General features: G+C 64.2%; 52 protein-coding genes (1 of these 52 running past the window's edge). 30 read left to right on the top strand and 22 right to left on the bottom strand.

Annotated elements, in window-relative coordinates:
* Positions 1-55, bottom strand: the beginning of a protein-coding gene (locus tag D3260_RS09145; RefSeq protein WP_120098294.1) for a DNA repair exonuclease. The gene continues 1,226 nt to the left of window position 1, outside the view; the window shows 55 of its 1,281 coding nt (coding positions 1-55); the start codon lies at positions 53-55; the stop codon falls past the left edge of the window.
* 266 nt (positions 56-321) lie between these two features.
* On the opposite strand from D3260_RS09145, the gene D3260_RS09140 reads away from it, so the two are divergent.
* Positions 322-645, top strand: a complete 324-nt coding sequence (locus D3260_RS09140; RefSeq protein ID WP_120098401.1) for a class I SAM-dependent methyltransferase — start codon at positions 322-324, stop codon at positions 643-645.
* The gene (locus D3260_RS09135; protein ID WP_147418152.1) at positions 618-1,130 is read left to right on the top strand and encodes a hypothetical protein; all 513 of its coding nucleotides are present in this window, start codon (positions 618-620) and stop codon (positions 1,128-1,130) included. The genes D3260_RS09140 and D3260_RS09135 overlap by 28 nt, the downstream gene beginning before the upstream one ends.
* 844 nt (positions 1,131-1,974) lie before the next feature.
* Here the strand turns inward: D3260_RS09135 and D3260_RS09130 are convergent.
* Complete coding sequence (locus D3260_RS09130) at positions 1,975-2,919, bottom strand: pyridoxal-phosphate dependent enzyme (RefSeq protein ID WP_120098292.1); 945 nt, start codon at positions 2,917-2,919, stop codon at positions 1,975-1,977.
* Positions 2,920-3,036: 117 nt separating this feature from the next.
* On the opposite strand from D3260_RS09130, the gene D3260_RS09125 reads away from it, so the two are divergent.
* The 5 genes from D3260_RS09125 to D3260_RS09105 all read left to right on the top strand — a co-directional run bounded on the left by D3260_RS09125 (position 3,037) and on the right by D3260_RS09105 (position 8,506).
* The gene (locus D3260_RS09125; RefSeq protein WP_233544019.1) at positions 3,037-3,246 is read left to right on the top strand and encodes a hypothetical protein; all 210 of its coding nucleotides are present in this window, start codon (positions 3,037-3,039) and stop codon (positions 3,244-3,246) included.
* 1 nt (position 3,247) lies between these two features.
* A complete protein-coding gene (locus tag D3260_RS09120; protein ID WP_120098290.1) occupies positions 3,248-3,892 on the top strand; it encodes a hypothetical protein in 645 nt (214 codons plus the stop codon).
* A gap of 422 nt (positions 3,893-4,314) precedes the next feature.
* Complete coding sequence (locus D3260_RS09115) at positions 4,315-6,420, top strand: S46 family peptidase (protein ID WP_120098289.1); 2,106 nt, start codon at positions 4,315-4,317, stop codon at positions 6,418-6,420.
* A gap of 7 nt (positions 6,421-6,427) precedes the next feature.
* Positions 6,428-7,390 carry a GlxA family transcriptional regulator gene (locus D3260_RS09110; protein ID WP_120098288.1) on the top strand — a complete coding sequence of 321 codons (963 nt, stop codon included), beginning with the start codon at positions 6,428-6,430 and terminating at the stop codon, positions 7,388-7,390.
* Positions 7,391-7,537: 147 nt separating this feature from the next.
* The gene (locus D3260_RS09105) at positions 7,538-8,506 is read left to right on the top strand and encodes a putative zinc-binding metallopeptidase (protein WP_120098287.1); all 969 of its coding nucleotides are present in this window, start codon (positions 7,538-7,540) and stop codon (positions 8,504-8,506) included.
* A 130-nt stretch (positions 8,507-8,636) separates the two neighbouring features.
* Here the strand turns inward: D3260_RS09105 and D3260_RS09100 are convergent, their stop codons facing one another.
* The 3 genes from D3260_RS09100 to D3260_RS09090 all read right to left on the bottom strand — a co-directional run bounded on the left by D3260_RS09100 (position 8,637) and on the right by D3260_RS09090 (position 11,443).
* A complete protein-coding gene (locus D3260_RS09100) occupies positions 8,637-9,104 on the bottom strand; it encodes a thioesterase family protein (protein WP_120098286.1) in 468 nt (155 codons plus the stop codon).
* A 426-nt stretch (positions 9,105-9,530) separates the two neighbouring features.
* Entirely contained in the window at positions 9,531-10,532 is a 1,002-nt protein-coding gene (locus tag D3260_RS09095; RefSeq protein WP_199671437.1) for a 3-hydroxyacyl-CoA dehydrogenase NAD-binding domain-containing protein, read from the bottom strand.
* Positions 10,529-11,443 (bottom strand): 3-keto-5-aminohexanoate cleavage protein, encoded by a 915-nt coding sequence (locus D3260_RS09090; RefSeq protein WP_120098285.1) that lies wholly within the window; start codon positions 11,441-11,443, stop codon positions 10,529-10,531. The genes D3260_RS09095 and D3260_RS09090 overlap by 4 nt, the downstream gene beginning before the upstream one ends.
* Positions 11,444-11,779: 336 nt before the next feature.
* Between D3260_RS09090 and D3260_RS09085 the strand changes: the two genes are divergently transcribed.
* Together D3260_RS09085 and betC are read left to right on the top strand one after the other, a co-directional pair.
* Positions 11,780-12,874: an AbrB family transcriptional regulator gene (locus D3260_RS09085; protein ID WP_233544018.1), complete on the top strand. Its 1,095-nt coding sequence runs from the start codon at positions 11,780-11,782 to the stop codon at positions 12,872-12,874.
* Between the two features lie 109 nt (positions 12,875-12,983).
* Entirely contained in the window at positions 12,984-14,501 is a 1,518-nt protein-coding gene (gene betC / locus D3260_RS09080) for a choline-sulfatase (protein ID WP_120098283.1), read from the top strand.
* A gap of 484 nt (positions 14,502-14,985) precedes the next feature.
* Here the strand turns inward: betC and D3260_RS09075 are convergent, their stop codons facing one another.
* Complete coding sequence (locus tag D3260_RS09075; protein WP_120098282.1) at positions 14,986-15,678, bottom strand: FadR/GntR family transcriptional regulator; 693 nt, start codon at positions 15,676-15,678, stop codon at positions 14,986-14,988.
* A gap of 159 nt (positions 15,679-15,837) precedes the next feature.
* Between D3260_RS09075 and D3260_RS09070 the strand changes: the two genes are divergently transcribed.
* The 8 genes from D3260_RS09070 to dgoD all read left to right on the top strand — a co-directional run bounded on the left by D3260_RS09070 (position 15,838) and on the right by dgoD (position 25,165).
* Complete coding sequence (locus D3260_RS09070; protein WP_120098281.1) at positions 15,838-17,169, top strand: MFS transporter; 1,332 nt, start codon at positions 15,838-15,840, stop codon at positions 17,167-17,169.
* Positions 17,169-18,803 (top strand): GMC family oxidoreductase, encoded by a 1,635-nt coding sequence (locus tag D3260_RS09065; protein ID WP_120098280.1) that lies wholly within the window; start codon positions 17,169-17,171, stop codon positions 18,801-18,803. The genes D3260_RS09070 and D3260_RS09065 overlap by 1 nt, the downstream gene beginning before the upstream one ends.
* The gene (locus tag D3260_RS09060) at positions 18,800-19,903 is read left to right on the top strand and encodes a Xaa-Pro peptidase family protein (RefSeq protein ID WP_120098279.1); all 1,104 of its coding nucleotides are present in this window, start codon (positions 18,800-18,802) and stop codon (positions 19,901-19,903) included. Before D3260_RS09065 ends, D3260_RS09060 begins: the two co-directional genes overlap by 4 nt.
* A complete protein-coding gene (locus D3260_RS09055; protein WP_120098278.1) occupies positions 19,900-20,679 on the top strand; it encodes an SDR family oxidoreductase in 780 nt (259 codons plus the stop codon). Before D3260_RS09060 ends, D3260_RS09055 begins: the two co-directional genes overlap by 4 nt.
* A gap of 111 nt (positions 20,680-20,790) precedes the next feature.
* A complete protein-coding gene (locus tag D3260_RS09050) occupies positions 20,791-22,350 on the top strand; it encodes a hypothetical protein (RefSeq protein WP_147418151.1) in 1,560 nt (519 codons plus the stop codon).
* 62 nt (positions 22,351-22,412) lie between these two features.
* Positions 22,413-23,372 carry a 2-dehydro-3-deoxygalactonokinase gene (locus D3260_RS09045; protein ID WP_120098276.1) on the top strand — a complete coding sequence of 320 codons (960 nt, stop codon included), beginning with the start codon at positions 22,413-22,415 and terminating at the stop codon, positions 23,370-23,372.
* Complete coding sequence (locus D3260_RS09040; protein WP_120098275.1) at positions 23,369-24,001, top strand: 2-dehydro-3-deoxy-6-phosphogalactonate aldolase; 633 nt, start codon at positions 23,369-23,371, stop codon at positions 23,999-24,001. The genes D3260_RS09045 and D3260_RS09040 overlap by 4 nt, the downstream gene beginning before the upstream one ends.
* 15 nt (positions 24,002-24,016) lie before the next feature.
* Positions 24,017-25,165: a galactonate dehydratase gene (gene dgoD / locus D3260_RS09035; RefSeq protein ID WP_120098274.1), complete on the top strand. Its 1,149-nt coding sequence runs from the start codon at positions 24,017-24,019 to the stop codon at positions 25,163-25,165.
* Between the two features lie 12 nt (positions 25,166-25,177).
* Here the strand turns inward: dgoD and D3260_RS09030 are convergent, their stop codons facing one another.
* From D3260_RS09030 to D3260_RS09010, 5 genes are all read right to left on the bottom strand, one after another.
* Positions 25,178-25,966 (bottom strand): phosphotransferase family protein, encoded by a 789-nt coding sequence (locus tag D3260_RS09030; RefSeq protein ID WP_120098273.1) that lies wholly within the window; start codon positions 25,964-25,966, stop codon positions 25,178-25,180.
* Positions 25,963-26,604: a LysE family translocator gene (locus D3260_RS09025; protein WP_120098272.1), complete on the bottom strand. Its 642-nt coding sequence runs from the start codon at positions 26,602-26,604 to the stop codon at positions 25,963-25,965. The genes D3260_RS09030 and D3260_RS09025 overlap by 4 nt, the downstream gene beginning before the upstream one ends.
* Positions 26,605-26,839: 235 nt before the next feature.
* Entirely contained in the window at positions 26,840-27,481 is a 642-nt protein-coding gene (locus D3260_RS09020) for a DUF6655 family protein (protein WP_120098271.1), read from the bottom strand.
* 88 nt (positions 27,482-27,569) lie between these two features.
* A complete protein-coding gene (locus D3260_RS09015; protein WP_120098270.1) occupies positions 27,570-28,529 on the bottom strand; it encodes an alpha/beta hydrolase in 960 nt (319 codons plus the stop codon).
* Between the two features lie 24 nt (positions 28,530-28,553).
* Entirely contained in the window at positions 28,554-29,258 is a 705-nt protein-coding gene (locus D3260_RS09010; RefSeq protein ID WP_120098269.1) for a DUF4396 domain-containing protein, read from the bottom strand.
* A gap of 147 nt (positions 29,259-29,405) precedes the next feature.
* Between D3260_RS09010 and D3260_RS09005 the strand changes: the two genes are divergently transcribed.
* From D3260_RS09005 to D3260_RS08995, 3 genes are read left to right on the top strand one after another with little or no spacing between them, the layout of a single operon-like run.
* Complete coding sequence (locus D3260_RS09005; protein WP_120098268.1) at positions 29,406-29,603, top strand: heavy-metal-associated domain-containing protein; 198 nt, start codon at positions 29,406-29,408, stop codon at positions 29,601-29,603.
* Positions 29,603-29,905, top strand: coding sequence for a metal-sensitive transcriptional regulator (locus D3260_RS09000; RefSeq protein ID WP_120098267.1), 303 nt, complete (start codon positions 29,603-29,605; stop codon positions 29,903-29,905). Before D3260_RS09005 ends, D3260_RS09000 begins: the two co-directional genes overlap by 1 nt.
* A 47-nt stretch (positions 29,906-29,952) precedes the next feature.
* Positions 29,953-32,484 carry a heavy metal translocating P-type ATPase gene (locus D3260_RS08995; RefSeq protein WP_120098266.1) on the top strand — a complete coding sequence of 844 codons (2,532 nt, stop codon included), beginning with the start codon at positions 29,953-29,955 and terminating at the stop codon, positions 32,482-32,484.
* Positions 32,485-32,532: 48 nt separating this feature from the next.
* Here D3260_RS08995 and D3260_RS08990 read toward each other — a convergent pair whose 3' ends face one another.
* The 11 genes from D3260_RS08990 to D3260_RS08935 all read right to left on the bottom strand — a co-directional run bounded on the left by D3260_RS08990 (position 32,533) and on the right by D3260_RS08935 (position 45,402).
* Entirely contained in the window at positions 32,533-33,681 is a 1,149-nt protein-coding gene (locus D3260_RS08990; RefSeq protein ID WP_120098265.1) for an aldose epimerase family protein, read from the bottom strand.
* 124 nt (positions 33,682-33,805) lie between these two features.
* On the bottom strand, positions 33,806-34,738 hold the full coding sequence (locus tag D3260_RS08985; RefSeq protein ID WP_120098264.1) for a Gfo/Idh/MocA family protein: 933 nt from the start codon (positions 34,736-34,738) through the stop codon (positions 33,806-33,808).
* A gap of 6 nt (positions 34,739-34,744) precedes the next feature.
* Entirely contained in the window at positions 34,745-35,635 is an 891-nt protein-coding gene (locus D3260_RS08980; RefSeq protein ID WP_120098263.1) for an SMP-30/gluconolactonase/LRE family protein, read from the bottom strand.
* The gene (locus tag D3260_RS08975; RefSeq protein WP_120098399.1) at positions 35,632-36,174 is read right to left on the bottom strand and encodes a gluconokinase; all 543 of its coding nucleotides are present in this window, start codon (positions 36,172-36,174) and stop codon (positions 35,632-35,634) included. The genes D3260_RS08980 and D3260_RS08975 overlap by 4 nt, the downstream gene beginning before the upstream one ends.
* Before the next feature lie 113 nt (positions 36,175-36,287).
* Positions 36,288-37,076, bottom strand: a complete 789-nt coding sequence (locus tag D3260_RS08970) for an ATP-binding cassette domain-containing protein (RefSeq protein WP_120098398.1) — start codon at positions 37,074-37,076, stop codon at positions 36,288-36,290.
* A 2-nt stretch (positions 37,077-37,078) separates the two neighbouring features.
* Positions 37,079-38,071, bottom strand: coding sequence for an ABC transporter permease (locus D3260_RS08965; protein ID WP_120098262.1), 993 nt, complete (start codon positions 38,069-38,071; stop codon positions 37,079-37,081).
* A gap of 3 nt (positions 38,072-38,074) precedes the next feature.
* Positions 38,075-39,112, bottom strand: coding sequence for a sugar ABC transporter substrate-binding protein (locus D3260_RS08960; RefSeq protein WP_370456287.1), 1,038 nt, complete (start codon positions 39,110-39,112; stop codon positions 38,075-38,077).
* A 141-nt stretch (positions 39,113-39,253) separates the two neighbouring features.
* Positions 39,254-40,477 (bottom strand): aldose epimerase family protein, encoded by a 1,224-nt coding sequence (locus D3260_RS08955; RefSeq protein ID WP_120098260.1) that lies wholly within the window; start codon positions 40,475-40,477, stop codon positions 39,254-39,256.
* Between the two features lie 472 nt (positions 40,478-40,949).
* Positions 40,950-42,476, bottom strand: coding sequence for an alpha-N-arabinofuranosidase (locus D3260_RS08945; RefSeq protein ID WP_120098258.1), 1,527 nt, complete (start codon positions 42,474-42,476; stop codon positions 40,950-40,952).
* Positions 42,477-42,516: 40 nt separating this feature from the next.
* The gene (locus tag D3260_RS08940; protein WP_120098257.1) at positions 42,517-43,905 is read right to left on the bottom strand and encodes an MFS transporter; all 1,389 of its coding nucleotides are present in this window, start codon (positions 43,903-43,905) and stop codon (positions 42,517-42,519) included.
* A gap of 93 nt (positions 43,906-43,998) precedes the next feature.
* Positions 43,999-45,402: a sugar porter family MFS transporter gene (locus D3260_RS08935; RefSeq protein ID WP_120098256.1), complete on the bottom strand. Its 1,404-nt coding sequence runs from the start codon at positions 45,400-45,402 to the stop codon at positions 43,999-44,001.
* Positions 45,403-46,107: 705 nt separating this feature from the next.
* On the opposite strand from D3260_RS08935, the gene D3260_RS08930 reads away from it, so the two are divergent.
* From D3260_RS08930 to D3260_RS17260, 10 genes are all read left to right on the top strand, one after another.
* Entirely contained in the window at positions 46,108-47,994 is a 1,887-nt protein-coding gene (locus tag D3260_RS08930) for a sigma-54-dependent Fis family transcriptional regulator (protein ID WP_120098255.1), read from the top strand.
* Positions 47,995-48,675: 681 nt separating this feature from the next.
* Entirely contained in the window at positions 48,676-49,476 is an 801-nt protein-coding gene (locus D3260_RS08925; RefSeq protein WP_233544017.1) for an SDR family NAD(P)-dependent oxidoreductase, read from the top strand.
* Between the two features lie 39 nt (positions 49,477-49,515).
* The gene (locus tag D3260_RS08920) at positions 49,516-50,592 is read left to right on the top strand and encodes a 2,3-butanediol dehydrogenase (protein WP_120098254.1); all 1,077 of its coding nucleotides are present in this window, start codon (positions 49,516-49,518) and stop codon (positions 50,590-50,592) included.
* A gap of 58 nt (positions 50,593-50,650) precedes the next feature.
* Entirely contained in the window at positions 50,651-52,453 is a 1,803-nt protein-coding gene (locus tag D3260_RS08915; protein ID WP_120098253.1) for an NAD(P)/FAD-dependent oxidoreductase, read from the top strand.
* Positions 52,454-52,808: 355 nt separating this feature from the next.
* Entirely contained in the window at positions 52,809-53,336 is a 528-nt protein-coding gene (locus tag D3260_RS08910; protein ID WP_120098252.1) for a TetR/AcrR family transcriptional regulator, read from the top strand.
* Positions 53,333-54,499 carry an MFS transporter gene (locus D3260_RS08905; protein WP_120098251.1) on the top strand — a complete coding sequence of 389 codons (1,167 nt, stop codon included), beginning with the start codon at positions 53,333-53,335 and terminating at the stop codon, positions 54,497-54,499. Before D3260_RS08910 ends, D3260_RS08905 begins: the two co-directional genes overlap by 4 nt.
* A gap of 313 nt (positions 54,500-54,812) precedes the next feature.
* Positions 54,813-55,175 carry a hypothetical protein gene (locus D3260_RS08900; protein WP_120098250.1) on the top strand — a complete coding sequence of 121 codons (363 nt, stop codon included), beginning with the start codon at positions 54,813-54,815 and terminating at the stop codon, positions 55,173-55,175.
* A gap of 83 nt (positions 55,176-55,258) precedes the next feature.
* Positions 55,259-56,032, top strand: coding sequence for a DUF3825 domain-containing protein (locus D3260_RS08895; RefSeq protein WP_158583473.1), 774 nt, complete (start codon positions 55,259-55,261; stop codon positions 56,030-56,032).
* 120 nt (positions 56,033-56,152) lie between these two features.
* Positions 56,153-56,983 (top strand): hypothetical protein, encoded by an 831-nt coding sequence (locus tag D3260_RS17265; protein WP_147418150.1) that lies wholly within the window; start codon positions 56,153-56,155, stop codon positions 56,981-56,983.
* A 5-nt stretch (positions 56,984-56,988) separates the two neighbouring features.
* Positions 56,989-57,513, top strand: coding sequence for a hypothetical protein (locus D3260_RS17260; protein ID WP_147418149.1), 525 nt, complete (start codon positions 56,989-56,991; stop codon positions 57,511-57,513).
* Positions 57,514-57,671: the final 158 nt, after the last annotated feature.

Below are 57,671 nucleotides of genomic sequence, written 5' to 3'. Positions count from 1 at the left end.
GCATGGGGCTGTCGAGATGAATATCGGCGGTGTGGATGAAGCGGAAGGAGCTCAAAAGGGCGGGCCGTCGCACGGTCGGGCAATGGCCTGCATCTTAGCCGCTCTGCGGCCCCTACCCAATGCGCCGAACCAGGCGGCTCGGATATTCTCGGCCGTTTGCCGGCTCGTTCATGCCGGTGCGTGCAGTGCAACAGGCGGGCGCAATAGCAGGGGGACACGCCGAAGAATATTTCGACGCGTACCGCCACGATTGGTGAAATCCGGATTTCCTGGCCCTGATGGCGGCGCGGTTGCGGCTGGATGACGGCCGGGACGTGCTCGATGTCGGCTGCGGCGAATGCCATTCATTGGAGCCGTCTGCTGGCGCCGTTCCTCGGTTCGCCTTTCAGCGTTCACGCGCTGGACCGGGACACGGCCTGGAGCCGGCCGGACGCGCGCTTGTACCGATACTTCGAACAACAGGGCGGTCGTCTGCAAGCAGTACACGGCCACGCTGAAGCGCTGCCGTTCGCGGATGACAGCTTCGATCTGGTGACCTGCCAGACGGTGCTGATCCATGTTCGTGACCCGCATGTCGCGATCCGCGAAATGCAGCGCGTGGCCCGGCCGGCGGGCTGGTGCTGTGCGTCGAGCCCAACGATCTGATGGGCTCGCTGGTCAAATCCAATCCGACGAGCGAGCGGTCGGTGGCCGATATCGTGGCCGACGTGAAATTCGCGCTGGAACTCGAGCGCGCCAAGATCGCCGCCGGCGACGGCGACAGCTCGGTCGGCGATCCGTTGCCGGGCGCCATGGTGGCGGCCGGGTTCGAGGATCTAGGTGTGTACCTGTCCGACAAGGCGGTGCCGACCTATCCCCCGTACGCGCAAGACGAGCAGACAACGGTTATCGAAACCGAGCGCCGATGGCTGGCCGACGAAATCGGCCTCTACGATTGGCAGCGTCAGCGGCGTTATCTGAGTGTGCTGCCGGGCGACCATGAAGATGCACCGAAAGCGGCGCGAGCGCGTGTTTCAGCCGAAGCCGACGAACGCTTGGCTGCACTCGAGGCCGGTTGTCATCACTCGGCGGCTGGCTGTCTGATGTATCTGGTCGCCGGGCGGAAACCGGGTTGGGCGGAAGGCAAATAATTGAATTCCCGTGCGTCGAGCATCTCGTCGCGCTGAATCGCTCGGATATTGGTCCATTTCGTCGCTTGTGGCTTCCGACGAGTGGCGTTTGGGGGAATTGGAGCGCTTACACGGTCACGGCCGCGATCGTAGGCTTAGCGTGCCGTGTCTGGATTCGGGCTCCCTTGAGCGCAGCGCCGAGCAGTGGAGGGCGCAAGAGAAAAAAGACAATCGTATATCTGAGTGCTGCTTGGCAGCGCGCGTTTCGCGGCTTCCCTGCTTGTGGCCGGAGCGGCGCAGGGTACTGATGCAAGGCATCGGCGCAGGGTAGAGTGTCTTTTCCTTTGCTTCCTTGCGTTTGGACAAGAAAACGAAAGGAAGTTGCGCAACAGCGCGAAACCCCTGGTTACTTGAAAGTCGCGAGTTTTCCGAGCGCGAAAGGGTAGTTTAGCCCGTCAGGATATAGAACCACGGTGTGATTTCGGCTCTGGTTCCGCACGGATGTGCGGGTTCTTTTTTTGCCTGCGCCAAGGAAGGAAACAAGAAAAGGCTCGCGCAGCCGAAGACACGGTTATTCAAGGCGGGCGGCGGCGAACATGTCGTCTGTGGCCGTGGGTTAGGGCGGTTTACCGGTCACCAGGGCCTGTTGATGTGTCGTTCGAGCGCCTTTTCGTTGAGAGACCGCAGTGTGTCCGGCAAGTCGCGAGTCGCCGATCGTGGCGTGCCACGATCAAGGCTGGCAACGCCGCAGGGCGTGATCGAATATCGTCTGGATAGCCCGTTGCGCGGATGAGTGCGCGCCGTCCCGGGTTCGACCGCTCACCTCGCCACGGCGTGCGCACGGGCGCAATGTCGTACTGGTGGGCTACCACGGCAATCGGTCCAGATCGACATTGCCGCCGGTGAGAATCACGCCGACGCGACGGTTCGCGAAGTGCTCGGGCGCGGCGAGCACGGCTGCGAGTGCCACGGCACAAGAGGGCTCGACGATGATCTTCATGCGCTGCCAGATAAGTCGCATGGCGGTGACGATCTCGTCCTCGGACACACGGGTGATGGCGGTGACGTGATCGCGCACGATCGGCCAGGTGATTGCGCCGAGCGAGGCCTTGAGGCCATCGGCGATGGTCTGGGGTGCATCGTTGCCGCAGCGCTGGCCGCTTTCAAGCGACCGTGCCGCGTCGTCTGCCGCCGACGGCTCGCCGCCGTGGACCGCGATGTGCGGCGCGAGGGCTGAGATCGTCAGGGCCGTGCCGCTGATCAGGCCGCCGCCGCCCACCGGCGCGATCACCGCGTCCAGATCCGGGACGTCGTCGATCAGTTCGGCCGCGCAGCTGGCCTGGCCGGCGATGACGCGGACGTCGTCGTAGGGTGCGATGAATTCGGCGCGGGTGTCGGCCACGAAGGCGTCGAGCGTGGTCTGGCGGGCGGCATTGGTCGGCGCGCAGAAGATGATGTCGGCGCCGTAGCCGCGTACGGCCTCGATCTTCGGTCGGGGCGCGGTTTCGGGCATGACGACGGTGGCGCGGATGCCGCGGGCGGCGGCCGCGCGGGCCAGCGCCTGGCCGTGATTGCCGCTCGAATGGGTGGCGACGCCGCGGGACGCCTGCTCGGCCGACAGCGAGAACACGGCGTTGGTCGCGCCGCGGGCCTTGAATGCGCCGGTTTGCTGGAAGTTCTCGCATTTGAAGAACAGGCGGGCGTCGGCGGCGGCGTCGAGCGCGCGCGAATGCATCACCGGCGTGTGATGAACGGCTTCGGCGATGCGTTGTCTTGCGGCGTGCAGGGCGTCGGGTGACAGGGTGTTCATTGCAAGCAGGTGTCCGTCGGCGATAATCCACGACTGTACGGTCGAGCCGTCGCCGGTACTCTTGACCGGTCCAGCGACGACGCCGTCAGGCCCGAGATTCAACCGAGGATGAGCACGATGCAACAACCGCACCTGTTGCGATATATCTGCGAACTGGCCGGCGACGAGGTGATCGTCGAAGCCGAGAGTGCCGAGGACGCGGCAGAAAAGGCCGTGCGCGACCACGCCGCCCAGCACGGCGGCGGGACGTATACCGTCACGGTCTCCGAGGCGACGGATTACGATCTGCCGCTGATCGCCGGCGACGATTACACGGTCACGATCTGACATGGCATATCGTGACAAGTCCCCGATGGGGCGATGGGCCGCACTGGCCGCCGGACTGATCGCGAGCGTCGCGCTTGGCGGCTGTGCCACATTGCAGCGCGGCGGCTCGGACTCGGGCAATGACGATGCGCCAAGCGCGGCCACACTGGAGCAACATGCCGGGGCGCTCGAGGCCACGCCCGGCCAGCCGCATGCCGATGCCCGCAAACGCCTGGCCGATGCCTTGAGCGCGATCTACAGCGACGGCGGCACGGCGCGCCCGTTGCACTATGTCGCCGACTTCACCGATCTAAACGGTGACGGCCACGACGAAGCGCTCGTCTATGTCTTTGGCCCGAACGAGTGTGCCAACGGTTGCGATCTGTACGTATTCCAGCGTCAGGGCGATCGCTACGAGGTGCTCAACCGGGTGCCGACCGCGCGCCCGCCGCTGGTCGCCTTTGCCAGACGTCACGCCGGTTGGCGCGATCTGGGCGTCGGGTCGATGGACGCGGACGGCAACCCGTCGTCGCTGACGTATCTGACGTTCGCGGCCGGCCAGTATCAGACCGCCGAGTCCACGCCGGCAGACGATGCGCAGCGCACCCCGTTGATCGAGCGCCTGTCCTTTCCCGGTGCGCCCTCGGTGACGCACGCCTCGCGCTGAAGCCGTGTCGCCGTCGGCTTCAGCGCCCGCCACGGTACGGATATTGCTAGGTCCTGTTGAGGTTTCGTTCGAGCGCCTTTTCGTCGAGAGACCGCAGCGTGTCCGGCAAGGCGCGAGTCGCCGTATCGTGGCGTGCCACGATCAAGGCTCGCAACGCCGCCGGGCGCCCATCGTCGATTTTTCATGGGCGGCCCAACCCGAAGGGAAGGGACAAGGGCCCCAAAATCAAGAACACGACGGCAATACAGCGTTCTAGCAGGCTGGCGCAGAATGACAGGCTATGCCTGCTACGCCTCGTCTTGCCGCCGATCGTCGGTTTCAGGGCGCGCTTGGCGCGGACTCGCACGAAACATCAACAGGCCCTAAGCTCGCATCTTTGACTTTGAAATCTCGGCGGCTGCAGCTGTCGGCAAGGGGGAACGATGCGACGACTGATGATGGGGACGCTGGCGCTGGCCGGCGTGGTGTGCGGTGCGCCGGCCGTGGCCGACGAAGGCATGTGGACGATGAACGACCTGCCGACGGCGCGCATGCAGTCGGCCTATGGTTTCGCGCCGGATGCGGCCTGGGTGGATCGCGTCCAGAAGGCCTCGGTGCGTCTGGCCGGCGGCTGTTCCGGCTCGTTCGTCTCCGGCGACGGGCTGGTGATGACCAATCATCACTGTGCCAACGAGTGTCTGTCGCGGCTGTCGGACGGGACGCACAATTACATGGCCGACGGCTTCATCGGCAAGGCAGGAGACGAGCCGAAATGCCCGAACATCGAGCTCAACCAGCTGGTCTCGATCAGTAACGTCACCGATCGGGTGGACGACGCACTCGCCGACAGGACCGGCGCCGACCGGGTCGCCGCGCAGCGGGCCGTGGACAGCGCGATCGAGAAAGCCTGTGTCGGCGACGACCCGGACAAGTGGCGCTGCGACGTCGTCACGCTCTATCACGGCGGGCGTTATGCCCTGTACAAGTACCGGCGTTTTCAGGATGTACGCATGGTCTTCGCGCCGGAGCAGGACATCGCCTTCTTCGGCGGGGATCCGGACAACTTCAACTTCCCGCGCTATGACCTCGATCTGACGCTGTTACGGGCCTATGTCGACGGCAAGCCGGCCAGGACACCGAACTATCTGCCGTTCGACGTGAACGGGCCGAAAGCCGGCGAAATGACGTTCGTCGTCGGCAATCCCGGTTCCACGCAGCGGGAAACCCCCTGGACGGCGCTCGCTTACCTGCGCGACGAGAAAGTGATTCCGTCGCAGGCCTATCTGTCCGAGGCCCGCGGCATGCTCTGGCAGTTCTCGCGCGAATCGGCCACACATGCCAAGGCCGCACAGGACGATCTGTTCTACGGCGACAACACCCTCAAGGTCTTCAAGGGCTGGCTGAAGACCTTGACCGACGAATCCTTTGCCGACCGGAAGAAAGCCGAAGATGCCAAGCTGCGTCAGTGGATCGCCGCCGACCCGGCACGGGGCGAGACATTCGGCCATCCCTGGCAGACGCTGGAAAAAGCCGAGGCCCGCGGCGCCGACATCCAGCGTCGCTACGACATGCTCGAACGCGGCCAGGCTTTCGGCGGCGACCTGTTCGATTATGCCCGAACCCTGGTGCGCGCCGCGGCCGAGCGCGACAAGCCCGATGCCAAGCGCTTGCCTGATTATCGCGATGCCAATCTGCCGGCAGTGGAACAGTCGGTGACGTCGGCCGGCCCGATCTATCCGGATTATGAACAGACCCGGATGACCTGGGCGCTGGAAAAGATGCGTCAGGCGCTCGGCGCGGATGCCCCGGTCGTCAAGCAGATCCTGGGCGATCAATCCCCGGCCGAGCTCGCGAAATCGCTGGTCTCGGGCACGAGACTGGCCGATCCGGCGTACCGCGAAAAACTCTGGCAGGGCGGCGAGCAGGCGATCGCCAACACGGATGATCCGATGATCGCCTTCGCGCGTCGGGTCGATCCGGCCGCACGCGCCGTGCGCAAGACCTACGAAGATGAGGTCGAGGCACCGACCGATGCCGCCGAGACCGCCATCGCCAAGGCCCGCTTTGCGCGCGACGGCGCCACCGGCTATCCGGATGCCACCTTCACGATGCGACTGACCTATGGCCAGGTCAAAGGCTGGCAGGAAAACGGCGAGCCGGTGGCGCCGTTCACCCATATCGCCGGTCTCTATGCGCGTGCGACCGGCGCGGATCCGTACCAGTTGCCGCCGCGCTGGGTTGCCGCCCGTGACAAGCTGGATGGTGATACGCCGGTCAATTTCGTCACCGACAACGACATCATCGGCGGCAATTCCGGTAGCCCGGTCATCGACAAGGACGGCCATGCGGTCGGCCTGATCTTCGATGGCAACATTCACAGCCTGGGCGGGAATTTCGTCTTCGACGACTCGAACAACCGTGCCGTGGCCGTGGATACGGCCTTCATCGAAACCGCGTTGCGCCGTGTCTATCACCGCGACGACCTGGCCCACGAACTGGCCCGGGGCCGCATGGGCAGCGCAGCCGATACCACCGGGACCGGGACATAGCCCGTCGATGACGGATGCCGCGACGACCGAACGCACGGCGTATCTGCTTGTCGACGGCTTTTCCATGATGGCGTTCGTGGCGGCGACCGAGCCGCTGCGTATCGCCAATCGCATACTCGGGGCGCCCCGGTTTCGTTGGCAGCTCGTCAGTGCGACCGGGGCGCCCGTGCGTGCGTCCAACGATATGCGGATACTGGCCGATGCCGGGCTGACCGATGTCTCCGTCACGACCCGATTGGCGGTCTGTAGTGGGTTTCTCGACGGCCGGGGGCTGGATGAGGCCGCCCAGAAGCATCTGCGCGCGATGGACACGGCAGGTGCCGTGCTCGGCGGGATCGATACGGGCTGCTATGCGCTGGCCGAGGCCGGCCTGCTCAACGGACACCGCGTGACCCTGCACTGGGAAAGCCTGCCGGCTTTCCGTGAGCGCTTTCCGCAGGTCGAGGCGGTCGAATCGCTCTATGAACTCGCGCCGCGGCGTTTTTCCTGTGCCGGCGGTATGGCCGCGACCGATATGGCGCTGGCCGAACTGCATACCGCGTTCGGCCCGGCATTGGCCGACGCGGTGGCCGAACAGCTCATCCACGACCGTTTTCGCGACCCGGCATCGCGGCAGCGGTTATCGATCGTCAAGCGGCTCGGCGTCCACAATCCGGCGCTGGTGCGTGCGATCGCGCTGATGGAAACCCATCGGGAGCCACCGCTGTCGCTGGCCGATATCGCCGAACGAGTCGGGCGTTCGCCGCGTCAGTTGCAGCGGCTTTTCGAGACCGCACTGCAGACCACACCGGGCGCCTGGTATCGCGAGCTGCGGCTCGGCCACGCCCAGGCGTTGATCGAGGCCACCGATCGGCCGCTCGCCGAGATCGCGATTGCAGCCGGTTTTGCGTCGGCGACCGCGTTCTCGCGGGCATTCCGACAGCGGTTCGGTGTCTCGCCCTCGGCCTGTCGGCGTCGGAGGTCGGCGTAGATCGAATCCTGATCGGGCCGCTTTGTTTTCCGCAAGACGCACCGATTCCGATGCCGATGTGTGATACCGCGGGAATATGCGTGTCGATATCGGGCGTGGCGACACGTACAGTCATCTGCTGGATCTACATCGCTTTCGAGCCGTTCCATGCATGTCTTCGACAATCCGGTCGGCGCCGGTCCCCTGTATTTCGACAATCTCACGACGGCCGAGGGTACGCCGGTCGCCTATGACCCGCAGGCGCGAGCGTTCATCCCGACGCCGCCGTTCTGTGCCAATCGCGAGCGTATAGGCTGCAATTGGATCGCGCCGTCGCCGGGCGCGTTCTGTCGGTCCTGTGCGATGACCGCGCTCGCGCCGGACCCCGCGCTCGAAAACGCGATTCCGGACTGGGCGGAGACAGAGCTTGCCAAGCGTTGGGTGTTGGACAATCTCGGGCGCTGGCAGTGGTTTCGCCCCGAAGATCCGGGGACACGGCCGACGTTCCACATGCTCGCCGAAGCCAACGATCAGCCGGCGCCGATGGGCCACGGCGACGGGATCGTGACGATCAGTGTGTCCGAGGCCGATCCCGTCGTGCGGACCGAGCGACGCGAAGCGCTGGGTGAACCGTATCGCACCATGATCGGCCACATGCGTCATGAAATCTCGCATATGCTCTGGTGGCGACTATCGTTGCGCCAGGATTTCCTCGACGCGTTTCGCGACATGTTCGGCGACGAGCGCGCCGATTACGGCGATGCACTGCAGCGGCATTATCAGAATGGGCCGCCGGCCGACTGGCACACACGTTTCATCTCCAGTTATGCCTCGGCGCATCCGCACGAGGACTGGGCCGAGACCAGCTCGCATCTGTTGCACCTGACCGATATCACGGACAGCTTCGTGGCGGCCGGGCTCACGTCGCCCCATCTGCCGGATGCCCGTTTCAATCCCTATGCCGAGACTGATACCGCGCGACTGATCCACGTGGGCGCCGCATTGGCCATGGGTATCAACCATGTCAATCGCGCCATGGGGCTGGCCGATCTTTATCCGTTCGTGCTGACGCCGATCGTGCATTCCAAGCTGGCGTTCGTGCACGAGTGGTTGCGGCGCGGGGCGCAGGGGTGGTGATCTTGTCCTGATATGCCGGCATTCGAGTCGTCGTGCGCAAGCGCTGTTTCGGGGTTCGGTGTCGCGCTGCAACGCGAAATCAGGGCGTAATCTGTCGACCGGATTGGTCGACAGGGCATCCGCCTCGCGTTTACGCCTGGCGCCGAATCCCGATCACCCGTCCGACCTGCGCAGGCCAGTCCGCTGGATCGCGTACCGGATACCGGTCGGCCGTCTGCATGACGGTTTCGGGAAATGTCGTGGCGCGATGGGTCGTTCGATCAATGGCCATGAGCATCTGTTCGCCGGTCGCCGCAAGCGTGTCGTCGGGCCGGTAAAGGCTGAACAAGAGATGGAAACGCTTGGCATCCCGATCGAGCACGGCCACCCGGACCGATAGCGCCTGGCCCTCGAGGCATTCCGCGAGATAGCAGATATGGGCTTCGAGAGTGAAGGTCGTCACGCCGGTCGCGTCACGGGCGGCTTCATCGAGCCCGATGGCTTCCCAGAAGGCATCGACGGCCAGCGAGAACACGCGCGCATATTCGGCATCGTTCATGTGGCCGTTGTAATCGACCCAGGCCGTGGCCACGCGAATTTCCAGAATGAGATCGTCCATGGGGGATTCCTGACGCGTTGAAGACGTTCGACTCATGATTCGGCGGCGGGTCTCGAGGCTTTGTCCTGGCCCACCGGGTCGTGGGTGAGCGGCGATCCGGCGTTGACGACGTGTCCTGGGGCCTGTTGAGGTTTCGTTCGAGCGCCTTTTCGTCGAGAGACCGCAGCGTGTCCGGTAAGGCGCGAGTCGCCGATCGTGGCGTGCCACGATCAAGGCCCGCAACGCCGCAGGGCGCCCATCGTCGATTTTTCATGGGCGGCCCAACCCGAAGGGACAAGTGCCCCCCAAATCAAAAACACGACGGCAATCCAGCGTTCTAGCACGCTGGCGCAGAATGACACGCTATGCGTGCTATGCCTCGTCTTGCCGCCCATCGTCAATTTCAGGGCGCACTTGGCGCGGACTCGCACGAAACATCAACAGGCTCTAGATCCGGTCGGCCAGGCCTTCGGCTTCCGGCCAGTATTTCTCGACGACCGAGAGTAACTCGGTCAGAAAGGCATCGCGGCGTGCTTCGAGTTCGGCCACCGAGCGGCCGGCGGCCTGATGGGCTGTGCCTTCGACAACGCGGTCGATGAGTGTCTCGGTCAGTTCCGGCGCTTCGAGTTTCGTCCAGGGGAGTTTCAGAGCCGGGCCGAACTGTTCGAGCATATGACGCATGCCGGCCTCGCCGCCGGCGAGATGGAACGTCAGGCACGTTCCCATCAGCGACCAGCGCAGTCCGGCGCCGTAGACCACGGCGGCGTCGATCTCCTCGGTCGTCGCGACGCCATCGTTGACGAGATGCAGGGCTTCTCGCCAGAGCGCTTCCATGAGGCGATCGGCGATATGGCCCTCGATCTCGCGCTGTACGACGAGCGGGCGCATGCCCAACCCGCGATACAGCGCGCCGGCCTGATCGATTACCGCTGGCGTGGTGGCACTGCTGCCGACGATTTCGACGAGCGGCAGCAGATAGACCGGGTTGAAGGGATGCCCAACCACGACGCGGGCGGGCGCATGGCCACAACCGGCGGCGAGCTCGCTCGGCTTGATGCCGGACGTGGACGAGCCGATCAGCGTGTCCGGGGCGGTCGCGCCGTCGATGGCCGACAGCACAGTCTGCTTGAGTTCGAGCCGTTCCGGCACGTTTTCCTGCACCAGATCGGCATCGGCGACCGCAGCCTCGAGATCGTCGGTCACGCGCCAGTTGTTGCGATCGGCGTTGGCCGCCAGGCCACGTTTTTCGAGCGACGGCCAGGCGGTGTCGATCATCCGGGCGAGACGCTGCCGTGCGGTTTCGACGTCGGTATCGTAGGCGACGACTTCAGCACCGGCAGCCAGTGCGCGTACCGCCCAGCCGCAGCCGATCACGCCCGAGCCGACGATCGCGATGCGCTTCGGCACGATCGTTGTCTTGTCGTCCTGATTGTCCACTGCTGCGTTCATGCCGCGCTCCCGGTGCGGGCACCGCGCAGGGCCAGATGATCGCGTGTGGCCTGCGGACTCATGACATTGCCACCAAGGGCTTCGATAACGTGACGCGCCTTGTCCACCAGGCCGGTGTTATCGGCCTTGATGCCCTTCGACAGATAGAGATTGTCCTCCAGGCCGACGCGGCAATGCCCGCCGGCGATCATCGCCTGGGCGACCATGGGCATCTGCATGCGGCCGATGCCGAAGGCAGCCCAGTGCGCATTCGCCGGCAGCTTGTCGCGCATGGCGAGCATGGTCTGCGGGTCGGCCTCGGCGCCCCAGGGGATCCCCAGGCACAGCTGAAACAACGGGTCGGCGTCGATCAGTCCCTCGTCGATCAGCTGGCGGGCGAACCAGACATGGCCCAGGTCGAAGCATTCCAGTTCCGGCTTCACGCCGGCGGCCTGGACGAGGGCAGCGTGTTCGCGCAGCCAGTCGGCGGCGTTCAGATAGACCATGTCGCCGAAGTTGAGACTGCCGCAGTCGAGCGTGCAGATTTCCGGCAGCAGGGCGCCGATCGGGGCGTGGCGCTCGGACGGGCTCTGCAGATCCGAGCCGGCGGCAGCCCGGATCTGGCGATCCGGGCCGTTGGTGCCGACCAGTTCGGGAAACAGATCGCCGCCGCCGCCGGCGGTGAAGTTGAGCACCACATCGGTATCCGAATCGCGCACGCGATCCACGATCTCGCGGAAATGATCGGTCTCGTGGCTGTGGGCGCCGGTCTCGGGGTCGCGGACATGCACGTGCGCGATTGCGGCACCGGCGCGGGCGGCTGCGATGCAGTCGGCGGCGATCGCAGCGGGCGAAACGGGCACGTGGGCGTTCTTGGCCGGCGTATCGCCAGCGCCGGTCACGGCACAGGTGAGAATGACATCGGTATTCATGGAATGGCCTGGACGAAACATGCCATCAGAGTGCCGCTATTCGAGGATTCTTGATGTGCAGGAAACGCATTTTAATGTGCGCAATGCGTCGTCTGTCGGTCGGGGTCGGCCGGCGGCCGCGTTGGTAAGCCGTTATCGATGGGCATGTCATTGCCGTGCCGGGGGCGTTTCAGGGCTGACGAACCGAAGCGGGAGCGATTGCCGCAGTACACCGCGGGGTTCAGGATCGCGTCTTGGATGTCGCGATCTCTACTGCCATGACGAGCTGTATGTCGTCTAAGTTTCTTGAAAACAGGAGCTTGTGTTCAGGCTCGGTGTTCGATGCGGCGGCTCGTCGTGCGCGCTAGCCGGCGCGATTCGTCCGCGGCCGCTGCCGGCATGCGCTGGGCCATGCTGGTCGTCTCGTCCGTGCTGCTCGGCGGGTTGTTGGAGACGGCGGGCCTGCCGGCTGGTTTTCTGCTGGGCGGCATGGCCGCGGCCATCGGGATGGCGGTCAGCGGTCGTGGTGTCACCATTGCGCCGGTCGTCTTTCAGCTGGCACAGGCGGTCATCGGTGTCATGATCGCGCGCACCATTACCTGGCCGATTCTGGCTGAGATCGGTCGCGACTGGCCGGTGTTCGCCGCGGGCGTGTTCTCGGTAATCGCCATCAGTCTGTCCATCGGTTGGGTGTTGACGCGCTGGCAGCTGCTGCCGGGGCCCACGGCGATCTGGGGCATGGCGCCGGGGGCCGCGGTGGCGATGACCGTGATGGCCGGCGATTACGGCGCCGACGAACGACTCGTGGCCTTCATGCAGTATTTGCGCGTGGTCGTCGTGGCCACGTTAGCCTCGGTGGTCGGTGCCTCGGTCGGGCAGGCACCGGTCGCCTCGCACGGTATCGCCTGGCTGGGCGGTGGTACGCCCACGCTGTTTGCGGCGACACTGGGGCTCATCGCGGTGGCCTTCGGACTCGGGCGAGTCTGGCGCGTGCCGGCCGGCGGTCTGATTCTGGCGATGATCCTCGGCGCGCTGGCACAGAACGGCGCCGGCCTGGCGATCACGCTGCCCGAGCCGCTTTTGGCAGTGAACTTCATCGTCGTCGGGTGGGCGATCGGCTCGCGTTTCACGCGCGATACGCTGGGCCACGTAGTACGCGCGCTGCCCTCGGTGCTCGTCTCGTTGGTGGTACTCGTCGCTGCCTGCGGCGGACTGGCGATGGCCATGGTCGAACTGGCGGGTATCGATCCGTTGACGGCCTATCTGGCCACCAGCCCGGGCGGCGCGGATTCGATCGCGATCATCGCCAACGGGACGCACGTGGACGTTGCCTATGTGGTGGCGATGCAGCTGGCGCGCTTTCTGGTCGTGATGTGTATCGGGCCGCCACTGGCGCGGCTGATGACGCGCCGCGCCGGCTACGGCGGGGCGGTCGATACCACCGCGCCTTGAGCGCGCTTCCGGGCGCGGGGCAGTCGCGGTGTGCGTTCCCACGGCTTGTGGAAGAGGCGTCGATCCACGCATGATCAGGAGCGTTCTTTCCTCAAGACGACGAGACGACATGGCTGATAAACCGAATGTGCTTGTGCTGATGGCGGATCAGCTCAACGGCACACTGTTCGAGAACGGACCCGCGGATTTCCTGCATGCGCCCCATCTGAAGAAGCTCGCTGCCCGCGCGGTGAACTTCAACAATGCCTATACGCCCAGTTATCTGTGTGCGCCCGGCCGTGCCGCGTTCATGTCCAGCCAGCTGCCGAGCCGTACCGGGGTCTACGACAATGCCGCCGAATTCGCATCGTCGATTCCGACCTGGGCACATCATCTGCGCCGCGCCGGCTACGAGACCTGCCTGTCGGGCAAGATGCACTTCGTCGGCCCCGATCAGCTCCATGGTTTCGAGACCCGGCTGACCACCGATGTCTATCCCGCCGATTTCGGCTGGACGCCGGACTACACCAAGCCCGGTGAGCGCATCGACTGGTGGTATCACAATCTGGGCTCGGTGACCGGCGCCGGGGTGGCCGAGATTTCCAACCAGATGGAATACGACGACGAAGTCGCCTTCCATGCCGAACAGAAGCTGTTCGATCTGTCGCGCGGCCACGACGAACGCCCGTGGGCGCTGTGCGTGAGTTTCACGCACCCGCACGATCCCTATGTGGCGCGTCGGAAATTCTGGGATCTCTACGAAGACTGTGATCAGCTCGAGCCGACGGAGGGCGCGGTGCCGTTCGATGCGCTCGATCCGCATTCGCAGCGCATCTTCGAAGCCAACGATTACACGAAATTCGATATTCAGCCCGAGGACGTACGCCGCGCACGACAGGGCTATTTCGCCAACATCTCGTACATCGACGACAAGATCGGCGGGATTCTGGATGTACTCGAGCGCACCCGCATGCTCGACAACACGATCATCGTGGTCTGCTCCGACCACGGCGACATGATTGGTGAGAAGGGCCTGTGGTTCAAGATGAGCCCGTACGAAGGCAGTGCACGCGTGCCGTTGATGCTGGCCGCGCCGGGCCTGGAAGCGCGCAACGTCGATGCGCCGGTCTCCACGATCGATATCAACGCCACGCTGGCCGATATCGTCGGGATCGATCTGTCGTCGATCGCGCCCTACACCGATGGCGAATCGCTGCTGCCGCTGGCCCGCGGTGGCACCCGTGAGACTCCCGTGTACATGGAATACGCCGCCGAGGGGAGCTACGCGCCGCTGGTGACGATCCGGGAAGGCAAGTGGAAGTTCAACCACTGCGAGATCGACCCGCCCCAGCTATTCGACCTGGAAGCCGACCCACAGGAAAAACACAACCTGGCGACGGATCCGGACCATGCCGAGGTACTGGCCGAATACGAAGGCAAGATGCGCCAGCGCTGGGACATGGATGCCTTCGATGCCGATGTGCGCGAATCGCAAGCCCAACGGCTGATCGTCTACGAAGCGCTGCGCAACGGGCATTATTACCCGTGGGACCATCAGCCGTTGCAGGATGCTTCCGAGCGCTACATGCGCAACCACATGGATCTCAACGAGGTCGAAGAGGCCCAGCGCTACCCGCGCGGCGAGTAGCCCGGCCCGGCAGGCCCGACGGGTCGGGCCTGCCGCAACGCCGGCTGGCACTGCCGGCTGGGACACCTCGACGGCCTGGCCAGCGGCCAAGCGGTGTCAATCGAGCGTGATCGCGCGCTGACGTGGCATGGCCGTGCCGTACTCGCGATGCCCTGTCTCGCCGCGACTGGGCCATCGGGGCAACGCCTTATCTCAAGACGACACGGTCTAAGGAACCTCTGATCTATTCATCCACGGTCGCGTTTGAGTCGCCAAAGGCCACGATACAAGGCGCATGGCGCCGCGTCATAGCCACTCTATGATCCAGCCATGCAACGCCGTAGCGCGGCCTTTTGGGCCAAACCGCTTGGCGGCCGGGCTTTTGCGCGCGCCTGAGCGGCGTTGCCGCTCGCTCATTTGCATTCAGCAAACGGCGCTCGCGGCGTCTTGTCAGACGCGCGCAGAAGACACCGGCGCGACCGTGGATGAATAGATCAGAGGTTCCCTAATTCGTGTCGTCTGCGGCCAGGGGCTCGTCGAGACGGCGATGACAGGTCTCGATGAGTTCGCGCGCCAGGGCTTCGGCCTGATCCGGCTGGCGTAGCCGGATGGATTCCAGCAGCTGTCGATGCAGGGATACGGTCAGCCGGATCTCTGATTCGTCCTGTCGATAGGAATGCTCGAACAGGGTGCGCTGTACCGATTCCAGCGCTCGGCTCAGCCGACAGAGGATCGGGTTGTGGCTGGCCCGCGCCATGGCACCGTGAAAGGCCGTATCGGCCAGATGGAAGGCCGGGGCATCCTGATGATGGCTGTCCATGATCTTTAGCGCCTGATCCATCTCGGCGAGATCGGCTGCGCTGGCGTGACGGGCGGCGAGCCCGGCGATCGACGGTTCGACGAGCAGGCGGGCATCGAAGCCGGCCTGATGGATCATGTGTCGATTGCCGCTGTCGCAAACCCAGCGCAACACCGCTTCATCCAGCCAGTCCCACTGTTCGTGATCGCAGACCCGCGCGCCCGAAGCCGGGCGGATCTCGACGAGCCCGCGTGCAACAAGCCCCTGCAGGGCCGCGCGCACGGTGGTGCGCGAGACGTCGTACCGCTGTGCCAGGGCGTTTTCGCTGGGCAGTTCGTCGGTCAGTTCACCGGCCGCGATCCGGCACCCCAGGGCCTCGAGCAGAGACTCCGCTTTCATTCGTTTCGCTCCATGTTGCGCGATGGCGACTTCAACAGCGTATACGGTATTCGCCCATCGTCGAATACCTGTAATACAGGTTCGTATTTATTGTAATACCGAAATGTGTTTTCTGCTGGACGCCCTTCGGGTTCAGCATGCTGTTCGAGGAGTCGTTTGATGGATACAGCACCGCGCCGCGCCGGTTTCGGCGACTGGCTGAATCGCCTGGGTATGCCGCCGGCCCTGTTCTGGGGTTACATCGCGGTGCTGATCTTCATGATCGGCGACGGCGTCGAGTCCAATTATCTGGCGCCGTATCTGGCCCATCACGGGTTCACGCTCGACAGTGCGGCCACGATCATCAGTTTCTACGGCATCACGGTCACGCTGGGGTCGTGGCTGGCCGGTGCCTTGTCCACGCTCTATGGCCCGCGTCGGGTGATGATGCTCGGGGCAGCGATCTGGATGATCTTCGAAGTGTTGTTTCTCGCCCTGGCGATGCCGGCCGAGAGTTTCGAGCTGAGCCTTGTCACCTACGGCATTCGCGGCATCGCCTATCCGATGTTCGCCTATGCCTTTCTGGTATGGATTCAAGCCGCGACGCCGGCCGATCAGCGCGGCTCGGCGACCGGCTGGTTCTGGCTGGTCTTCACCGGTGGCCTGCCGACCCTGGGCTCGGCCGTGGCGATCGGCTCGATCCCGCTGATCGGCGAATACGCCACGTTCTGGCTGTCGCTCGGCCTGGTCGCGCTCGGCGCGCTGATCGGCCTGGTCGCGGTACGTGAACGCACCGGGTTCACTTCGCTCCTCGACGAGGACACGCGGCGGGAGCAGAGCACGGCCCGTATCCTGGCCAGCGGTATCGATATCCTCGGGCGCCGTCCGCGTGTGGCCGTCGCCGGTATCGTGCGCATCATCAATACGACGCCGTATTTCGGATTCTTCATCTTCCTGCCCGGGTTTTTCACCGGGCAGATGGGCTTTTCGCAATCCGGCTACCTGACACTGATCACGATCATGGGCCTGGTCGGCATGAGCTTCAATCCGATCGTCGGCCGCCTCAGCGATACGCTGGGTTGGCGCAAGATCCTGACGTTCGTCGGCGGTCTGGGGTCGGCGGTCAGCATGTTGCTGATGTATTTCGTGCCGCAGTGGAGCGGGGGCAACTATGTGCTATCGCTGGTCTTTGCCTGCCTGTACGGCATCACGCTGTGTGGGTACGTGCCGGCCGCCGCGCTTATCGGGGCGCTGTGCCCGCGCGAGGATAAAGGCAACGCGCTGGCCATCTACTGCCTGGCCGCCGGCGTCTCGACCTTCATCGGCCCGGTGCTGTATCGCCTGCTCAATGCCGGCATGGGCATGACCGGCGTGGTATGGATCTATGCCGGGCTGTATGTGCTCAGCGCGGCGTTGTCCTGGTTCTTTCTCATCACACCGGCCGACCCGGGCGAGCGTCATCGCTGGCCGTCGGCGACCGGGAATCGCGAAACCGACGAAGGAGCGTTGTGATGGCCGAACACTATGATTATGTCGTGGTCGGCGGCGGCAGCTCGGCCTGTGTGGCAGCGGCCCGGCTTGTGCGCGAGGCCGATGCGCGGGTACTGATCCTCGAGGCCGGGCCGGCGAAGTCGAATCCGATCATGGCCATGCCGGCGGGCTATATGAAGTTCCTGGCCAAGGATACGTATCTGACGATGCATCAGACCGAGGGCCAGGAGGCGCTGGCCGGACGCGGCCCGGTCGTGCCACAGGCCCGGGTACTGGGCGGTGGCAGTACCGTCAACGCCATGGTCTACATGCGCGGCGATCGGGCCGATTACGCGGACTGGAACGCGCACAGCGACGGCGTGGACTGGTCCTTCGACACGCTGCTGCCGTATTTCACTCGGCAGGAAGACAACGATCATCTCGGGGCGCCGCACCACGGCACGGCCGGGTCGCTCAAGATCTCGCATCTCGGGCATTTCAGCCCGATGAGCCGGGCCTACGTGAAGACACTCCAGGGGATGGGGCTGGCCTACGCGCCGGATTTCAACAACGGCCGGCCGGCCGGCGTCGGTTTCATGCAACACACCATCGACTGGCGCACGCGTCGTCGTTGCAGCGCCTACGATGCCTTCATCGCGCCGCTGGTCAGCGATCCGCGCCTGACGATCAAGACGGATATCCGGGTGACGTCGCTGATCATCGAAAACGGGTGCGTCTGCGGTGTTCATACGACAGACAAGGATGGGTACAAGGCCGAGTTTCGCGCGGCGCGCGAGGTGGTGTTGGCCGCCGGCGCCTACCAGACGCCCAAGCTGCTCATGCTCTCGGGCATCGGGCCGGCCGATGAGCTGGCGCGGCACGGCATCGATGTTCGCGTCGATGCGCCGGGCGTCGGCGGCAATCTGCAGGATCACTACGAAGTGCCGGTCGTGGCCACGACGCGCGGATCCTACGGCTATTACGGTCAGGACCGCGGCTGGCCCATGATCAAGGCCGGGCTCCAGTATCTGTTGTTTCGTAGTGGGCCGGTGACGACGACCGGCGTCGAGACCTGTGCGTTCGTCGATCCCGAGCGCGACGCGGCCGACGGCCCGGCGTCCATCCAGATGTTCTGTGTGCCGACGGTCTATCTCGACCGGGACGTCACGGGTACCGACCCGGGGCCGGGCGTGACGATCAATTCGCTGTTGCTGCGCCCGGCCTCACGCGGCTCGGTGCGCCTGCGCTCGGCCGACCCGGCGGATGATCCGGTCGTCGATACCCGGATCTATGCCGAGTCGGTCGATCTCGAACGCACGATCACGGCGTTCCGTATGGCCCGCAAGGTGCTCTCGCACGAGCCGATCCGGTCGCTGGTCGAGCGCGAAATCTTTCCGGGGCCTGATGTCACCTCCGACGAGGCGATCGCCGAACACTGCCGCCGCACGGTCAAGACCGGTTATCACCCGGTCGGCACCTGTCGTATCGGCTGCGACGATGATCCGATGGCGGTGCTCAGCCCCGATCTCAAGGTTCGTGGTGTCGCCGGGCTGCGCGTGATCGATGCCTCGATGATGCCGAACATCATCCGCGGCAATACCAATGCTGCCGTGATGGCGGTGGCCGATCGTGCTGCTGATCTCATGATGGCCGATGGCGAACGAGGCAAGACATGAGTGAACGTTTGACGCGCCTGCGTGAGGCCATGGCCGCCCGCGGTATCGAAGCGCTGCGTCTGGTCCATCGCGACAACGTGGCCTGGCTGACCGAGGGCGCGACCTACCACGTCGTCGAACGGGCCGAGGTGGGCGTGGCCAGTCTGGTCATCACGCCCGCCCGCGTCTTGCTGGTGGCTCCGAGCAACGAGATCGACCGGCTGATGACCGAAGAGCCGTGCCCGTTCGCCCTCGAGCCGTTGACCTATCCCTGGTTCGGCGACGAAGCGGGGGTGCTGCGCCAGGCGATCGGCGAGGTGGCGCTTGCCAGCGATGTGTCGTGGCCGGGGGCGGCGGATGTCGGCGACTGGCTCATCGAACAGCGCTTCGACCTGAATGCCGCGGAATGCCGACGATTCGCCGAGCTTGGCCGGGCGACGGCGACGCGTGTCGAAGCCGTGGCGCGACGTCTTCGCATCGGCATGACCGAGCGCGAAGTCGAGGCCGAGATCCTGCATGACTGTCTCGCCGTGGGCATTCGGCCCGTCTGTACGCTGGTGGCCTTTGATGACCGGATCGATGCCTTTCCACACCCGATTCCCACCGAGCGCCGCCTGCAGCGCCGGGCGCTGATCACCGTGGGGGCCGCGCGCGACGGTCTGAACGTCAGTCTGACGCGGCTCGTGCATTTCGGCTCTCCCGACACGGCGGCTCGTGAGCGGCTGCAACAACTGGCCGGTATCCACGCCCGCACGCTCGCCTGCCTGCGCGTCGGTATGCCGTTGGCCGAGGTGTTCGACACCATCACGGCAGCTTATGCCGCGGTCGGCGTGCCCGAGGGCTGGCAGCGTCATCATCAGGGCGGTCCGGCCGGCTATGGCTGTCGAGACCGGATTCTGGCGCCCGGCGTCGCCGGCCATGTGGTCGCCGATCAGGCCTTTGCCTTCAACCCGACGTTACCCGGCAGCAAGAACGAGGACACCGCGCTTCTGACCGGAGACGGCGTTGAATGGCTGACCCGCACCGGCGACTGGCCGCTCATCGAGGTCGAACACGCCGGGCAGGTCTGGACCTTCACTGACTGGCTCGTCCGCGAGCCCGAGGAAACGAGTGCGACATGACCGATCGATTGCATGACAAGACGGCTCTGATCACCGGGGCGGCGAGCGGCATCGGGGCCGCGATCGCCGACCGTTTCGTAGCCGAGGGCGCCCGTGTGGCGCTGGTCGACCGCAACGAGGCGGGGGCTGGCGAGGTCGCGGCGCGCCTGAACGCGGCGCATCCGGATCGGGCCCGCGTCTGGGCAGCCGATGTCACGGACGCCGAACGTATCGCCGCGGTCGTGGCCGAGGCCCAAGCACACTTCGGCCGGCTCGATATTCTGATCAACGGTGCCGGGGTCAACGTTTTCGCCGAGCCGACCGAGCTGAGTGCGGCGGACTGGCGACGATGTCTGGCGGTGAATCTCGAAGGGGCCTGGCATGCGATTCAGGCCGTGCTGCCGGCGATGCGAAAGGCCGGCTACGGCCATATCGTCAACATCGCCTCGGTTCACGGCCACAGGATCATTCCCGGGGCGTTTCCGTATCCGGTGGCCAAGCATGGCCTGATCGGCCTGACCCGGTCGCTTGGCGTGCAATACGCTGCCGAGGGCATCCGCGTGAATTCGATATCGCCGGGCCTGATCCGCACACCGGCGGCCGAGGCCTGGTTGGCGAGTCTGGCCGACCCGGAGGCCGAGCGGGCCCGCCAGCGCGAGATCCTGCCCTGCAAACGTCTGGGCGAGGCCTCGGAAGTGGCCTATGCCGCGCTGTTTCTGGCCAGCGATGAAGCGCGCTTCATCAACGCCACGGATCTGACCATGGACGGCGGCCGGAGCCAGATCTACCACGACTAGGCGCATCCGGCGCCAACACAGCCACCACGGTCGCTAAAAAAGCGGGCTATCGCCCGAGGGCGGCGCTCGGCCTGAAAAAAACGAGGCGGGATCAAGGGAGGAGTTTGAGACATGACGAGACCAACCACGCACACCAGAACATTCGGCGGGCTCATGGCCGCGACCGGTCTGGCTCTGTCGACCGGTATTTTTTGGTCGGTGACCGGCCACGCGGCAACGACCGAAACCGCGGCCGACGAGGCCGCGTTCTCGGCAATCCTGCGTGATGCCCGGGTCAGCGGTCGGGTCGGCATTTACGATTTCCGACGCTGGCACAACGCGAACCTGCCGTACCCGCGCGCCGACGGCGCTCATCTGACCGATGACGACGAACACAATCTCGAGACCACCGCCTACGGTGCCCAGATCGATATCGATACCGGGCAATGGCACGGCCTGTCGTTCGGCGCGCAGTTCGTCTATACCTCTTCGTTCTACGGCGACAACGACGATCAGACACGCCTGAACTGTAATCTGGTCTGCGGCGAGTCGATCACGAACCTGCCCGAGGCCTATGTCCAGTACAACACCGAGGGCGCGCAGATCCGGGCCGGGCGCCAGCTGCTGAATCTGCCGTTCGCCTCCGACGATCAGTTCTCGTTTCTGCCGCGTGCCTATCAGGGGGTGACCGTGCTGGTCGAGCCGCTGGCTCTGACACAGCGCTGGCGCGATGATCAGACGCGGCAATCCGCACCCGCGAGCCCGACCGATGCCGACGGCGCCAAATCGACGATCAAGCAGATCGCCGCACCCAGCCAGTTCCAACCGTTCGAACTGGGTACGAATCCGGATCGGGCGACGAACTGGCAGCTGTTCGCGGCCAAGATCACGCGCTTCGAGCGACGGGGCAGCGCCCGCCACTTCATCCGCGCCAACCGCTATCTGGACGACGTCGACGGTTTCTGGACGGCCGGTACCAATTTCCGTCTCGAGGCGCGGCACCACGAATGGGTCGGCCAGTACTATCATTTCGGCTTCGACGAGACGGAGAACCTGGACTATGGCGAGCTCGGCTATATCCAGAGCGGTTTCAAACTCGGATCACAGCGTATCAACCCTTATGTCCGGGCACAGGCGGTCAAGGCCTACGATATCGCCGACAGCCGGATCGAAGAAGGCATCGATGGCGAGATCTACGGCCTGAAGCTCGGCCTGAAGACGGGGCTCTTCGATGTGGCGCTGGTAGGCAATTTCGCACCGACCCACAAGGGCAGTTTCAACGACGGCCAGATTCTGCATCCTTACAACGACCAGTCCGGCGTGTTGTATACCGACGGTTTCACCGGTATCGCCGAAAGTGGCCCCGGCTGGGCGGGCGGGGTGTCGGTCTCGGTCGATCCCACGCCGAATCTGAACATCTACGGGAAATACGTCGAATATGAAGCCCGACGCGGCCATTATTACGATTACTACTTCGACGCAGGGCAGGGCACGATATCCAACGATTCGTTCGTCGGTCAGGCGGTAGACGATCAGCGCAGCACCGGCTGGTACGCGGGGTTCTCCTGGGATCTGGGCGATATTTCCCCCGCACTCGCCGGCCTGACCATCGAGAACGTCCTGGGTGTGGTCTCGTTCGATAATGCCCCGACGTTCTACGATAATCGGTTCCGTTTCTTCTACCGGTTCTGAGTCGGCCCGTTCGCCGGGCTCACGCGGCCGGTATCCATCCAACCATCGAGAAACGCCAACGCATGTCCCCCGATCACGTCTCGACCGCCTGTCTCATCGCCCTCGACTGGGGAACCTCTTCGCTGCGTGCGTGGTTGCTCGACGCGAGCGGGCACGTGCTCGACGAGCGCGCGACCGCAGATGGCATCATGCAGATCGCGGATGGTGACTTCGAAGCAGTGTTCGCCCGCGTGGCCGGCGACTGGCTGGCCGCACACGGCGCGCTGCCGGCGCTGGCCTGCGGCATGATCGGCAGCCGGGGCGGTTGGGTCGAGGCCCCCTATGTAACCACACCAGCCGACCCGGCCGATCTGGCAAGCCGCCTCACGCCGGTGGCCGTGGCCGGCACGACGCTCCATATCGTGCCGGGCGTCAACCAGGCGGCCGACGCGGCGCGACTGCCCGATGTCATGCGCGGCGAAGAGTCCCAGGTGCACGGCGCGCTCGCGGCAGACCCCGGGCTGGCCGAGCACGCGTGGCTGGTGTTGCCGGGTACGCACTGTAAATGGGTCGAGATCGAACAGGGCCGGATTGTCGGCTTCAAGACCTTCATGACCGGTGAGCTGTTCGCGGTCCTGCGCGCGCATTCGATTCTCGGCCGACCGGCCCAGGATACGACGCCGAGCGACGACCCGGCGGCGTTCGCCCTCGGGGCGACAACCGCGCGTGATACCGGTGTCGCGGGCGGGTTCTCGGCGCTGTTCTCGGCGCGCAGCCGGTTGCTGGCCGGCGAGCTGCAGCCCGCATCCTCGTTGTCCTATCTGTCGGGGCTTCTGATCGGTGAGGAGCTGCGTAGCGTATTCGCCGGCCGCGACGATCGTCCGCCGCTCTGTCTCATCGGCGACGAGACGCTCTGTGCGCGCTATCGGACCGCGCTCGCCCATTTCGATATCGATGATACGACCCATCAACCCGATGCGGCCCGATACGGCCTGATGCGCATCGCGCGTGCCGCCGATCTGATTCAAGGAACACCCTCATGACGCTCGACGATTATCTTGCTCCGCTCCCGCTGATCGCCATCCTGCGCGGCATCACGCCGCAACAGATCGTGCCGGTGGGCGATGCCCTGCGGGCCGCCGGTTTTCGTGCCATCGAAATCCCGCTCAACTCGCCCGAACCGCTGACCAGCATCCGGCTGCTGTCCGCGCATCTGGGCGATGATGTGCTGGTCGGTGCCGGCACGGTACTTCAGCCCGAACAGGTCGGGGCGGTGCGCGAGGCCGGTGGCCGACTGATCGTCTCGCCCAACGCCAAGCCCGCGGTCATCGAGGCGACGGTCCGGGCCGGCCTGTTCAGTGCGCCGGGCGTGGCCACGCCGACCGAAGGCTTCGCTGCCCTGGATGCCGGGGCCCATGCCCTGAAGATCTTTCCGGCCGAAGCGGTCGGCCCGTCGGTGATCAAGGCCTGGCGCGCGGTCGTGCCGGCCGAGGTGCCGCTCATGCCCGTGGGCGGCATCAATCCGGACAACATGCAGACCTTCGTTGCCGCCGGTGCGAGCGGTTTCGGCCTGGGGTCGGCACTGTACAAGGCCGGTATGTCGACCGAGACCGTGGCCGCCAATGCCCGAGCGTTTGCCGATGCCTGGCAGGGCATCACTGTTTCTTCCTGAAGGACGAATTTGTCCATGAAAATCACGAAACTCGAAACCTTCGTCGTCCCGCCGCGCTGGTGTTTCCTCAAGATTTCCACCGACGAGGGCATCGTCGGCTGGGGGGAACCGGTGGTCGAGGGCCGGGCGCACGCCGTGGCCGCGATGGTCGACGAGCTGGCCGATTATCTGGTCGGCACCGATCCGCGCCGGATCGAGGATCACTGGACCGTGCTCTACCGCGGCGGGTTCTACCGCGGCGGCCCGATCCACATGAGCGCGCTGGCCGGTATCGATCAGGCGCTGTGGGACATCAAGGGCAAGGCACTCGGCGTGCCGGTTCATGAATTGCTGGGCGGCAAGCTGCGCGATTCCATCAAGGTCTATTCCTGGATCGGCGGTGACCGGCCGGGCGATACCGCCGCGATGGCCAGGGAACGCGCCGAGCTGGGTTTCACCGCGATCAAGATGAATGCCAGCGAGGAGATGCAGATCATCGACACGCACGCCAAGGTCGATGGCGTGCTGGAAAACGTGGCTGCCATTCGTGAGGCGGTCGGTCCGCATTTCGGTATCGGCGTGGATTTTCACGGCCGCGTGCACAAGCCGATGGCCAAGGTGCTCATGCGTGAACTCGAGCCCTATCGCCTGATGTTCGTCGAGGAACCGGTGTTGTCGGAGCATCGCGAAGCGCTGCCGGAACTCGCGGCCTTGACGAGTACGCCGATCGCGCTCGGCGAGCGGCTGTATTCACGCTGGGACTTCAAGCCGATTCTGGAAGGCGGCCACGTCGACATCATCCAGCCAGACCCTTCGCATTCCGGCGGCATCACCGAAACCCGCAAGATCGCGGCGATGGCCGAGGCCTACGATGTCGCCGTCGCCCTGCATTGTCCGCTCGGCCCGATCGCGCTCGCCGTCAATCTGCAGTTGGATGCGGTCTGTTACAACGCCTTCATCCAGGAACAGTCGCTGGGCATCCACTACAACCAGGGCAACGATATCCTCGACTACATCACCAATCCCGAGGTCTTTGCCTACGACGATGGCTATGTCGCCATTCCCGATGGCCCCGGGCTCGGCGTGGAGATCAACGAGGATTATGTGCGCGAACGCGCCGAGGTTGGTCATCGCTGGCGCAACCCGATCTGGCGCCACGCGGACGGCAGTTTCGCCGAGTGGTAGACAAGGCCGCGGTCAGTCGAGCGTGGCGGTGACGTCGGCCAGCCATGCCGGTAATTGCTGGCCGTAGCCCCGGCGATAGTGCTCGAACAGCGCATGGTCGCGATCGGCGAGCGTCGTGATGACCTCGCAGATCAGCCAGGCACAGGCGATGCGGATGCGTATCGACAGGCAATCGGCGTCTCCGGGGGCGACAGAACGCTGGGCGATATACGTCGCGGCCAGCGCATCGGTCGTGGCCGCATCGGGTAGCCCGTAAGCCAGTGGGGCCAGATCGATGGCCGGATGCCCGTACCCGGCGCGCTCCCAATCGAACTGGACCAGCGTCGATGCCGTCCCGAGCCGGCGGGCCCAGTTGCCCGGGTTGCTGTCGCCACAGATCATGCCGCGGGCCTCGAACAGCGACGCTGCGCCTGTCTGCAGACGGAACAATCGCGCGGCATCCGGCCGGCTGAGCCTGAACAGATCGACGGCGCGTGCGGTCAGCGTGGCCGGCCACGCGGCTCGGAAGGCCGTATCGATCAGACACGGCGCGTCGTGCAGCCGCGCCAGTTGCGCGATCATCGCGGGTCGATCGGCCTGTCGGTCGATCTTGCCGGGCACGTATTCGAGTTCGAGCTCACCTGTTTCAGCATGACAGTGATGGAGCCTGGGTGTCCGGACCCGGTAAGCCACCCGTCGTGGAGCGACATCGCGATAAAAGGCCAGCTCGACGGCCGACGCGCCGGTCTTTCGAACACGCCGCCGTGGGCCTTGGCCGGCGAGACGAACATCGGCGCGTCCCATGCCGGCACGGATCGTCACGGTCGGGCGGCATCCGCGAGCGCCAGTTTCACCCCGAGGCCGACAAAGACCGTGCCGACCGCGCGCGAGAGTAGGCGGCCGAGACGGCGCGTGACCGGCAGGCGCGCGGCACCGAGCACCAGGACTGCGGCGGCCATGTTGACGAGCGTGCCGGTCAGGTTGAACGACAGACCCAGTAGCAGCAGCGCCATCGCGTGTTGCGTGGCCTGTGGATCGACGAACTGAGGCAGAAACGCCACGAAGAACAACGCGACCTTGGGGTTGAGCAGGTTGACCAGCGTGCCGCGCCACCAGAGGGATAACGAGCCGGCTGCCGGGCTCGCCGGCGGGGCTTTCGATGAGTCGGCCGAACCGGCCGAGCGCCACATCTGCAGGCCGAGCCAGACCAGATAGGCGGCCCCGAGCCATTTGACCACGGTGAAGGCGAGCGCCGAGCTCGCCAGAAGGGCACTGAGCCCGACCACCGCGAAACCGATATGACACAGCGTGCCGGTGAAGATGCCGGCCGTGGCCGCCAGGCCGTGTTTCAGGCCGTGACGTGCGCTCTGGGTGGTCACGAACAGCATGTCGGCGCCCGGCGTAACGTTGAGCAGCAGGGCGGTCGCGACAAAGAGCAGATAGGTGTGCAGGTCCGGCATGACGGCGCGTCTCGGTCTTCGCGTTCGCGTTCGAGCTTAGCAGCGTGTGAAAGCGCGGCGCGAGGCCGAGATGCCAGCCCATGCCCTGTTCGACCGTCGCCGCCGGCCGATGCGCGGGTTCATCGTTCTACGGCCTGTTGAGGTTTCGTTCGAGCGCCGCCTCGTCTTGCTGCCCATCGTCAATTCCAGGGCGCGCTTGGCGCGGACTCGAACGAAACCTCAACACGCCCTAGCCCTAGTTGGCGGTCTCGCCCACCGGCGCGACCAGCGTTCGGGCACGGCGTGAATCGGTCGGCAGATTGCTCCGGGTCTGGCCCACGAACAGCACGGACGAGCGGCTGACGAAGGCCGTGCCGACATAGGCCGGCGGGGCGCCCTCCAAGGTGCCGCTGTCGGCGTTGTAGAAGGTGATCTGCAGTTTGGCTACACCGGTCTGCTTGCTACGTTTCCACAGCGCCACCTCCGGCGTGTCCAGCGGCCCGGCCAGCGGGATGGGAATCTCGGTACTGGGAATGCCGATGAGGTTGTCGCGCTTGTCGATCGACAGGGCGCCGCGGCCGATCATGGCGATCGTGCGGGCCCGTCTGCGGTCATCGACCAGGTTATAGCCCTGACGCAGCAGTGCGGTCTTGATGCTCACGATCGCGTAGTTGTCGTTGGCTGTCCGGGTCGTGTCGCCGAACAGGCTGGTATCGACATAGATGGTATCGCCCGGCGGCAGATTCGGTGCGATCTGCGCGGTCGCGCTGTCGGCCGCGGTGGAGATGAGCAGCTGCTCACGGGCGGTTTCGTCAGGGTCGGTCTGGCGGACGGAGGCACAGCCGGACAGCAACAGGATGCCGACGGCGGCCAGGCCGAGCAGGGCATTCGGCGACATGCAGGGATCTCGCGGGAACGGAAGACGAAAGCTTACCAACGTCTCCATCGTATGCCGTGAACGAACGCCGACCGTGGCCCGAGACGCCTCAGTCGCGCATGTGTGCGGGGTGAAACACGGCATGCAGCGTGTCGGCGATGCGATCCATGGCCTGTCCGGTCACCGACAGCCAGGCCGCCATTTCGATGAACCCGTGAATGACGCCCGGATAATGGGCATGTTCGACGGCCACGCCCGCATCGGCCAACCGGGCGGCATAGAGTGTGCCTTCGTCCATCAGCACGTCGGCGCCGGCGGTGATGACCAGTGCCGGGGCGGTGCCGGCCAGCGCGTCCGCCAGCATCGGCGAGACGCGCCAATCCAGGGCATCGGTGTTGGCATCGACACTGCGCTGGCCGAACCAGTCCATGAGATCGGCGGTCAGCGGCGGCACGTCGCCGTTGCGCCCGCGCGACGGGTAATACGCCGCGGCAGGGCGCAGATCCGTGGCGGGATAGATCAACACCTGTCGTGCGAGCGGCCAACCGGCATCCCGTGCGGCCAGGGCCACCACGGCCGACAGATGGCCCCCCGCACTGTCGCCGCCGACGGCCAGACGATCGGCGTCGATGTCGTGATCGGCGGCGTGTTCGACGAGATGGGCATAAGCCTCGATCGCGTCCGCGCTGGCTGCCGGCAGGCAATGTTCCGGGGCCAGCCGATAATCGATTGCAATCAGCTGGCACCCGGCACGTTCGGCGAGCTGTCGACAGATCCGGTCGTGCGATGCCAGATCTCCCAGCACCCAGCCGCCGCCGTGGAAATAGACGAGTGTCGGGGCCGGGGATTCGGCCAGTGCCTTGGGCCGATAGCGGCGTGCCGTAATCGTGCGGCCCGGCAGCGCGAGCGCGACATCCACGATCGAGGCCATGGCGACCGGCGTGCCGCCGCTGCGGGCCAGCGTGTCGATATAGAGCTGGCGCGCATCAGCCAGGCCGAGATCGGTGAACGAGATTTCGGCCGAACGCATCTTCTTGACGATGGCGGCGACTTCCGGAGTGAGCGTCATGGTCGGTTCTCTGGTTTGTTTGAGTTACATACCGTGCTTGATGCCGCGGTTGATGAGCCACCAGTTCGCTGGATAGGCCGTGATGAAGCCGAATAACATCGCGATCTGCATGTGGAACCAGTAGACCGGCGAGGCAACCGAGGGTTCGTGTCCGAGAATGCCGAGAAACGCGATCGCCAGCCAGGCGAACATGCCGATTTCGAAGGCGATCAGCGACACGGTATCGGCCTTGACCGCGTTGACGAAGGCCTTCCAGAGATTCGTTTCGCCCATCTGCATGGCCGGCAGAATCTGAAACGCCAGGCCGAAGATATAAGCGCCGATGAATGCCCCGACGTAATGTCCGAGCAGGGTCGAGCCGAGCACCGTGAAGCCGGCGGCCGCCACGATCGGTGCGGCCAGGCAGTCACCGATGGTGCAGCCGCCGCCGCAGTGTGTCACGCCGACGAACACGCTCTGCCATTTCGGTTTGGGCGCGTGGTGATGACCACAGCCGTCGCCGTGGTGGTCGTGCCCGGTGTGTTCGTGATGGTGTCCGGTCATGCCGTCCGGTCGGCCCATGACCCAATAAGCGATCGCACCCAGAACGGGGAGATAGAGGCCGGTGATCGGCCAGGTGATGTTCATCACGCCCATGTGCTGGGGGTGTCGATAGACATCGACGGCGATGACAAGCGCCGTGGCGATACCGAGGAGGATGAAGAACCAGGAAACTGCGAAGAGCGTCATAGCGCGCCTTGAATCGGTTTGATGACATCAGTCTAGCCGCCGCTCGCGAGGCCCACAGTCCGGTTGTTTGACGAGGTTGACCGGTCGGTCTAGCATTCCTGTCATATTTGAACCCCACCCCAGGTGGGGTGCCTAAGGAGTAAAGCGATGAAACTGAATATCCAGGGTATGAGCTGCCAGCACTGCGTGGCGGCCGTACGCGAGGCGCTGACCGATGTCGACGGCGTGACCCAGGTGATCAATGTGGATCTGTCCAGCGGTGTGGCCGAGATCGAGGGCAACCCGGAGCCGGCGGCGGTCGTGGCGGCGGTGGAAGCCGAAGGCTATACCGCGAGCGTGGCGTAATGGCGGACGACCCGGAGAACTGCTGCCAGACGCTGGCCATCGACCCGGCCATCCGGGCCGATGCACTGGCCCGGCTACGCTCGATCCGTGGTCACGTGGACGGCGTATTGCGGATGCTCGAACGCGACGATGTTTACTGCGTCGATGCACTCAAGCAGATCAAGGCTGTGCAGGGCGCGCTCGCCAAGACGTCCGATGTGGTTCTGCGGGGCCATCTCAAGCATCACGTGGTCACCGCCCACGAGCGCGGCGACGATGACGCGATCGTGGCCGAACTGATGGATGTACTGAAGTATCGCTGAGCCGGCGAGCAAGCGCTCGCCGGATATCCGGCAATGAGGTAACGACCATGGGTGAGACCCAGTCCCGCGAAATCACGTTCGGCATCGACGGCATGATGTGCGGTGCCTGTGTATCCCGCGTGGAGAAAAAGCTCTCGCGCGTCGACGGCGTCGTCGATGCCGCGGTGAATCTGAGCACCGAGCGAGCCCGTCTGACGTGCGATCGTCCCGAGACCGTCGAGGCGGCCTTCGACGCCGTCGAATCGGCCGGTTATACACCCGTTGCCGAGCGTTTGACGTTCGGCGTCGAGGGCATGAGTTGCGGGGCCTGTGTGGCCCGGGTGGAGAAGAAGCTCGCCGGTCTGGCCGGCGTGCGCGAGGCTCGCGTCAATCTGACGACCGAGCGCGCCGAAGTCGTCTATATTCCGGGGCTGGTCGATCGCGACGCGCTGTTCGCCGCGGTCGAAAAGACCGGCTATACGCCGGTCGCGCTCGACGACGACACCGCACCGGAGGACGACGACGGGCCCAGCGAGGCCGACACGCTCAAGCGCGATCTCATCATCGGCGCGGTCTTCACGTTGCCGGTGTTCGTGATCGCCATGGCCCGCATGGTGCCCGGCATCGGTGCGGCCATGGCCAGCGTCCTGCCGGCCACGGGCTGGTATGTCATCGAGCTGCTCCTGGCGTGTCCGGTCCAGTTCTGGGCCGGCCGCCGGTTCTATCGGCTCGGTTTCGGCGAGCTGCGTCATGCGGCGCCCGGCATGAACAGCCTCGTGCTGATCGGCTCGAACGCCGCGTTCTTCTACTCGCTGGTCGCACTCGTGGCGCCGGGGCTGTTTCCGGCCGGGGCCGCGCATACCTATTTCGATGCCGCTGCCATGATCGTGACGCTCATCCTGCTCGGGCGCTGGCTGGAAGCCCTGGCCAAGGGCCGAACCTCGCAGGCCGTGCGTGGGCTGATGCAGCTCAAGGCGTCGACCGCGCGGGTGCGTCGGGACAATGATTGGGTCGAAGTCGATATCGCCGAGGTCGCGGCCGGCGACCGGGTCCAGGTGCGGCCCGGTGAACGGGTGCCGGTGGACGGTCTCGTCACGGCCGGGGAATCCTATGTCGATGAATCGATGATCTCGGGGGAACCGGTCGCGGTCGCCAAGTGCGTCGACGATGAACTCATCGGCGGCACCGTCAACCAGCGCGGCAGTCTCGAGATCGAGGCCTCGCGCGTGGGCGAGGACACCACGCTCGCCCGGATCATCCGGATGGTCGAGGACGCGCAGGCGGAAAAACCCGCGATCCAGGCGGTGGCCGATCGTATTGCCGGCGTGTTCGTACCGATCGTCATGGCCCTGTCGGTCGCCACGTTCCTCGGCTGGCTCGTCTTCGGCCCGTCGCCGGCGATCTCGTATGCCTTCGTCGCCGCGGTATCGGTGTTGTTGATCGCCTGCCCCTGTGCCATGGGGCTGGCCACGCCGACCGCGATCATGGTCGGTACCGGCCGGGCCGCCGCGCTCGGCATCCTGTTCCGTCGCGGTACAGCCATCGAGCAGCTCGCGGGTATCGACACCGCGGTCTTCGACAAGACCGGCACGTTGACCGAAGGCCAGCCGAAACTGACGTCGCTGGTCGCAGTGGGCAGCTATTCGAAATCCCGGACTCTGGCATATGCTGCGGCTGTGGAAGCGGCCAGCGAGCACCCGGTGGCGGCGGCGATCGTGACCGCGGCGCGTGCCCAGGGGCTTGAGATCCCCGCGGTATCCGACTTCAAGGTGCATGCCGGGCAGGGCGTGAAGGCCGTGGTCGAGGGGCAGACGGTGGTGATCGGTTCGGCCGCTTTCATGACCGAACGCGGGGTTGCGCTGGGCGATGCCGCGGCCGACGGTGAATCCGAGGCCGAACAGGCGCGCACGCCGTTGTTCATCGCCATCGACGACCAACTCGCCGGGCTGGCCGCGGTGGCCGATTCGGAGCGGGCCGAAGCCGCTGCCATGATCGAGGCCTTGCATGAACGAGGTCTGGAAGTCGCCATGCTGACGGGGGACAACGAAGCCACTGCCAAGGCCGTGGCCAGCCGGCTCGGCATCGATCGCGTGGTCGCCGGCGTGATGCCGGATGCCAAGGCCGCCGAAATCGCGCGGCTGCAGACCGAAGATCAACAGGTCGCCTTCGTTGGCGACGGCATCAACGATGCACCGGCGCTGGCCCGGGCCGACGTCGGCATCGCGATCGGGTCGGGCACGGACATCGCCATCGAGGCCGGCGATGTCGTATTGATGCGGGCCGATCTGGCCGGTGTGGTCAATGCCCATGCGGTCGCACGATCGACCCTGCAGACCATCCGGGTGAATTTCGGCTGGGCCTATGGCTATAACGTGCTGCTGATTCCACTGGCCGCCGGGGCGCTGTATCCGTTCACCGGCTGGTTGCTCAATCCGGCCATCGCGGCCGGAGCGATGAGCGTCTCCAGCGTGTTCGTGTTGACCAACTCCCTGCGGCTGCGTCGCCTGTCGGCGGCGATGGCGGTGTCCTCGGGGACCGACGCTTCGAGCGACGATGTCTCTTCCGCCGACGCCGGATCAGCGAAGGCGGCTGCGAGCTGAGCGGATGGCGTGCCCGATGCTCATGTCATGGGGCACGCCGTGCGGCGGTCAGGGCGCGTCGTAGACGTGGGTCGCGCCGCTGCTGCGTGGCGTGAGTTCCGGCAGGAACTTGTAGGTCGTGTTCTGTGTGTATTTCTCGCCGGGGCGCAGAACCGTGCCGCCCGGAAAGCCGGGCTGATTGGGGGCATCCGGAAAGCGTTGGGCTTCGAGAGTGAAGCCGGCATAGCGCGGATAGGCGACGCCGCTCTTGCCCACGAATTCACCGTTCAGATTGTTCGACGTATAGAACTGTACTCCGGGTTCGGAGGTATAGAGCTCGACCGCGCGTCCTGAATCGGCATCGGCGACACGGGCGGCCAGCCGGCCGATATCACCGGCCGAATCCAGCACCCAGTTGAAGTCGTAGCCGCCGCCGGTCCCGGCCAGTTCCGGGGCCCTGTCCGCGATGGCCTGGCCGATGCGACGCGGGCGCGTGAAATCCAGTGCGGTGCCCGCCACCGGCGCGATGCGGCCGGTCGGGATCAGGGCGTCGTCGACCGGCGTGTAGCGTGATGCATTCAGCCGGGCGGCATGATCGAGAATATCGCCGTGCGTGGCGCCGGCCAGGTTCAGATAGAGATGATTGGTCAGATTGATGACGGTCGGAGCGTCGCAGACCGCCGAATAATGCAGCGACAACCGGTTTTCGTCGTCGAGCGTATACCGCAGCGTCACCGCCAGCGTGCCCGGAAATCCCATCTCGCCGGCCGGCGAGAGCAGCGTCAGCTCGACCCCGACGGCGTTGCCGGTATCCAGCGGGGCAGCGGCCCAGACCCGGCTGTCGAAACCCCGCTCGCCGCCGTGCAGGGTGTTGCCGTTTTCGTTCGTCGAGAGCTGATGCGCCTGGTCGTCGAGCGTGAAGTGCCCGCCGGCGATGCGATTGGCGAAGCGTCCGATGGTGGCGCCGAAATAAGCGTCATCGGGCCCGGTATAGCCCTCCAGATCGTCGAAGCCCAGCGCCACGTCGGCGATCTCGCCGTGCATGTCGGGCAGGCACAGACGATGAATACGGGCGCCGTAGGTCAGGATATCGACCGTCATGCCGCGTCGATTGGTCAACGTGTAGCAGTCGACCGATTCGTCGTCGGGTGTGCGCCCGAAGACGCGACGCGAAACGCTCAGTGCCAGCGGTGCCGTGATACGGCGATCTTCGGCCATGACGATCTCTCCCCCGGAAGTCGCGCCGCCGGGATCGGTGACGCGGATCGTTGTCGTATTTCAAGAGACTGGGCCAAGCCGCGCAACGAGACAATACGTCGGCGGCGATTGGTTCCCGGCGGTGCTATTCGTGGAACGCCGCCACGCGTCGTCGATCGCCGAGCAGGAAGGCATCCGCCACATGCTGGAACGGCGACAGGTCCACATCGGACTCGGCGTCGCCGATGAGCCGGGCGAAACGTGCATAAACGCCGGCGTACTCGTCCTTGGGCTCGGCGATACGCGTCTCGTCGTCGATCGTCATGACCGCGCCGCCCTCGGAAAGCACGAGTTCACCGGCCTCGGTGCCGATGTGGATGTTCCAGGCCGGCTCGCCGGTATGCCGGAAATCCATGATCGCGCTCATCGGCGCGTCGTCGGCGGTGACGAACGACAGTTCGGCCGCGATCGGCGTGTCGCAGTTCTCCGGCACATCGAGTCGGGCCTTTTGCAGGGAAAAAGGCACGGGCAGGATCGTCGTGACGATCGACAGCGCGTTGATGCCCGGGTCGAAGACGCCGAGGCCGCCGGGCTGCCAGATCCAGGCCTGGCCGGGATGAAAGACCGTGACATCCTCGCGCCAGTCGATGGCCACTCGGGTGATGCGCTTGTCGGCGAGCCAGTCGCGTGCGGCCTCGACGCCGGGCGCATGTCGAGAATGCCAGCTGGCATAGATTGTCGTGCCGTGGGTGCGCGCCCGGGCCTGCAGATCGTGAACTTCCGAAAGGGTGATGCCCGGGGGTTTCTCCAGCATCACGTGCCAGCCGTTCGCCAGCGCCCGGGCCGCCAGCCCGTGGCGTCGCTGCGGCGGTACGGCCAGCGAGATCGCATCGACCGCGAGACCGGACTCAATGAGCGCGTCGAGACTATCGAACGTGGCCGGTGTGGCATTCACGTCCGTGCTCAGACGCGGGTCGACGGTGGCGACCAGCGTGAAATCACGATTGGCGTCCAGTGCCGGCAGATGCTGGTCGGTCGCAATCTTGCCGAGGCCGACGATGGCCAGGCGAATCGTCATGGGGTCTTATCCTTTCGTTCCGCAGAACGGTGTGATCGCCAGGCCCGGCGTCTCGACCGGCATCGACAGCAGGGCGCCGGAATCGGGCCAGCGTGCCACGTCTTCGGCCGTCATGGCCTCGCGGGCGGTGGTCACATAGAGCGTGCGGCGATCGGGGCCGCCGAAACACGGCATGGTGGGTTGCAGAGCGTTCAACGGGTAGCGGGCCACCAGTTCGCCGTCGGCATCGAAACGAGCCACGGCCGCGCCGCCAAACAGCGCGGTCCAGTAATCGCCGTTGGTATCGACGGCGGCACCGTCCGGGCTGCCCTCGATATCCAGCTGGTTGAGGTCGATCCAGGTCTGGCCAGCGTCAATTTCGCCCGTCTTCCGGTCAAAGGCATGACGGCGGATCACCCGTGTCGGGGTATCGGTGTGATAGAGCCAGGCGCCGTCGGGCGAGAAAGCCAGTCCGTTGGTGATGGTCATGTCCGGGATGGCCGTGACGAGCGTGTCGCCGTCATAGCGATACAGGCTGGCATCACGGTTATCCACCCGTTCGTTCATGGCGCCGATCCAGAAGCGGCCGGCCGGGTCGCAGCCGCCGTCGTTGAAGCGATGATCGGTGGTCTCGTAGGGCGCCTCGACCAGACATCCTGCTTTACGATCGGCCTCATCCAGCTGCCAGAGGCCGGAGCGACAGGCTGCGATCAGCCGACCATCCGGTCCGGGGGCCACGCAGGTGATCTCTTCATCGAAGACGACGTACGCGTGTTCGCCGGTGACCGGGTCGAGATGATGGAGGGCGAAACCGTTGATATCGACCCAGTATTGCAGCCCCCGGCTGGCGTGCCACAGTGGGCCTTCGCCGAGATGCATCTCGAGAGCCAGGGCCACGTTGAAGGCATCGCCGCTCATGCGTCGGCCCCTGAGTCCGCGCGTTGCAGGGCATTCGTACCGGCGGCGATCACCTCGTTGAAATCGGCATCGATATCCACGCGCACGGCTTCGTCGCTGCCGGGCCGCTCGAGGGTGTCGAACTGGCTCTGCAGCATCTTCGGCGAGAAGAAATGCTCGCGCTGCTGCATGCGGCCCAGAATGATGTCGTAGCTGCCGTCGAGAAACAGAAACATCAGATGTGGATCGCCGCTGCGCAGCTGATCGCGATACCTGCGCTTGAGCGCCGAACACCCGATCAACACGCCGAGCTCGTCATCGCGATAGTCGCGGATGAGGCCGGTCAGCGCGTCGAGCCAGCCAGCCCGATCGTCATCGTCCAGCGGTTCGCCGCGTTCCATCTTCTCGACGTTGGCCTGCGGGTGATAGGTATCGCCGTCGATGTAGGGCACGCCGAGTCGTTGGCCGATTCCCTTGCCGATCGACGATTTGCCGCTGCCGGAGACGCCCATCACGATGACGCGGCGCTTGAAGTCTGGATTGGGGGTTGGATCGGTCATCGGCAGGCAGGTCCTGGTGGCGGCTGGGAAAGCCGCGCCATTCTTCCAAAGCCCGCCGGTGCCGACAACCGCGCCCGGGTGGCCGGGCGCGGCGGTGTGCGCATGCGTCGTCGTCATGCTTCGGCTTCGGTCGCCGCGCGGTATTCGTTGACCACGATATCGGTCAGCTCCTGGACCGACGTATCGGATGTGGCTCGGTCGAAGACGATCTCGCCCTCGCGCAGGAGGTTGATGCGGTCGCACACATCGAAGATCTGGGCATAGTTGTGCGCGATGATGATCACCGAAACATCGCCGCGTTCGCGCAGACGCTTGATGACGTTGAGAATCATCGCGCCTTCCTTGGCGCCCATGGCGGCAGTCGGTTCGTCGAGCAGCAGCAGCCGTGCGTTCGAGTAGACCGAGCGGGCCACCGCGATCGCCTGGCGCTGGCCGCCGGAGAGCTTGGCGATCTCGACGTCCACCGAGGGGATATTGACCCCCATGTCGGCCAGATGTCGCTCAGCATCGGCCTTCATCCGCTTGTTGTTGAGGATGCCGAGCGGCCCGCCGTGCACCGGTTCCCGTTGCAGGAACATGTTGTGGTAGACGTTGAGTTCGTTGACCAGAGCCAGGTCCTGATAGACACAGTCGATGCCGAGCTGGCGGGCATGGGTGACCGAGCGCAGGTTCACCGGTTTGCCCTCGAAATACATCGTGCCGTCGCTGGCCGGATGGAATCCGCATAGGATCTTCATCAGCGTGGACTTGCCGGCGCCGTTGTTGCCGAGCAGCCCGAGGACCTCGCCGTGGCCGACGCGCAGGTTGATGTCCTTGAGCGGCTCGACTGGGCCGAAGCGCTTGCTGACGTGCTCGAGCCGGACCAGATCGTTGTCGGTGGTGCTGTGTTGTGTCGTGGACATGGTCATACCCGTCCTTTTTCGCGCAGCTGGTTCAGATGCACGTTGATGGTCATGGTCACCAGGATGGCCGCCCCGAGGATCATGTCGAAGGTATAGGCCGACACGCCGGACAGCGTGAACCCGTCCTTGAGGATGGCCAGCACGATCGCGCCGAACAGGGCGCCGATGATGGTGCCCACGCCGCCGGTGAGCAGCGTGCCGCCGATCACCGCCGAGGCGATCGCCATGAACATGATCTCGTTACCGCCGGCCAGCGGGTCGATGGAGCCGATGCGGAAGGTATCGAGAATGCCGCCGAAGCCCGCGAGCATGCTGCAGAGCATGAAGTTGCGGATCTTGAGCGTCTTGACCTTGATACCGGCCTCGGTCGCGCCCGAGAGATTGCCGCCGATCGCGATGGTATGAAGTCCCCAGCGGGTGCGGGTCAGCACGAACTGCAGTATCACGGCGATCAGGACTGCCCAGATGACCATCGCCGTGGCCGAGCCACCCATGACGGCCGTGAAGATCTCGCCGGCCTGCGGCTGGACCGGAAAGCCGCCTGAAATGACCAGGGTGAAACCGTTGATCAGAAACAGCATGCCCAAGGTGGTGACGAACGAGGGTAGTTTCAGCCAGGTGGTCACCAACCCATTGATCAGACCGACCACGCCGGCCCCGGCCAGGGCCAGGATGATCGCGAGCGCCATCGGCACGCCTGCCTCGTTGGCATAGAACATCAGAAACGGCGACAGCGCATAGACCATGCCGATCGACAGATCCAGCTCGCCGCAGATCAGCACCATCACTTCACCGGCCGCCAGGACCGCGGTGGCCCCGGCGTACTGGACCAGCGTCGAGACATTGGCCCCGGAGACGAAGACATCGGTGGTGATCTGGAAATAGATCACCAGCAGACAGCCGGCAATGAAAATGCTGGCCTCGCGACGCCTCAGGGCGAGACCGCCAAGCCGGCTGGCCAGCCCGGCGGTCGAATCGGATGAAGATGTCGCCATGGTTTAACTCGTTGCGATCGGGCCGGAGCGATCGATGATCTTCTGATCGCGGGCGTTGCCCTCGAAGCGGCTCTTCGAGGCCAGATAGACATCGACGGTGTCCTTGGTCACGAACTTCAGGCCGGTGTTGATGTTCGCCGGGCCGGTCAGGCCGCCGGACAGCTTGTAGAGAAACAGCTCGCTGACGGTGTAGAAGCCCTGTAGATACGGCTGCTGGTCGATCGTGAAATCCAGATCGCCGGCCTTGATCGCATCCAGGGTGCCCGGGAGCATGTCGAACCCGCCGGCCCGCACGCCTTTCTTGTGCAGACCGTGCTTGGCCATCGTCTTGGCCACGCCTTCGGTGGAACCGGCATCGACCGCGAACATGCCTTTCACATCCTGGTGGCCGACGTAATAGGCCTCGATGCGCGAGAATTCCTCGTTGATGGTCGGCCCGCTGGCCACGGCATGGAAATTGATGTTCTTGCCGGATTCCTTGATCGCATCCCGCGCGCCGTCCAGACGTGGCTGGATGTTGAGCTGGCCGGGGGTGGCGATGAAGCCGACCACGTCGCCCGAGTCCACGAGACTGGCGATGCGCTGGCCGAGCGCCTTGCCGGCGAGGTAGAGATCCTGGCCGACATAGCCCAGACGCGCGTTGTCGGACACATCGGCGTTATAGGCGACCACGGGAATACCCGCCTCGAGAGCACGTTCGACGGGTGCATTGAAGGCGTGCTGGTCGACCAGGGCGATGGCGATGCCATCTACCTTGGACGTGATGGCCGCGTTCATCGCGTTGACCATCTCGCTGGCGACCGATTTCTGCGATCCGGCCCACTGGAACGAGCAGCCGAAGGCCGAACAGGCATCCTTGGCCCCGTACTGTGTCGGTACGAAGAACGGGTTCGTGGTCACGTGGTTGATGAAAACGAAGCGCCAGTTCGGGTGTTTCGGCGGGAAATCGCCGCCCGCGGCCATCGCCGGGCCGGCCATGCCGAGACCGCCGCCCAGGGCGCCGAGCGACAGGGCTGCGCCGCCGCCCAGCGCCCGTTGCATGAGACTTCGGCGGCCGGTATCGATGCCCTGGGCATCCGCAGTGCCGTGGTTGGTCGCGCCTTCGTCGTCGTAGGTCGTCATGATCTGTTCTCCTCGTTCGTATTGGCCGTCGGGCGGCCGTTTATAGGCGAGCTTTCGCCGTTATTCGGGCAAGAACCGGTAGACGGTCGTCTGCGTGTATTTCTCGCCGGCCTTGAGCGTCGTTGACGGGAAATCTGGCTGGTTCGGCGAATCCGGGTAGTGCTGTGCCTCGAGCGTGAAGCCGCCCCAGTGCCCGAGCGTGTTGCCGTGGGCGCCCTTCAGGGAGCCATCGAGGAAGTTCGAGGTATAGAACTGCACGCCCGGTTGGTCGGTATACATTTCCACCGTGCGGCCGGACTTCGGATCGGTCACGCGTGCTGCCAGATCGTCGATATTGCCTTTCGTGTTGAGCACCCAGTTGAAGTCATAGCCGCCTTGTTTCGGTTCGGCGTACTTCAGCTGCTGGTTGTCGGCATGGATGTTCTTGCCGATCGGCGTCGGTGTAATGAAATCCAGCGGCGTGCCCTTGACCGGTTTCAGTTTCCCGGTGGGGATCAGGGTCTTGTCGATCGGCGTGAACTGATCGGCGTTGATCATGGCGACCTGGTCGAGCACGTCGCCACTGCCGGCTCCGGCCAGATTGAAATAGACATGGTTGGTCAGGTTGATGACCGTGTCCTTGTCCGAGACCGCCGAATAGCGGATGCGCAGGTCGTTGTTATTGTCCAGCGTGTAGCGGACCGTGACCGCGAGATTGCCTGGGAACCCCATGGTCCCGTCGGGCGAGAAATGGGTGAGCTCCACGCCGACCGCGTTGCCGGTGTCGATGGGGCTGGCTGCCCAGACCTTCTGGTCAAAGCCCTGCGTGCCACCGTGCAGCGTGTTCGGCCCGTTGTTTTTCGGCAGGTTGTAGGTCTTGCCGTCGAGCTTGAATGTCCCGCCTGCGATCCGGTTGCCGTAGCGGCCGATGATCGCGCCGAAATAGACGCTCTGGTTGTCGATGTAATCCTTGACGTTATCGAAACCGAGCGCGACATCGGCTTGCTTGCCGTTTTCGTCCGGAACCGTGATCGACTGGATACGCGCGCCGAACGTGATGATGTCGACCGCCATGCCGTTACGGTTGGTCAGGTGGTAGCGCGCGATCTGTTGTCCGTTCGGTGTCTTGTCGAAATCGCTTTCGCTGACCGCCAGATGCGGGGCGGCGTTGTCGCCGGCGCTGCGATCGGTCGACGCGTCGTTCGCGGCGGCCGCACTGGCCGGTCCGACAATGAGCGTGCCGGCCAGGGCGGCCGCGGCGCCCAGTCCGCGCAGGGAATGATGGCTGTCGGATGTGCTGGTCATGATCTCCTCCCTCTGTGTTTCTTCTTGATGGCCCTCGTCGTAAGCGAGAGCGCTGTCGTTGTTCCGGTCACGGATCAGTTGTTGTGGGCATCCGTTGTTTTCATCGACACCGTGACCTGCTCGACATTTGCGATGGCACGGAACGGGACGCCGTGAAAACGGGATGAATGCCGGGTCACGGGAGATGCCGGTGCCGGCCGTCGACCGGCTGTCGACGAAGGTCGCGTCGTTCGCGCCCGGGGCGTCGCCGTGGCCGATGCGACGGCCTGGCCTGGCGCGATGAGACGGCGTCTCGGGTGGTGCCGCTCGGCCCGCGGCGCGTGGGTATCACCCTGGGATATGTTGTCCACGGCATGGCTCATTCAGACCCCCTTGATCTCGAGGCCAATGTCGGACACGCCCGGCATATGTTCAACATAGACTTTGGTGTTAAGCCCCGACCGCGCCCGCGGGCGCGGTCGGCGGGCAGGCGCTATCGGTCTGAAACGGTTGTGGTTTCCAGGCGAATGCAGTGGTAGGTCAAGGCATCGAGGCGGCCCTTCAGCCGACCTTGGTCGCAGACCAGACCGTCGCCATTTCGGGGCGCGACTTCGTTCGGGCGGGTCGCGGTGTTCGCGGCCTTCGGATCGGTATGGGCGAGCGTCTGGTGCGAGACGATCGCGGCATCGCGAAATCCGGTGAGATCGACATCGAGATCCAGCGCGTCGTCGGGCGATCGATTGATCGCGAACAACGTGACGGCACCGGTCTGTGGGTCGTGTACGCCGGTGATATCCAGCAGCGGTACGCCGGCCTCATCAGTGGTGTCATAGCGCGCGACGTCGACCGCCAGGTCCAGCACCATGCCGCGGCCGTAGCGGGCCGCGAACAGATAGGGATAGAAGATGGTCTGTCGCCACACCGCACCGCCGGTCTCGGTCATGATCGGGGCGATGACATTGACCAGCTGGGCGATGCAGGCGATCTTAACGCGGTCCGCGCGCCGGATGAGGGTGTTGAGCACGCAGCCGATGAGCAGGGCATCCTCGAAGTTGTAGACGTCTTCCAGCAGCGGCGGGGCGAACGGCCAGTCGCTGCCCTCCAGCACCTGCTTGTCCTGCTCGGTGCTGTGATACCAGACGTTCCATTCGTCGAAACAGATCGCGACCCGGTGCCGCGAGCGTTTCTTGGCCCGGATGTAATCGATCACCCCGGCGATGGCGCCGATGTAGCGGTCCATCTTCTCGGACAGGGCGAGATAGTCGCGCAGGTTGTCGGCATAGTTGGTGAAGTATATATGCAGCGAGATGTAGTCCACCGCCTCGTAGCAGCGATCCAGCACCTTGGCCTCCCACTCGGGGTAGGTCGGCATCTCGGCGTTGGACGAGCCACAGGCCACCAGTTCCAGCGACGGGTCGAAGGCGCGTAGTGCCTTGGCGGTCTCGTTGGCGAGATGACCGTATTCGTCGGCGGTCTTGTGGCCGATCTGCCATGGGCCGTCCATTTCGTTGCCCAGACACCAGAGCTTGACGTCCCAGGGTTCGGCCCGGCCGTTGGCGATGCGGGCATCGCTCCAGTAGCTGCCGCCGGGGTGATTGACGTATTCGACGAAATTGCGGGCGGCATCGATGCCCCGCGAGCCCAGGTTGACCGCCAGCATCATCTCGATGTTGGCGGCGTCACACCAGTCGGCGAACTCGTGGATGCCGACCTCGTTGGACTCACGCGTATGCCAGGCCAGATCGAGCCGGGTGGGGCGCTGCTCGACCGGGCCGATGCCGTCCTCCCAGTTATAGGCCGAGACGAAGTTGCCGCCCGGATACCGCACGATCGGCGCGCCGATCTCACGCACCAGTTCGAGCACGTCGGTCCGGAAACCGGCCGCGTTGGCCTGCGGGTGGCCCGGTTCATAGATGCCGCCGTAGACCGCGCGGCCGAGATGTTCGATGAAGGCGCCGTAGAGACGATCATCAATACGGGCGCGGGTGAACTGCGGGTGCGCCGTGACTTGGGCTTTCATGACGAATGTCCTCGATGGAAGTTGAGCGGGCGGCCGTGGATCAACGGCTGCCCTGTGGCTCGGGATCGCGCGTGTCGGTGGTCGAGCCGGTATCGGTGTTCAGCTCGTTTCGTATCCGCGCGACCATGTGGTCGTCGACCCGGAACACGGCGATGGCCAGTGCCAGCAGCAGGTTGATCAACGCCGGGATCAGGGTCAGCAGGATCACGATCACGAACAACGCGGCGTCGCTCTGCTGGGCGGCCTCGGCCTGGTAGTCGCCGGCCGAGAGCAGAAAGCCGGTGATGCCGCCGCTGATCGCCAGCGCGAGCTTGAGGAAGAACAGATTGCCGGCGATCGTGGTGCCGGTATTCTTCTCGCCGCTCTGCCATTCGCCGTAGTCGTCGGCATCGGACATCATCGCCCAGGAAATCGGCGCGCCGATGCCGTGCAGATAGTTGATGGCCATGAACAGCCCGCCCATCAGCCAGACATTGGTACCGGTGGCGAAATACAGCGCCGCGGAAAAGACCGCGACCAGCACCGAGGCATAACAGAACACCCATTTCTTCTGCAGATAGCGGGTGAAGAAGCCGGAACTGGCCGTACCGAGGATGCTGGCCACCACGCCGACAGTCAGGAATACCGAGACCGCTGTCGTATCCAGCCCCATCACGTACTGGCCGTAATAGATGGCCGCGCCGTTGCGCACGAAGAACTGGAGCGCCTCGAAGAAGGTGATCGCCAGAATGATCAGCCACTGACGATTGCGGGCCACGCTGGCCAGTGATGCGAAGAACGAACGGCGGTTGTCGTGTGTGGGCACGATCCGTTCGCGGGTATTGGCGAAGCAGAACAGGAACATGCCGAGCGCGATGACGCTGACGCCGGTCATGGTGATCTGGAAGCCGGTGGCATCGTCGCCGCCACCGAAGAACTTCGTCAGCGGCAGGACACAGGTGGTCAGAAAGATATAGACGATGCCGACCATCACGAACCGGTACGACTGACAGGACACGCGTTCCTGGTTGTCGTCGGTGATCACGCTGCCCAGCGCGACATACGGAATATTGACCGCCGTATACAGCAGCGACATCACACAATAGGTGGCCGCGGCGTAGACGATCTTAGCCGTGTTGCCCCAGTCCGGCGTGGTGAACATCAGAATGCAGCTGACGGTCAGCGGTGCGGACATCCAGAGTAGATAGGGCCGGAAACGCCCCCAGCGGGTCCGCGTGCGGTCGGCGATCATGCCCATGATCGGGTCGGTGATCGCATCAACGGCGCGCATCGCGATGAAGATCGTGCCGACCGCAGCCGGCGAGATGCCGTAGATATTGGTATAGAAATAGGACAGATACATGACGACCGCCGCGAACGACATATTGTTCGCGGCATCGCCCATGCCGAAGCCGAGTTTCTCCCGGCGGCTGATCGCTTGCTTGGACACGCTGTATCTCCTCCGAAGCGTGCATGGAAACGGCCGATGACCGGGGCCATCGGCCTGCGGCCTGTCGTGGCAGGCCGCTTCTTTTTCTGGGTTTTACTGGCCGATCGTTCGCAGCGGTCGGCCGCTCATCAGGTTCTTTTCGATGTTTTCGAGCGAGATGCCCTTGGTCTCGGGAATCAACGCCAGGGTGAAGATGATGAATACGAAGTTCAGACCGGCATACAGCCAGAAGGTCGGCGCATTACCCAGCCCATTGAGCAGGCTCAGGAACGTGGCCCCGATGATCATGTTCGCGACCCAGTTGGTCACCGTCGAACAGGCCACGCCGAATTCACGGCCCTGCAGCGGCTGGATCTCGGAACACAGAATCCAGACCATCGGCGCCGCCGACATCGCATAACTGATCACGAACGCGCCGAGCAGGCTGAGCGCGAAATACTTGGTGAAGGCGCCGTCGAGGCCGTGGGCATAGAGCACGCCGAGCAGCACCATGCAGGTGCCCATGACCGCGAACCCGATATACAGCAGTGGCTTGCGGCCGAGTCGGTCGACATAGACGATGGCGAAAATGGTGGCCAGAGTCATGACGAGGCCGATCAGCACCGTGCCCCAGAGCTGTTCGGTGGCACTGGCATAGCCGGCCAGTTCCAGAATCCGCGGCGCGTAGTAGAGAATCACGTTGGCGCCGGTGAACTGCTGCATGAACTGGAGCAGCATGCCAAGCCCCACCGAACGACGAAAATTGCGGTTCTCGCGGAACAGATGCCAGCCGGCGCGCTTGATACGACTGGCTTCACGGATGCGCGACATCTCGGCATCCACGCTGTCGGCGTCGCCGCCGCGCAGGCGCATCAGCACGTCGCGTGCCTCGTCCTCGCGACGGCTGTTCGTCAGCCAGCGCGGGCTGCGCGGCAGGACCAGCATGCCGAGCACCATCAGCACGCCGGGGATCGCGATCACGCCGAGCATCCAGCGCCAGCCGCCCGAATAGCTGAAGACCGCGTTGACGAGATAGGCCAGCAGAATGCCGCCCATGATCATCAGCTGATAGAACGAGATCAGCGTGCCGCGGATACGCTCCGGTGCGATTTCGGACAGATACACCGGCGCGATGTAGGACGAAATACCCACCGCCAGACCGAGCACGATTCGCGCGAAGATCAGGGCTTCCGGCGACCAGGCTATGGCCGAGGCCAGGGCCCCGACGACGAAGACCGCGCCCGAGACGCCGAGCGTGCTCTTGCGACCGAAGCGTCGTGACAGCCAACCGCTGAAAGCCGCGCCGAAGGCCGCCCCGAACATCATCGAACTGACAATGATCTCCTGGGTGAAGTCGCTGATCTGGAATGCTTTCTCGATAAAGGGCAAGGCGCCCGAGATGACCCCGATATCCATGCCGAACAATAGCCCGGCCAGCGCGGCAATCGCGCCGATAATGTAAATGATGGATCGATCCCCGGGCTTGGCAGTGCCGGCGTTCGTCGCGGTGACGGCCATGTACTCTCCTGTGTCAGTGCGTTGCCGATGCGTCGGCTTGAAGGCGTCATGTCTGTTGTCGCGAAATGTCAAACATTGGATATGTATGTTCAACATGGACTTTTGTCTAAACAGACAGCGGGAGACCTGGCATGACACAGGCCGGATCGGGCACGCGGCGCGGTGTGACGCGGTTCATGGCGCAGCGTAATTCCGGTTGTTGTGTGGTATGGGCGCGTCTCCTCCGATAGTCGTAAGACAAGCGTTTGCCGGCCGCGGACTCATGGGCGCCGGCGCGTCGATCCGCGGCATCGCGGGCCCTGTTCGCGGTCCGGTGGCATGGGTCGGGACGCTGTCCAGGACCGCGCGATCGATCGATACGCGCGCCCGGCGCGCGCATGGATTATCGAGTGCGGCTCGGCACCATCGATGCCGGATCGACCGTCCGGGCCCGTCGTGGACGCTGTTCTTGATGCGGGCTAGGGCCTGTCAACACTTCGCACGCAACCCGATGGGACGGCGGCCATTTTTCTGCAATCCGGCGTTGTCGTTCGAGACGCCAGAATGACGGCCGTACGCGCCCGATGCCTTATCTTGCAAAAAATGCGCGCCGGCGCGGCGCACGCGGGGCGTGTTAACAGGCCCTGGCCGGGTTCTCGGCAGCCGACTATCGTCGAGTACGCGGGCGGTTCTGCAAGTGCGTATGTTCGTACCTGGAGGAGCGGTATGTCGGCAATCAGCGCCCATATCAACGAAATCGAGCGCGTCGCCGCGGGCCAGTCCTGTGATCGCGAACCGCTGGTCGTGGACTCCTGGCTGCGGTGTCTGAACGACTACCGGCTCGACCCGAGCAGCCGCGGCCAGGCGCACATCGTCACCGCGCCGGTGCTGCGCGAGCATCAGCAGCAGGCCGAAGAGCTGATCCGCATCAGCAGCGCCGCGCTACAGCATCTCTACGAACAGGTCGCCGGGCACGACTATGTGTTGCTGCTTTCCGATGCCCGCGGCGTATCCGTGGCCCATTACCGCAACCCGAAGCTGGATCCGGCGTTGCGTCAGGCCGGGTTGTATCTGGGCGCCGACTGGGCCGAAGCCCGGGCCGGCACCTGTGCGGTCGGCGCGGCCTTGGTCGGCGGTGCGCCCATCACGGTGCATCAGGATGATCATTTCGACCCGGCGCATATCGCACTGACATGCTCGGCCGCGCCGATCTTCGACACGCTCGGTGAACTGGTGGCCGTGGTCGATATCTCGCAGCTGCGTTCAGCGACGCCGCGCTCGAGCCAGCAGCTGGCCCATCATCTCGTCGTGGCCACGGCACGGCGGATCGAGTTGGCGCACTTGATGAGCCGGGCGGCCGGGCAGTGGGTACTGCGGGTCTCGCGCTCGCCCGAGTTCATCGACAGCGATCCGGAGGCCGCGATCGCCGTCGATGGCAACGGCATCATCCAGGGCATGACACATGCCGCCTTCGGTGCACTCTCTCAACGGCTCGGCCTGACGACACAACCCGGCCGCGCTTTCATCGGCCAGCCGATCACGGATCTGTTCGATCTTGATGCCGACATGCTCGATGCCTACCGGCGCGGGGCAGCGGCCCGCGACCGTATCCTGTTCGCGGGCGGCCAGCCGCGACTGTTCGCCAGCGCCGAGCCGCCGGCCCGGCGGGTCGCCCGGACCAGGCCGAAACCGGCGCGTAAGGCCGGCCCGCACGCCGACGACGACATACCGGCGTCCCTGGCCCGCATTGCCGGGGATGATGACCGGCTCAGATGTCTCGTCCACCGGGCAGCGCGATTTGCGCGTCGCAACCTCACGGTTCTCATCCAGGGCGAGACCGGCACCGGCAAGGAAGTGCTGGCGCGCGCGATCCATGAGGTGCACGACGCGCCCGGGCCGTTCGTGGCCGTCAACTGCGCGGCCGTGCCCGAGCATCTGATCGAGTCCGAGTTGTTCGGTTACGCGCCGGGCGCGTTCACCGGCGCAGCGCGCAACGGCAAGCGCGGTCTTATCGAAGGCGCTCATGGCGGAACGTTGTTTCTGGACGAGATCGGCGATATGCCGCTGGCCCTGCAAAGCCGGCTGCTGCGTGTCCTGGCCGAGCGCTGCGTCACGCCGGTCGGTGCGCTCGAGGCACGTCCGGTGGATATCCGGCTGATTTCCGCCACCCATGCACCGCTTGCTGAACGCGTTGCCAGCGGTGATTTTCGCGAAGATCTGTACTACCGGCTCAACGCCGCACGTCTCGAGTTACCGCCCCTGCGTCAGCGCAGCGATCTGCCCGGACTGTGCGATGCGCTGCTCGACCAAATCGCCACCGAGCATGGCGAGACCTATGTTTTAAGCCAGCCGGCGCGGCGACGCATCGCAGACCACGCCTGGCCGGGCAACATACGCGAGTTGCGCAACGCGCTCGCCGCCGCGGCCGCATTGTGTGATCCGCCGACCATCACGGCAGAGGATCTGCCGGAAGACGTCGGCGGGCTCACCGGGCCAAAAGGCCTGGAAGCCCAGCTGGCCGATTGCGATGGCAATGTCTCTGCGCTGGCACGCCGTCTGGGCGTGGATCGCACGACCGTTCATCGCCGCCTGAAGCGACTGCGCACACACTGAACGCCGTTACCGGCGCCGATCAGGGCCTGTTAACACGCCGCGCGTGCGCCGAGCCGGGATCATTTTGTTGCAAGACAAGGCATCGGGTGCGTACGGCCGTCATTCTGGCGTCGCGAACGACAACGCCGGATTGCGCCTAAAAACCGGCCATGCGGCGTTGCACGGCTTGAAACGTGGAGTGAGCAAGGCCGGCGCCATGTGCCTTGCCTGGCCGGTTTTTGGGCGGCAACGCGGTCACGGGCGACGTGTTATTAATCCGGCACCAAAACAGCTGACGACGTCCGCTGTTTTCAACGCCATCGAAAGAAACGCCGGCCCTTGTCCGTCTTTTTATTTTCAGTGGTTTCACGGCCTTGGGCCGTGGCGCGCGTGCTTTCGCACACGCGCGTTATCAACCCGAAAAATCATCTATTTTTATGCCGGGTTCATAACAGGCCTTGACCTCGTCGATACACGGTCGGGGGCCCGCGCCCGCGGGCCGTGTTCATACATCGACCGACCCGGTACCAGCGCGCTCGGTCGACATCCGTCGTATCGGCTGCGGCACCTGTGGCATCGACTGTTGCAGCGAGCGCGGCATGACGGCGTTCCGGTTACGTCAAATATATGAATTAAAAGCTTTTAATAGCCCGGCACGTGCCTTGCCTTGCCGGTAATTACCGGCCATGAATGGGAGCCGGCATGACCTGCGAGAGAGGCAAGCATATGCGTCTGGACGACAAGACAGCACTCGTCACCGGCGGCGGTCGCGGTATCGGTCGCGGTATCGCACTGGCCCTGGCCGAGGCCGGCGCCGATGTGGCGGTCGCCGATATTTCACAATCGATCGCCGAGGAAACGGCGAGCCTGGTCCGCGAGACGGGCCGTCGGAGCATCGCGCTGACCGTCGATGTCACATCATCCGAAAGCGTGACGGCCCTGATCGAATCGGCCGAGGCCGATCTCGGGCCGCTGGATATCGCCGTCAACAACGCCGGCGTCATCAGCATCCAGTCCATCGACGAGCTCACCGAAGCGGACTGGGATCGCATCATGGCGGTCAACGCCAAGGGCGTCTTTCTCTGTGCGCAGGCCGAAGTCGCGGCGATGCGCCCGCGTGGCCACGGCCGCATCGTCAACATCGCCTCGATCGCGGGCAAGGTCGGCTTGCCGGATCTGACGCACTACAGCGCTTCCAAATTCGCGGTGATCGGTTTTACCAACGCCTTGGCCAAGGAAGTGGGCAGCCAGGGCATCACGGTCAACGCGTTGTGCCCGGGCATTGTCGGTACCGGCATGTGGCGCGGCGAGTCCGGTCTGGCGGCGCGCTGGAAACAGGGCGATGAAACCGAGGAAGAATCCTGGGCGCGTCATCAGCAGACATTGCTGCCACAGGGCGTGGCACAGACGCCGGAAGACATGGGCCAGGCCGTGGTCTATCTCGCCTCGGCCGAGCATGTCACGGGGCAGGCCATGGCTGTCGATGGCGGGTTCTCGCTCTGAGTCACGGGCCACGCCACGCCACGCAAAAGAGAACACATCATGAAAGCATTGCGATTCCATGCCGCCGGCGATCTACGTATCGAGGACGTGGCCGAGCCCGGCGAACCGGGCCCGGATCAGGTCGTCGTATCCAACCGGTTTGCCGGTATCTGCGGCACGGATCTGCACGAATACGCCTATGGGCCGGTGTTCGTGCCGACCGCGCCGCATCCGTACACCGGGGCGACGGCGCCGCAGATCCTCGGCCACGAATTCGGCGGGGTGGTGACTGCCGTTGGCAAGGACGTGACCCACACCAGCCCCGGCGATCGGGTCTCCATTCAGCCGCTGCTGATGCCACGCGTGGGCGACTATTACGCCGAGCGGGGGCTGTTTCACCTGAGTTCGCAGCTCACGCTGGTTGGCCTGGGCTGGCAATCCGGCGGCATGGCCGAAGCCGCGCTCGTCTACGATTACAATGTCCAGCCGATCCCGGCGGCGTTGACCGACCGCCAGGCCGCGCTCATCGAGCCGACGGCGGTCGCGGTCTATGCCTGTGATCGGGCCGGCGTTGCGGCCGGCAACAGCGTGCTCGTCACCGGCGCCGGACCGATCGGCATTCTCGCCCTGATGGCCGCGCGGGCGGCCGGCGCCACGCAGTTGTTCATCTCGGACGTCAACGCCACACGCCTCCAGCTCGCCCGGGATGCCGTGCCGGGCGTGATCCCGATCAACCCGGCCGAGACCCAGGTGGGCGATACGATTCGCGATGCCACCGAAGGACACGTCGGCTGCGACATCGCCATCGAATGTGCCGGCAACGAACACGCGCTCAAGGCCGGGCTGGATGCCGTGCGCAAGCAGGGCGTGATCGTGCAGACCGGGCTGCATCCCGGCGAGAACCCGCTCAACTGGTTCGACGTGACCTTCAAGGATGTCGACGTGCGTGGGTCCTGGGCCTACCCGACCCATTACTGGCCCCGCGTCGCCCGCCTGATCGAATCCGGCCAGATTCCGGCCGAGCGCATCGTGACCAAGACCGTCTCGCTGGACGACGCCATCGGCGGTGGTTTCGATGCGCTCATGGACCCGGCCGGCGACCAGCTCAAGATCCTGATCGATCTATATAACGCATAGGCCGTCACGAAACGGCCCGCAAAGCGCGCACGACGCGATGACAAAAGAGGAGAACCCCATGCTCGATACCGCAGCCGGCACCAAGATCCAGAATGTGCTGTCCGCCCTGAACCGGGCGCTGGCCAATCGCCATATCGACGACGCGCTGTCGTTGTTCGTCGACGACTGCTACTGGCGCGATTTCCTCGCCTTCACCTGGAACCTGAAGACCGTCGAAGGCAAGGCCCGGATCCGCGACATGCTCGACGCCCGTCTCGACGACGTGCAGCCGGGCGACTGGACCGTGGACGACAACGAGCCCGCCACCCACGCTGACGGCATCACCGAAGGTTTCATCGAATTCGACACGAGCCTGGCCCGGGGGTATGGCTATATCCGCTTGAAGGACGGCCTGATCTGGACGCTGCTCACCACCATGCACGAGCTCAAGGGCCATGAAGAGCCCAGGGGCGATACCCGCCCGATGGGCGCCAAGCACGGCGCGCACCAGGGCGAGCCCACCTGGGCCGAAGAACGCGAGGCCGAGCTGGCCGAACTGGGCGTGAGCACCCAGCCGTATGTGCTCATCATCGGTGGCGGGCAGGGCGGCATCGCGCTCGGCGCCCGGCTACGCCAGCACGGCGTCCCTGCGTTGATCGTCGAGAAGAACGCACGCCCGGGCGATTCCTGGCGCCAGCGCTACAAGTCGCTGTGCCTGCACGACCCGGTCTGGTACGACCATCTGCCCTATATCAAATTCCCCGAGAACTGGCCGGTGTTCGCCCCCAAGGACAAGATCGGCGACTGGCTGGAAATGTACGCGAAGGTCATGGAGCTGAACTTCTGGGGCGCCACCGAGTGCAAGCAGGCCCGCTACGACGAAGCCAGCCAGACCTGGACCGTGGTCGTCGAGCGGGATGGCCGCGAGATCACGCTGCAGCCGAAACAGCTGGTGCTGGCCACCGGCATGTCGGCCAAGGCCAATGTGCCGAGCTTCCCCGGCCAGGAACGCTTTGCCGGCATCCAGCAGCATTCCTCGGAACACCCCGGCCCGGACGGCATGGCCGGCAAGCGCGTGGTGGTCATCGGCTCCAACAACTCGGCCCACGACATCTGTGCCGCGCTGGCCGAAAACGATGTGGACGTCACCATGGTCCAGCGGTCCTCGACCCACATCAGCCGCTCCGAATCCCTGATGAAACACGCGCTGGGCCCGTTGTACTCGGAAGAGGCATTGGCCAACGGCATCACCACCGAGAAAGCCGACCTGCTGTTCGCCTCCATCCCCTATGCATTGCTGGCCGACTTCCAGAAACCGGCGTTCGACACCATCCGCGAAGAGGATGCCGAGTTCTATCAGCAGCTCGAGGACGCTGGTTTCATGCTCGACTTCGGGCCCGATGACTCGGGCCTGTTCATGAAATATCTGCGCCGGGCGTCGGGCTATTACATTGATGTCGGAGCTTCGCAGCTCATCATCGACGGCCGGATCAAGCTGGCCAGCGGTTCCCGGGTGAAGGCCCTGACCGAGCACAGCGTCGTGCTCGAAGACGGGCGGGAATTGCCGGCCGATGTCGTCATCTATGCCACCGGGTACGGTTCCATGAACGGCTGGGCAGCGGATCTCATCTCGCAGGATGTGGCCGACACGGTCGGCAAGGTCTGGGGCCTGGGCTCCGATACACCCAAGGACCCCGGCCCCTGGGAGGGCGAACAACGCAACATGTGGAAACCCACCCAACAGAACGGCCTGTGGTTCCACGGCGGCAATCTGGCCCAGTCCCGCCACTACTCGCACTACCTGGCGCTGCAGCTCAAGGCACGGATGGAGGGCATCCCGACGCCGGTCTACGGCCTGCAGGAGAGTCATCACCAGTACTGAACCCGCGGTTTGTATCAGGCGGGCTGGGCGAGCGTCGTCAGGAGATAGACCGCCGCATTGCCCCGCCAGTGGTGTCAGGCAAGGCGCAGGCCGCCGCGCGTGGCGCCGCCGGCGGGGACAACCTCGAGGGCCAGCGACCAGGCGGCAATAATCCCGCGTGATCGCCCGTTCACGTGGCATGGCCACGCCACACTCGTCATGCCTTGCCTTCTGCCACCGCTGGGCCGCCGGTGCGGCGGCCCATTGCCTGACGACACGCTTTCCGCTCGTTTTTTTCGGCGCGGACGAGGCGCGGTCGTGATCGCGACGGGCAGAGTGACTTGCCAATGTAAAATGATCGTTTTACATTGGACCCATGGATATCGATACAAACCTCCTGGCCACAGCCGAACGCCTGTTCGATCAGGACGGGTTCCATGCCACCGGCATGGGCCGTCTCGTCGAGGAAAGCGGGCTGTCGAGCCGGACGGTCTACAAACATGTGGGCAGCAAGAACGCGCTCATGGCACGGGTACTCGCCGCGCGTGGTGACCGGTTCTTCGCGCACGCGGATTTCACGAGCACACGCGCGCTTTTCGACTCCGTGGCGCTCTGGGCCCGGCGTGAAGGCGCCCGCGGCTGTCTGTTCTTCCGCCTGCGCGCCGAAACCGGCGGCGCCGTCCCGGAAATCGAGGCCGCGGTGGCGGCCTATCACGCCCAGCTGCACGCGCGTCTTGCCGCGCTGGTGAGGCAGGAGACCGGTGCGGCCGATCCCACACTCACCGACCAGCTTCTGGCGTTGTTCGAAGGTGCCACGACGGCCGCCACCTATCGCGGCCCGGCCGTGATCGAGGCCGCCGGGGCCTGTGCTGTGCATCTCATCGAAAGAGGGCGGTCGTCATGACATCCACGCTGCGTATCGGTGCCACCGGGTTCGGTCTCATTGCCGTGTGCTACGGCTTCGCCCGGTTCGCCTTCGGGCTCTTCCTGCCGGGGATGCGCGCCGATCTGGCCTTTTCGGCCACACTCGCCGGCGTGGTCTCTGGCGGTGCGTTCGCAGCCTACTGTGTCGCGATCATCGTCTCGGCCCGGCTGTCGGAACGCCTCGGCCCGCGCACCGTGGCGGTTGTCGCCGCACTCGTGGCCGGCGCGGGCATGACCGGCATGGCACTCGCGCCTTCGGCGCTCTGGCTGGCCGGCTTCGTGCTGATAGCCGGGGCCAGCACCGGTCTGGCCTCGCCGCCGATGGCCGATGCCGTGGCCCGGGCCGTCCCCGCGCCGAAACAGGACGCCACCAATACCGCGATCAATGCCGGTACCAGCGCCGGTGTGGCGCTTTCCGGGCCGGTGGCACTCGTCGCCGGCCACGACTGGCGCATCGTGTTCGCGGTATTCGCTGCCGTGGCATTCGCACTCGCGGCCGCCGCATTCCTGGCCCTACCCAGGCATGCGGTGTCTTCGGCGGGGCAGGCCGAGCACGCCATGCCGGCGTTCAACCCGAACCTCTGGCAGCTGGTGGGCGCGGCGTTGCTCATGGGCGCTGCCAGCACGGCGCTCTGGTCGTTTGGCGGCGAAATCGTCCACCAGCGTCTCGACTGGTCGACCACCGGCGCGGGCCTGCTTTGGATCGCCATCGGGGGCGCGGGCGTGCTGGGCGCCGCCGCCGGCTGGCTGACCGAGCGCCTCGGTATCAACACCACCCACCGGCTGTTTCTGCTCGCACTGGCCGGCGGCCTCGGCCTGACCGGGTTCGGCTTCACCACGCCCATGCTGTCGCTGGCCGGCGGCGCGCTGTTCGGCATGGCCTACGTCATGCTCACGGGCGTCTACCTCGTCTGGGGCACCGCCGCACTGCCGACGCGTCCGGGTACCGGCTTGATGATCGGTTTTCTCACGATCGCTGTCGGGCAAACCGTCGGCGCGCCGCTCTTCGGTGCCCTCATGGGGCACGTGTCGCTCCAGGTCGCCGTAGCCGTATTTGCCGGTCTGGCCTTGCTGCCCGGCGTATTCGGTTGCCGGGCACGCTACGCAACAGGCGCCGCCCCCACGGTGCCGGCCTGCGGATGAACCCGCTCGCAGGCACGCGCCGTTACCGGGGTTGCATGGCGACTACGCGCCGAGCGAAACCTCAATGACCGGCGGCCGCGCCAATCAAGCCGTGTCCGCTCCCTTCGGCACAACAGGCAATACATCGGTAACGGTCGAACAATTGGCTGCGCATACCACGTACGAACCGACGATCCGTATGACAAACGCGGTCGGAAAATAAAAAGAGCACACAGAACGAGATAGTGGCGCCAAACACGCGCGACCAACGCCGGCGGCTTGACGAAACTGCCGTGTTCGCTAACGTCGAATCATCAAGACGTTGGGGACGCTCTTGGACACGCGACTCAACCTGCAGCCCGGCCAGAACGGCACCAAGGCGCTCGTCCAGAAATACGGCGACCGGCTGATCCGTGTTCGTGACCGATACGACGCTGCAACCGGCACGCGATACAAGACCGTCGAACGCATCGAAGAGACGAGACCGTGGCACCCGTCCGGCAGCCGAGAATCGCATCGGATGGCACGCGCTGCCGATGAACCCGTGCTGCTACGTATCGGCTACGCGGAAAGCGCGCTACGTGAAACCGTAAGACAACGCGGCGGCCGATGGCGGCCGGAAGAAAAGGCCTGGGTTGTCGCGTATGGCACAGCCGAAAAACTCGGACTGATTGATCGAATCGTCGGAGATATATAGATATGGATGGTTATATATCTAGTATTAGATATATTTCGTCTACTTGGCGTTGGGCCGCAAAACAAGTGAAAGGATAATTGTTAGTGAATCAGACTTTTCCAGAAGAGCTCTTCGACCTTGTGTTCATTCCCCACCTAGGGGATCGACTGAACGAGCTAGCGGAGCTTGCCGAGACTGAGGACTGGGAATATCGGCATGCCGCGGAACATCACGCACATCCGGTGTTATACAACTATCTGCGTTTTACGTATCGGCGGCTTGCTGAAGAAGAAAAAGTGTCAGTAGCGGACGACGGTCGCTCAATAGCTATGAACATCGGGTTGGTCACAGATAGCCAAGAGCCAATATTCATGTATTGCACGCAAAATAGACTCGAAGGGAGAGAAGAACCTTGGCATTTCACAGGATGGAAAAGAAAGGGCGAGCATGAACTTACTCGATTTTCCGCGCTGCCAGAAATGGCCCATTATTTCGACGATCCAAAAAACCTAGTTCTTGATGTTCGGAAAGAGCTACGGGCAAACGTGGAGCATATAATTCAAGATAATAAAGAACGTTTTCCCAAGCCTTATAATCAAATGGAAACCTATCAGTTGCAAACCTTTTTGAAAGGTGCGATTGATAATGCTAGAGAACGCGCGCGTAGGAATTACAAGACTGCGGTGCCTCAATACTATCGAGGAAAGGTTCAGCTTCTGTTGCCTCTTTGCCTAAGCAGGCCCTCTATTGCGGATCTTGCCCTTGTGGTGGAAGACCATGGCGCATTCTATAGAGCATCTACCTGTTTTACGCTTGACATGGCTTATAACAACGCGAGGCAGCTCGCTCGTCCTGATCGCGATTGGCTCCAACCTTGATGCCCAACAAATCGCTGCAGTTGACTGCCCAAAGCGCTGCCGCGATTCGGGTTGTCTCCGCAGCTTCGGCTTCTCCGGCGGCAACTGAGCTTTGGCGTTAACGGTAGCATCGGGGGATTGATGAAAAACCTTTGGCTATTCCGAATAAAGGTCATCGAAATAGAACAAGGCGCGTTGTTTCGGTCATATGATTCGCGATCCGCCTTTCTTTGGTCGCTTATACACGGAAAACCTGATGGCGAGCTCCGTAAAGGATACGTCTGGCACATCGGAAACATAAGTCAAGTTGACGAAACAGGACTGTTATTTGCTATCGGGCGTACAACGAAAACTAGCAAGGAACTATACGATGAGAGTTCCGGCGATTTTCTTGCGGTCGATGACGAAGAAGCTCCTTTTACGACGGCGTTCTACGATTCGAAATTAAGCGTTATCGGAATATTGCCAAAGGCAAGGCTAGCGCCATCGCCTAAGGGTATTGCGCGGAATATGAGCAAACTCTTAAATCATCAGCCAATGGTTGAAGACAATTCGTTTCGAATTGAAATCTCTGAAATATGGGATCCCGAAGGTTTTTTACAGCAGGTATACGATGCCTATTCCGTTACTTCTTTCTCTGTGGAATTCGACAAGCCGAATCCGTTTGATGTTCAGGAAGAGTTCCATCAGCCAATGGAGCGTTACCTTGAGGCGTCCGGAGGCAAGACAGGAAAAGCCACTGTCCGTGGTGACGATTTAGACCGAGAGGTCATCGAGGACGTTACTCGCTCAGTCGCCTCCACCGGGAAAGATGTTTCTGCTCGAATACGTCGCGAGGCAGGTCAAAGAACAGTTACTCGTCATATTCGAGGAGACCCGGTTTTAGTACCGGCGGAAGATGATCATGTTGAGGATGCGAAGGGGTTTTTAGACAGGATGCGAGACGCATACCTAAAAATTAGATGGCGCTAAGGTCAATGATCAACTTCTGGACGTGGTTATTTCGCGGTGGGGCGAGGTATCCTGGGATATATAGATATTGGGATTTCTGGCTCTTACTGCACGCGTTCATAGGAGGCCTTTTAGCTACTACCCTTCCCATATCGCTACAGCAGGCGGCGACGACGTTGCTCTTACCAGTAGCAGGCGTCTTTATAGGGCTAAGCTTCGCTTGGGGTGGCAATGCGCAAGCACTGCTACAGACATCTGAAATTGAAGATGTGTCGAATTTCAGCAGAGGCGGCTATGAGGAATATGTATTTGCTTTTCAAGCGGCTATTTTATGTATCCTAATTACGCTTGTTCTTTGGACTTTGGCTGGACTGGGGCTATTCGACAAATTTTGGCCGACTGAGCGAGAGCTGTGGCCATATCGATCTATTGTAGGAATTCTTTTCTTCTTTTCTAGTATGACCTTAAGAGAGTGCTGGCATGTTGTATTGGGTGCGCAAAATTTGCTCATTATGAGGTTTAAAGTTAGGCAAAATAGTAAAAAGCGCTAACAGAAAGCTGCCGTACTTTAGGGGACAGACCCAATGCCGTTCACTTTACGATTCGCACGGAATAATCCGGCCTTCGATTGAGCGGTTCATCGCCTTTTCGCGACAAATAGTCTTTCGTACGCCGCTTGATTCGCCTTGGATTGGTTCGGCCTCTGGGG

The organism is Salinisphaera sp. Q1T1-3 (assembly GCF_003602005.1).
Classification (GTDB): domain Bacteria; phylum Pseudomonadota; class Gammaproteobacteria; order Nevskiales; family Salinisphaeraceae; genus Salinisphaera.
This window is presented reverse-complemented; position numbering and strand designations above follow the sequence as displayed.

What these genes read in the sequence shown, in the direction of transcription:
- D3260_RS08960 (WP_370456287.1), bottom strand. Translation starts at nt 39,112, where the DNA reads ATGCAACGGGCGCTGGGCGGCGGCGCAGCCCTGTCGCTCGGCGCCCTG.
- dgoD (WP_120098274.1), top strand. Translation starts at nt 24,017, where the DNA reads ATGAAAATCACGAAACTCGAAACCTTCGTCGTCCCGCCGCGCTGGTGT.
- D3260_RS09000 (WP_120098267.1), top strand. Translation starts at nt 29,603, where the DNA reads ATGGCGGACGACCCGGAGAACTGCTGCCAGACGCTGGCCATCGACCCG.
- D3260_RS09025 (WP_120098272.1), bottom strand. Translation starts at nt 26,604, where the DNA reads ATGCCGGACCTGCACACCTATCTGCTCTTTGTCGCGACCGCCCTGCTG.
- D3260_RS09065 (WP_120098280.1), top strand. Translation starts at nt 17,169, where the DNA reads ATGGCCGAACACTATGATTATGTCGTGGTCGGCGGCGGCAGCTCGGCC.
- D3260_RS08935 (WP_120098256.1), bottom strand. Translation starts at nt 45,402, where the DNA reads ATGGCCGTCACCGCGACGAACGCCGGCACTGCCAAGCCCGGGGATCGA.
- D3260_RS09120 (WP_120098290.1), top strand. Translation starts at nt 3,248, where the DNA reads ATGGCATATCGTGACAAGTCCCCGATGGGGCGATGGGCCGCACTGGCC.
- D3260_RS08975 (WP_120098399.1), bottom strand. Translation starts at nt 36,174, where the DNA reads ATGACCGATCCAACCCCCAATCCAGACTTCAAGCGCCGCGTCATCGTG.
- D3260_RS09075 (WP_120098282.1), bottom strand. Translation starts at nt 15,678, where the DNA reads ATGAAAGCGGAGTCTCTGCTCGAGGCCCTGGGGTGCCGGATCGCGGCC.
- D3260_RS09055 (WP_120098278.1), top strand. Translation starts at nt 19,900, where the DNA reads ATGACCGATCGATTGCATGACAAGACGGCTCTGATCACCGGGGCGGCG.
- D3260_RS09060 (WP_120098279.1), top strand. Translation starts at nt 18,800, where the DNA reads ATGAGTGAACGTTTGACGCGCCTGCGTGAGGCCATGGCCGCCCGCGGT.
- D3260_RS09020 (WP_120098271.1), bottom strand. Translation starts at nt 27,481, where the DNA reads ATGTCGCCGAATGCCCTGCTCGGCCTGGCCGCCGTCGGCATCCTGTTG.
- D3260_RS08980 (WP_120098263.1), bottom strand. Translation starts at nt 35,635, where the DNA reads ATGAGCGGCGATGCCTTCAACGTGGCCCTGGCTCTCGAGATGCATCTC.
- D3260_RS09130 (WP_120098292.1), bottom strand. Translation starts at nt 2,919, where the DNA reads ATGAACACCCTGTCACCCGACGCCCTGCACGCCGCAAGACAACGCATC.
- D3260_RS09045 (WP_120098276.1), top strand. Translation starts at nt 22,413, where the DNA reads ATGTCCCCCGATCACGTCTCGACCGCCTGTCTCATCGCCCTCGACTGG.
- D3260_RS09005 (WP_120098268.1), top strand. Translation starts at nt 29,406, where the DNA reads ATGAAACTGAATATCCAGGGTATGAGCTGCCAGCACTGCGTGGCGGCC.
- D3260_RS09070 (WP_120098281.1), top strand. Translation starts at nt 15,838, where the DNA reads ATGGATACAGCACCGCGCCGCGCCGGTTTCGGCGACTGGCTGAATCGC.
- D3260_RS08995 (WP_120098266.1), top strand. Translation starts at nt 29,953, where the DNA reads ATGGGTGAGACCCAGTCCCGCGAAATCACGTTCGGCATCGACGGCATG.
- D3260_RS08945 (WP_120098258.1), bottom strand. Translation starts at nt 42,476, where the DNA reads ATGAAAGCCCAAGTCACGGCGCACCCGCAGTTCACCCGCGCCCGTATT.
- D3260_RS09110 (WP_120098288.1), top strand. Translation starts at nt 6,428, where the DNA reads ATGACGGATGCCGCGACGACCGAACGCACGGCGTATCTGCTTGTCGAC.
- D3260_RS08920 (WP_120098254.1), top strand. Translation starts at nt 49,516, where the DNA reads ATGAAAGCATTGCGATTCCATGCCGCCGGCGATCTACGTATCGAGGAC.
- D3260_RS09050 (WP_147418151.1), top strand. Translation starts at nt 20,791, where the DNA reads ATGACGAGACCAACCACGCACACCAGAACATTCGGCGGGCTCATGGCC.
- D3260_RS09115 (WP_120098289.1), top strand. Translation starts at nt 4,315, where the DNA reads ATGCGACGACTGATGATGGGGACGCTGGCGCTGGCCGGCGTGGTGTGC.
- D3260_RS08925 (WP_233544017.1), top strand. Translation starts at nt 48,676, where the DNA reads ATGACCTGCGAGAGAGGCAAGCATATGCGTCTGGACGACAAGACAGCA.
- betC (WP_120098283.1), top strand. Translation starts at nt 12,984, where the DNA reads ATGGCTGATAAACCGAATGTGCTTGTGCTGATGGCGGATCAGCTCAAC.
- D3260_RS09015 (WP_120098270.1), bottom strand. Translation starts at nt 28,529, where the DNA reads ATGACGCTCACTCCGGAAGTCGCCGCCATCGTCAAGAAGATGCGTTCG.
- D3260_RS09010 (WP_120098269.1), bottom strand. Translation starts at nt 29,258, where the DNA reads ATGACGCTCTTCGCAGTTTCCTGGTTCTTCATCCTCCTCGGTATCGCC.
- D3260_RS09040 (WP_120098275.1), top strand. Translation starts at nt 23,369, where the DNA reads ATGACGCTCGACGATTATCTTGCTCCGCTCCCGCTGATCGCCATCCTG.
- D3260_RS17260 (WP_147418149.1), top strand. Translation starts at nt 56,989, where the DNA reads ATGATCAACTTCTGGACGTGGTTATTTCGCGGTGGGGCGAGGTATCCT.
- D3260_RS09100 (WP_120098286.1), bottom strand. Translation starts at nt 9,104, where the DNA reads ATGGACGATCTCATTCTGGAAATTCGCGTGGCCACGGCCTGGGTCGAT.
- D3260_RS08985 (WP_120098264.1), bottom strand. Translation starts at nt 34,738, where the DNA reads ATGACGATTCGCCTGGCCATCGTCGGCCTCGGCAAGATTGCGACCGAC.
- D3260_RS09125 (WP_233544019.1), top strand. Translation starts at nt 3,037, where the DNA reads ATGCAACAACCGCACCTGTTGCGATATATCTGCGAACTGGCCGGCGAC.
- D3260_RS08990 (WP_120098265.1), bottom strand. Translation starts at nt 33,681, where the DNA reads ATGGCCGAAGATCGCCGTATCACGGCACCGCTGGCACTGAGCGTTTCG.
- D3260_RS08970 (WP_120098398.1), bottom strand. Translation starts at nt 37,076, where the DNA reads ATGTCCACGACACAACACAGCACCACCGACAACGATCTGGTCCGGCTC.
- D3260_RS09140 (WP_120098401.1), top strand. Translation starts at nt 322, where the DNA reads ATGTCGGCTGCGGCGAATGCCATTCATTGGAGCCGTCTGCTGGCGCCG.
- D3260_RS08910 (WP_120098252.1), top strand. Translation starts at nt 52,809, where the DNA reads ATGGATATCGATACAAACCTCCTGGCCACAGCCGAACGCCTGTTCGAT.
- D3260_RS09090 (WP_120098285.1), bottom strand. Translation starts at nt 11,443, where the DNA reads ATGAATACCGATGTCATTCTCACCTGTGCCGTGACCGGCGCTGGCGAT.
- D3260_RS09105 (WP_120098287.1), top strand. Translation starts at nt 7,538, where the DNA reads ATGCATGTCTTCGACAATCCGGTCGGCGCCGGTCCCCTGTATTTCGAC.
- D3260_RS08915 (WP_120098253.1), top strand. Translation starts at nt 50,651, where the DNA reads ATGCTCGATACCGCAGCCGGCACCAAGATCCAGAATGTGCTGTCCGCC.
- D3260_RS17265 (WP_147418150.1), top strand. Translation starts at nt 56,153, where the DNA reads ATGAAAAACCTTTGGCTATTCCGAATAAAGGTCATCGAAATAGAACAA.
- D3260_RS09095 (WP_199671437.1), bottom strand. Translation starts at nt 10,532, where the DNA reads ATGAACGCAGCAGTGGACAATCAGGACGACAAGACAACGATCGTGCCG.
- D3260_RS08965 (WP_120098262.1), bottom strand. Translation starts at nt 38,071, where the DNA reads ATGGCGACATCTTCATCCGATTCGACCGCCGGGCTGGCCAGCCGGCTT.
- D3260_RS08905 (WP_120098251.1), top strand. Translation starts at nt 53,333, where the DNA reads ATGACATCCACGCTGCGTATCGGTGCCACCGGGTTCGGTCTCATTGCC.
- D3260_RS08955 (WP_120098260.1), bottom strand. Translation starts at nt 40,477, where the DNA reads ATGACCAGCACATCCGACAGCCATCATTCCCTGCGCGGACTGGGCGCC.
- D3260_RS08930 (WP_120098255.1), top strand. Translation starts at nt 46,108, where the DNA reads ATGTCGGCAATCAGCGCCCATATCAACGAAATCGAGCGCGTCGCCGCG.